Consider the following 54,304-nt stretch of genomic DNA (forward strand, 5'->3'; position numbering starts at 1 on the left):
GGCGCGGAAACTGCTACGACAACTCGATGGTCGAGACATTCTTCAAGACCATCAAGTCGGAGCTGATCTGGCCGGTCGCATGGCAATCCCGCCAGCAGGCCGAAATCGCCATCGCCAGATACATCGACGGGTTCTATAACCCCGTCAGGCGGCATTCATCGCTCGGCTTCAAGAGCCCCATCGCCTTCGAGCGAAAGACCAAGCAAGGGAGCTAAACGCTCTCCACAAAAACCGGGCAAGTCCATAGCCCCATCATTGGTGCGGCGACATTAGCAGACGGCTTTCCCAGATAAAAACTTAGGTTGGAGGCGCGAGAGAAAACTCTTCGCGTCTTACGTCAGTCTTGCTGCCGCAAAGGAAGAATTGTGGCCACTTAAGGAAGATTTCAGTGGCAATCCACACATCGGGAAAAAATGGTCGGAGCGAGAGGATTCGAACCTCCGACCCCCTGCTCCCGAAGCAGGTGCGCTACCAGGCTGCGCTACGCTCCGACCGTAGGCGGGCAGTTAACGCGGGCGTCGCGCGAATGCAAGCCCTCAGGCGCGCGGCGGCCACAATCTTTGCAGGATCGTGGATTTCGGCGCGGTCACCGTCTCGGGGCGCAGGCGCGCCGTGGTCGCGGGGCGGTTCGCGCTGACGCCGCGGCTCTCGCGCCAGACGATGTAGATGCCGGAGGCGATGATCACGCCCGCACCCAGAAGGGTCGCGGGGTCCACGCCCTCTCCGAACAGGAACCAGCCATAGGCGGTGGCCCAGAGGATCTGCGAGTACTGCATCGGTGCCACGATGGCGGCCTCTCCGGCGCGATAGGCCAGGATCACCAGGAACCCGCCCGCCAGGCCCAAGGCCGCGATGATCCCGGTCATCGCCAGATGCTGAAGCTCCATGGGCTGATAGCTGATCGACAGCGCCGCACCCGTCGCGAAGAAGTTGCCCAGCATCGGCCACATCAGCAGCACCATCGGCCGCTCGGCTCGACCGAGACGGCGGATGATGACCGCGGCGACCGCGCTGGCGACCGCGCCCGCCATGGCCGCGGCATGCCCCAGCTGCAGGTCCTGCCCGCCGGGGCGCAGCACGATCAGCACGCCCGACAGGCCCACCACCACCGCCGCCCACCGGTGCCATCCCACGCGTTCCCCCAGAAGCGGGATTGACAGGATGGTGATCAGCAGCGGCGTCGTGAACAGGATCGCATAGACCTGCGCCAGGGGCAGGGTCGAGAACGCGAAGAACCCCGCCGCCCCCGCGATGACCGCGCAGACGGTGCGCAGCGCCACCCAGCCCGGATTGACCGGGCGCAGCGTGCCGGGATGGGGGTCGCGCATCAGCACGATGCTGACCAGCGGGAATGACAGGAGCGAGGCGAAGAACAGGATCTGCAGTGCCGGATAGGTGGCGCCCAGGGATTTGATCACCACGTCATGCGTCGCATAGAGGCCCATCGCCGCCAGTTGCAGCAACGCGCCCCTGACATTGCCCGTCAGCGCCAATCAGGCCTCCAGCGCGGCGACGATGGCGTCGCCCATCTGCGCGGTGCTGACCGGGGTGCCGCCCTCGGGGCCCATCAGGTCGGCGGTGCGGACGCCTTGGGCCAGCACGCGTTCCACCGCGGCCTCCAGCTGATCGGCCGCCGCGCCTTCGCCGAAGGAGTAGCGCAGCGCCATCGCAAAGCTGAGGATGCAGGCGATCGGGTTGGCCTTGCCTTGACCGGCGATGTCGGGGGCCGATCCGTGGACGGGCTCATACAGCGCCTTGGGCCGCCCGCCGGCCGTCGCCGCGCCGAGCGAGGCGGAGGGCAGCATGCCCAGGGACCCGGTCAGCATCGCCGCCGCATCCGACAGGATGTCGCCGAACAGGTTGTCCGTGACAATCACGTCGAACTGGCGCGGCGCACGCACCAGCTGCATCGCGCCGTTGTCGGCATACATGTGCGACAGCTCCACGTCGGGGTATTCGTTGTCATGCACCCACTGGACCTCCTCGCGCCACAGGATGCCCGATTCCATGACGTTGGCCTTTTCCATCGAACAGACCTTGTTGCCGCGGGCGCGGGCCAGCTCGAAGGCCGACCGGGCGACGCGGCGGATCTCTCCGCTGGTGTAGCGCTGGGTGTTGATGCCGACGCGGCCGCCCTCGTTGGCGGGATTGTTGTCGTCGGAATGGATGCCGCGCGGCTCTCCGAAATAGACGCCCGAGGTCAGCTCGCGCACGATCAGGATGTCGAGCCCCGCCACCACCTCGCGCTTGAGCGAGGAGAAGTCGGCCAGCGCGTCAAAGCACTGCGCCGGGCGCAGGTTGGCGAACAGGTCCATCTCCTTGCGCAGGCGCAGCAGGCCGCGTTCGGGTTTGACGCTGAAGTCCAGCACGTCGTATTTCGGGCCGCCCACCGCGCCCAGCAGGACCGCGTCCACCGCCTGCGCCTCGGCCATGGTGGCATCCGTCAGGGGGGTGCCATGCGCGTCGTAGGACGCCCCGCCCACCAGCCCGTGACGCACGTCGAAGGCCATGCCGCGGTTGGCGCGGAACCAGTCGATCACCTTGACCACCTCGGCCATGACCTCGGGACCGATCCCGTCTCCGGGCAGGATGAGAAGCGAATAGGCGTCGGACATGATCCCTCCAGTCAGAGGCCCGCAGACAGGGCGCGCGGGCTGCCGGACCGGGTTAGACCCCCCCTGCCGCGGGGTCAAGATTGGCCGCGCCGCCGATGCGGCCCCGATCCCGCACGGGGCGCTCACGACAGTTTGCCTTGCACCCGCCGCGCCTTGCGCCGACCCTGCGCGCCTGATGCGGAAGCAAAGGATCGACCCATGACGACTTGGACCCCCCGGATCGCCGCCCCCCTGCTGGTCGCGGCCATGGGCACGCTGGCCCTGATCGGCCCGGCTGCGGCGCAGGGGCCTGACGGCGTTCCCGGCGACCGCCTCGTGGTGCCGCTGCCCGACCTGTCGGGCCTGGACGATGGTCAGGCGCAGGAGCTGGCCCGGCGTCTGGCCCGGGCCGGGCTGGTGACGGCGGAATGCCCCGCCTATGACGTCAGCGACCCCGAATGGCAGCTGCTAACCGGCAGCACGGATGCGGTGATGAAGGTCCTGGGCGTCGATGCGGTGACCTTCGACCGCGACTATGTGCGACCCGAATTCGCGGCCTTCTCGGAATCCGATGCCTGCGACCGGCTGGGCCCCGACGTGGCCGTCCTGATCACCGAACTGGAGGAGCGGGGCGGCAGCGCGCAGCCCGTGACGCCCGAACCCGCGACCCCGGAGCCCGCCGCACCGCAGGACCCGGCCACCCCGGACGCCCAGCCCGACGCGGCTGCACCCGCCGAATAGGCGCATCCGCCGACCTGATTGCACATCTTGCAGCTTTCCGCGCCTTGGCCCAGCGTGGCGCCGGGGAACGGAGGGATGTGTCCATGATCAAGGCCGGATTGGTCAGCCTGGTGCTGGCCTATATGCTGTCGCAATTCTATCGGGCCTTTCTGGCCGTGCTATCGCCCGCGCTGCAGGACCAGCTGGGCGCGACGCCCGGCGATCTGGCCCTGTCGTCGGGGCTGTGGTTCATCGCCTTTGCCGCGATGCAGCTGCCGGTGGGCGCGGCGCTGGACCGCTTCGGGCCGCGCCGGACGGTGGCCTGGCTGATGGCGCTGGGCGGTGCCGGGGGGGCGGTGATCTTTGCGCTGGCAGAGGCGCCCTGGCACCTGCATCTGGCGATGACCGCGCTGGGCATCGGCTGCTCTCCGGCGCTGATGGGGCCCTATTACATCTTTGCGCGGGAATATCCGCCGGCGGCCTTCGGGATGCTGGCCGGGGTGCTGGTGGGCTTCGGCTCTCTGGGCAACATCCTGGGCGCATCGCCGCTGGTCTGGGTGATCGAGGCCGCGGGCTGGCGCCAGACGCTCTGGGGGCTGGCGGTGGTGACGCTGATGGTGGCGGCGCTGGTGCTGGGCGCGGTGCGCGACCCGGCGCGGCTGGGGGCGGGGCATCCGCAGGGCTCGATCGGGCAGATCCTGCGCCTGCGCGCGCTTTGGTTCATCCTGCCGCTGTTCGCGGTCAACTATGCCGTGACGGCGGCGATCCGCGGCCTCTGGGCGGCCCCCTGGCTGGAGCAGGTGCATGGCGCCGATGCGGCCCAGATCGGGCGGGTGACGCTGGCCATGGGTCTGGCCATGGTTGCGGGCAGCTTTGCCGTGGGCCCCGCCGCGCGGCTGGCGGGCAGCGCGCGCCGCGCCACGATGATCTTCTCGGCGGTGATGATCGTGACGCTCTCGGCCATGTGGCTGGCCCCGGCCCTGCCGCTGGCCGCGGTCACGGCGCTGCTGGTGGTCCTGGGCTTCTTCGGGTCGGCCTATCCGCTGCTGATGGCGCATGGGCGGTCGTTCCTGCCCCCGCATCTGGTGGGGCGCGGCATGACATTCCTCAACATGATGTCGATCGGCGGCGTGGGGGTGATGCAGTTCGCCTCGCGCCCGGTCTATGCCGCAGCGCAGGGCGCCTATCCCCCCGCGCAGGCCTTCGCTATGCTGTGGCTGTTCTTCCTAATCCCGATGACGATCGGGTTCCTGCTGTATTTCCTGACGCCCGAGGCCGCCGCCCATGCCCCCGACCCAAAGTGACCCGCTGATCGTCGCACCGAACCTGAAACGCCGCCTGTCGGGCGTCACGGCGACGGTGGTGCGGCTGATCCCGGTCCAGGCGCGCATGATCGACATCCGCGCGACCGGCCCCGGCCTGCCCGCGGACGTGCCGCACATCCCGCTGTGGCGCGCGGCCACCCTGCCCCGCGACCGCTGGCGGGTCTGGCACGCGCGCCGCAACACGGAAATGGCCCTGGGCCTGATCCTGCGCCGCATCCTGCGCCGGAGATACCGGCTGCTGTTCACCTCGGCCGCGCAGCGCAGGCATACCGGCTTCACCCGCTGGCTGATCCGGCAGCAGGATGCGCTGATCGCGACCTCGCCCCAGGCCGCCAGCTATCTGGAACGTCCCGCGACCGTCATCCTGCATGGCGTGGACACGGACGTGTTCCACCCCGCCCCCGACCGCGCCGCCCTGCGCGCGCGCCTGGGTCTGGACCCGGATGCGGTGCTGATCGGCTGCTTCGGGCGCGTTCGCGCGCAGAAGGGGGTCGATCTGCTGGTCCAGGCGGGGCTGGAGCTGCTGCCCACCCGCCCGCGGGCGCAGATCATCTTCACCGGCCGCATCACCCCCGACAACCGCGCCTTTGCCGACGACCTTCAGGCGCGCATCCGCGCCGCCGGGCTGGAGAACCGCATCCGCTTTCTGGGAGAGCTGCCTTGGGAGCAGGTCGTCGCGCATTACCAGGCGCTGGACCTCTTCGCCGCCCCCGCCCGGTGGGAGGGGTTCGGCCTGACGCCGCTGGAGGCCGCGGCCTGCGCCGTCCCCACCGTCGCCGCCCGCGTCGGCGCCTATGAGGCACTGATCCGCGACGGAGAGACCGGCAGCCTGGTCCCCAAGGACGACGCGCCCGCCCTGACCGCCGCGCTGGCGCGCTGGCTGGACGACGATGCGGGGCGTGCCGCCGCCGGACAGGCCGCCCGCGCCCATGTCGCCGCGAACCACGCCATCGCGGGCGAGGCCCAGGCCATCACCGCCGTCTATCGGTCGCTTCTGTGAACCGGCTGGCCTTCACCGCCGCCCGGCTGATGCGCCGCGAGGGGCCGCTGGCCGCGCTGTCGGTGCCGCAGGCGGCGCTGCTGTCGGACCTCAGGGGCCAGCAGGTCGCGCTGATCGGCAATGCCCGCGCGCTGGCTGCGCAGGGGCATGGGCCACAGATCGACGCCGCCGACTGCGTCATCCGCATCAACCGCGCGCCGATGCCCGGCGCGGCCAGCCACGGCACGCGCACCGACTGGCTGGCGCTGGCCACGCGCCTGCCGGATGCCGACAGGGCGCGGCTGAAGCCCGGCCGCATCCTGTGGATGTCGCCCAAGCGCAAGCGGCTGGACTGGGACAGCGCGTCCGGCCCCGGCTTCTACCTGCATCCGCTGGCCGATATCGAGACGCTGGCGGGTAGGCTGGGCGCGCCGCCCACCACGGGGGCCATGATGATCGACCTGCTCCTGCGCAGCGACCTGGCCGGCCTGAGCCTCTACGGCTTCGACTTCTTCGCCAGCCTGTCGCTGTCTGGGCGGCGCGCGGCCGCCGATGTGCCGCATGATTTCGCAGCCGAGGCGGCATGGGTCGCCGATCTGTTGCAGCGCGACCACCGTCTGATGCTGATCCGCTAGAGCACCCTTGCGCGGCCTGCGCGCTGTGCAAGGGTGGCGGCTTCCCCGGAACGGGGCACCAAGCAGACAGGGAGAAACCCATGACCACCCTCAAGGCCGCCTTGGCCTCAACGGCGCTGATCTGCGCCACCCCGGCGCTGGCGCAGGATTTCGGCGCCTATGGTTATGACACCATGCGCAGCTTGGCGCTGGATTATCCGGGCCGCTTCACCGGCGCGCCGGACAGCGGCACGACCTTCTTCAGCGCGGTGGAATACATGCGCGGGCGGCTGTCCTTCGGCGGCAACACGGTCACGCGGCAGGACTTCACCGCCATCAACCGCCGCACGGGCGCGACCCTGGGTCCGTCGCAGAACCTGGTCGTGTCGATGCCGGGCGCGGATGGCCGCTTCCTGGTCGTGGGCGCGCATTTCGACAGCGCGGGCGACTTCCCCGACCTGCAGGGCGTGGACGACAACGCATCCGGCGCGGGGGTGCTGACCGAGCTGGCGGCCCATATGGCGGGGCTGGAGACCGACATGGGGCTGGAATTCGTGGCCTTCGGCGCCGAGGAGGTCGGCCTGCAGGGGGCCTATTATTACGTCGAGACCCTGGGCGATCGCCGCGACGACATGGCGGGCATGATCAACATCGACAGCCTGATCACCGGCGACTTCATGTATGCCCATGCCGGGACCGAATATCTGCAGGACCCGGCGCTTCTGTCGCTGTGGACCCGCGCGCATGACATCGCGCGCGATCTGGGCATCGACCTGCGCAGCAATCCGGGTCGCAACCCGGACTATCCGATCAACACCGGCTGCTGTTCGGACGCGGGCGCGTTCGAAGGCTACGGCATCCCGATCCTGTGGCTGGAGGCGACCAACTGGGAGCTGGGTGCCCTGGACGGCTATACCCAGACCGACAATCCGCTGATCCCCGGCGGCGCGACCTGGCACGATCCGGTCGAGGACAACTGGGACTTCCTGCTGGCGGCCCTGGGGCCTGAGCGGTTCGAGCAGCGCATGCGCGACTATGCCCGCATCCTGACCCGCCTGCTGGTCGAGGAGACCGGCGCCGACCTGATCGCCTCGTCGCAGGACGCGGCCCTGTCGGCGGCGCAGATCGCCGACCTGGCCACACGTCAGCAGGCCGACCTGGCCGCGCTGTCGCTGCGCGCGACCCGCGACAGGCTGGCCGCGGACGCGCCCATCGGGCAGATCACCCCGTCGGTCGCGGTGCAGACCCTGGCCACGCCGGACAGCAGCACGACCTTCGGCCGGGACGGCGGGGCGGCGCTGATGGCACGGGCCGGGGCGGCCTATCAGGCGGCGCCGGGCCTGTCGCTCGGCGGCCATCTGGCCTATGCGCGCACCGGCGACGACCTGCGCAGCGGCGACGATCTGGAATCCACCGGGCTGCAGCTGTCGCTGGATGCTGCCTACAGCCTGAACGACGATTGGGTCGTGGGCGCGGTCAGCTGGGGCAAGTCCGACCTGGAGGGCACGCGCGACTTCGTGCTGCGCTCGGGCCTGGGCGCGACCATCGTCGAACGCGACTTCGACTGGTCCACGAACGCCTATACCCTGGGCGCGCGGGTGCAGGCCGGGCGTGACTTTGCCACGGCCACCGGCGTGACCTATGGCCCGGTCGTGGGGCTGGATTACAGCCGCACGCGGATCGGCGGCTTCTCCGAAGGGTCGGGCGACCGCCGCGCGGTGACCTATGCCGGGCAGGCCATCGAGAGCCTGGAGGTCCAGCTGGGCGGCCGCGTCGGCACCGACCTGGCCGTGGCCGGGCGCAGCGTGTCGCTGTCGGCGCAGGGCGCGCTGGTCCATGACCTGGCCGAAGGCGCCCCCTCGCGCATCCGCGTGACCGACGGGACGGGCACCGACCGGCAGGTGACGCTGGACGGGCAGGACCGCAACTTCGTCCGCGTGGGCGTCTCGGCCAGCACGGCGCTGTCGGAGCAGGCCGATGCCTGGGTGACGCTGGACAGCCGCATCGGCCATGACGCGGGCTCTCAGGCGACGCTTGGCGCGGGTCTGTGCCTGCGCTTCTGAGGCATGCCTCCGCGCGCCCGGCCCATCGGGCGCGCTTCTCCGCGGCGGGGCGGTTCCGCCGGGCCCTGCGGCCTGTGACCGCCCCGCCGCAGCCCCGCCGTTCCAAGGGGCCGGCCTGCAACGCATGCTGGCGTCGGACGCGGTTTCGCGCTAGAGGCCCCGGACCGCAGGAAAAGGAGTCCCCCCGAAATGGGTTACAAAGTCGTCGTCGCCGGCGCCACGGGCAATGTGGGCCGCGAAATGCTGAATATCCTGGACGAACGCCAGTTCCCCGTGGACGAGATTGCCGTGCTGGCATCGCGCCGCAGCCAGGGCACCGAGGTCAGCTTTGGCGACAAGACTTTGAAGATCAAGGACATCGAGCAGTTCGACTGGACCGGTTGGGACATCGCGCTGTTCGCCATCGGGTCGGACGCCACCAAGATCCACGCCCCCAAGGCCGCGGCCGCGGGCTGCGTGGTGATCGACAACTCGTCGCTCTATCGCTACGACGCGGACGTGCCGCTGATCGTGCCCGAGGTGAACCCGGACGCCATCCACGGCTATGCCAAGAAGAACATCATCGCCAACCCCAACTGCTCGACCGCGCAGATGGTCGTCGCGCTCAAGCCCCTGCATGACCGCGCCCGCATCAAGCGGGTCGTCGTCTCGACCTATCAGTCGGTCAGCGGCGCGGGCAAGGAAGGCATGGACGAGCTGTGGGACCAGACCAAGGGCCTCTATGTCCCCGGTCAGGAGAAGGAACCCAAGAAGTTCCAGAAGCAGATCGCCTTCAACGTGATTCCCCAGATCGACGTCTTCATGGAAGACGGCACGACCAAGGAGGAATGGAAGATGGTGGTCGAGACCAAGAAGATCATGGACCCGTCCATCAAGGTCACCGCGACCTGCGTGCGCGTCCCGGTCTTCGTCGGCCATTCGGAATCGATCAACATCGAGTTCGAGGACTTCCTGGACGAGGACGAGGCCCGCGACATCCTGCGCGAGGCCCCCGGCGTCATGCTCGTCGACAAGCGCGAGCCCGGCGGCTACATCACGCCGATCGAATGCGTGGGTGAATACGCCACCTATGTCAGCCGCATCCGCCAGGACGGCACCGTCGAGAACGGCCTGAACCTGTGGTGCGTCAGCGACAACCTGCGCAAGGGCGCGGCGCTGAATGCGGTGCAGATCGCCGAGCTGCTGGGCAACCGCGTCCTGAAGAAGGGCTGAGCGGATGTTCGACTGGATCGCGGGGCTGCTTGAGGACGGCGGGGCCTGGGCCATCTTCGCCCTCATGCTGCTGGAGAACGTCTTCCCGCCGATCCCGTCCGAGCTGATCATGCCGCTGGCGGGGTTCAACGCCGCCCGCGGCGGCACGCCCCTGTGGCTGGCCATCCTGGCGGGCGGGGTCGGATCGACCCTGGGGGCGTGGTTCTGGTACATCATCGGGCTGGCCTACGGGCCCGCCCGGATGCGCCGCGTCGTCGTCCGCTATGGCCGCTGGCTGACCCTGACCCCGGGCGAGCTGACCTCGGCCGAGGGCTGGTTCGAGCGTCACGGCGGGGCGGCGGTGTTCTTCGGCCGCTTCCTGCCCACGATCCGCACGCTGATCTCGGTCCCGGCCGGGCTGGCGCAGATGCCGGTGGGGCGGTTCCTGCTGTTCACCGCCATCGGCAGCTTCATCTGGACGGGCGGGCTGGCCATAGCAGGCTATCTCCTGGAGAACGGCTATGAGGCCGTCAGCCACCTGATCGACCCGATCTCCACCGCCATCGTGCTGGGCTTCGTCGCGCTTTACGTGTGGCGGGTGATCCGCTGGCGGCCCGACGCCTGAGGGCGAGGGCCGCGGGCCGATCTCAGATCGACACCCACCGGCGGCCGCCATCCTCGGCCTGCAGCAGCGTGCCCTCGCTGATGTCGTGCAGCAGGCCGTGCAGCGACATCTCCCCGGCCTCGACCGCGCTGCGCACGAAGGGGAAGGTCAGCAGGTTCTCGATCGAGACCAGGACCGCCTCGCGTTCCAGCGCGCCCACCTGATCGACCGGGTCCAGGTCCTTCACCCGCTCATAGCCCGGGCGCAGGATGTCCATCCAGCGGCCGACGAAGCTGGTCTTCTCCTCCAGCTCGGGGGCCGCGCCCGAACACATCGCGTGGCATCCCGCCACGCCGCCGCAGCGGGTGTGGCCCACCACGATCAGATGCGACACTTTCAGCGCGGTCACCGCATATTCCACCGCGGCCGAGGTGCCGTGCTGCAACCCGTCGGGCGCATAGGGCGGCACCAGGTTCGCGATGTTGCGATGGATGAAGAACTCGCCCGAATCGGCGCCGAAGATGCTGGTGACATGCACGCGGCTGTCGCAGCACGAGATGACCATGGCACGCGGGCGCTGGCCCTCGTTGGCCAGGCGGCGAAACCAGGCGGCGTTCTCGGAATAGGACGTCGCCTTCCAGCCGTGGTACCGCTTGGTCAGGTATTGCGGCAGCGGAGACAGGTTGTGCATCGGAACCTCGCTTTCGTTCCCGCGTGATAGGCCGGGTTTAGGACAAATTCGAGCCTTTTCTTGATCCGACCTCAAGGCTTTCTTCACCGCTTGCGCCGCATGGTCGCCTGGTGCGGGGACAGATCCCTTCGGAGGTGCGGATGGCACAAATATCGGCTTTGGCCGTATCAGAGGCGGTTCGCGTGGACAGCCGCCGCGTGGCCGAGATCGTGGCCGAACTGGGAGAGACGGCGGCGCAGCACGTGATCGGCCTCGCGCTGGAGCAACTGGCCACGGCGCTGGCGGCGGTCGATCAGGCGCTGGATCAGGCCGACCGGGCGCAGGCGGTGGCCCATGCCGAACGCATCTCGCGCCTGGCCTGGCAGATCGGGCTGCTGTCGCTGGCGGGCGTGGCGATGGACCTGGGCAGCGCGGCCGAACGGGGCGACATGCCCGCGCTGGCCGCGATCCGCTCGCGGCTGATGCGGGTCGGCAACCGCTCGCTGACCGCGATCTGGGACCGGACCGCGCTGGCCTGACCGCCCGCGGGTTTCTGCACGATGTGCATCACCCCGGTTGCGGCCGCCGGGCGCGGTCCTTAGGCTGGCGGTCCAACTGCCAAGGATCTGCCCATGACACCGGATTTCGCCCCCGCATCGGATGCCGCATTGCCGCTCTGGCTGGTCTGGGCGGGCGATCCGCTGCCCGAGGACGCGGGCGGCTGGCCCGCCGCCTGCGGTTTCGCGGGCAAGGCCGGCCAGATCTGCCTGCTGCCCGATGCCGAGGGCGGGCTGCGCGGCGCGCTGATGGGGCTGGGCAGCCGGACCGACGCGGCGCGCGACCGCTTTCCGCTGGCCCGCGCCCACGCGCTGCCCCAAGGCGACTGGCGGCTGGCCGCCCTGCCGCAGGGGCTGGACCCCGCCCGCCTGGCCTTGGGCTGGCTCTTGGGTCAGTACCGCTTCACCCGCTACAAGGGCGCGCCGTCGCAGGGACCGCGGCTGGTCTGCCCGGAGGGGGTCGATGCCGCCCGCCTGCGCGCCATCGCCGGGGGCGAGTTCCTGACCCGCGACCTGATCAACACCCCGGCCAGCGATCTGGGCCCCGACCGGCTGGAGGCCGCCGCCCGCGCCCTGGCCAACGACTTGGGCGCGCGGATCGAGGTCATCTGCGGCGCGCAGCTCCTGAAGCAGAACTTTCCGCTGATCCACGCGGTCGGCCGCGCCTCGGCCATCGAGCCGCGGCTGATCGACATCCGCCTCGGCGACAGCGGCCCGATGCTGACCATCGTCGGCAAGGGCGTCTGCTTCGACACGGGCGGTCTGAACCTCAAGCCCGGCGCGTCGATGGGGCTGATGAAGAAGGACATGGGCGGGGCGGCGACCGCGCTCGGCCTTCTGTCGATGCTGGCGCGCAGCGGCGACGCCGCGGGCCTCCGCCTGCGCGTGCTGATCCCCGCGGTCGAGAACAGCGTCGCGGGCAACGCCTTCCGCCCCGGCGACATCCTCTCCAGCCGCAAGGGCCTGTCGGTCGAGGTGAACAACACCGACGCCGAGGGCCGCCTGGTCCTGGCCGATGCCATGACCCATGCCGCCGAGGAGGAGCCGGACCTGATGATCACCCTGGCCACGCTGACCGGGGCTGCGCGGGTGGCGCTCGGCCCCGACCTGCCGCCGCTCTACTGCGACGACGACGCGACCGCGACGGCCATCCAGGACGCGGGCATGGCGGTGGGCGATCCGCTGTGGCGCATGCCCTTCTGGGACGGCTACGAGCCGCAGATCGAACCGGGCATCGCCGATCTAGACAATGCGCCCGCGGGCGGGATGGCCGGGTCCATCACCGCGGCGCTGTTCCTGCGCCGGTTCGCCCAGGGCGCGGGCCGCTATGCGCATCTGGACATCTACGGCTGGCAGCCGGTGGCCGCGCCGGGCCGGCCCAAGGGCGGCGTGGGGCAGGGCGCCCGCGCCATCCTGGCCGCGCTGCCGCAGATCCTGGTGCGCTGATGGACCGCCGCCTGACCCCCGCCACCGACCGCGTCGCGCTTGAGAGCCTGCGCGGCCTCCTGGACCGCCCCGCCTACACGGCCGGAGAGCCCGCGCGCCTTGCCGCGCCGCTGGCCGACCTGCTGACCGCGCCCGACGGCCGCCGCGACCGGCAGGTGATCTTCGGCGCCGACCTGACCGTGATCGAGACGCACGGCGACATGGCCTTCGTGCAGGCCGCGCTGGACGGCTATTGCGGCTGGCTGCCCGCCGCGGCGCTGACCCGCGACCTTCCGCCCGTCACCCATCGCGTGACCGCGCCCGCCACCCATGTCTATGCGGAGCCCGACATGAAGCGCCCCGAGACCGCGCTGCTGACCATGGGCGCGCGCCTGTCGGTGGCGGCGGTCCAGGGTCGCTTCGCGCGGCTGGCGGGCGGGGGCTGGGTGCCGGTCCAGCATATCGGCGACCGGCCGGCCTCCGATCCCGGCGCGGTGGCCGAAAGCCTCCTGGGCACGCCCTATCTCTGGGGCGGCAACAGCCGGTCGGGCATCGACTGCTCGGGGCTGGCGCAGGTCGCGCTGACCGCCTGCGGCATCGCCTGCCCCGGCGACAGCGACCTTCAGCGCGACGCCTTCCCCGCGACCGACAGCATCGACCGGGGCGACCTGCTGTTCTGGCCGGGCCATGTCGCGCTGGCCCTGTCGCCGGAGCTGATGATCCACGCCACCGCCTGGACCATGAACGTCACGCTTGAACCCATCCGCGACGCGATCGCCCGCATCGACGCGGCGGGCGAAGGCCCGTTCCAGGGCGCGCGCCGCCCTTCTTCTTCATAGAAGTATCCCGGGGGAGTCCCGCAGGGACGGGGGCAGCGCCCCCATCCCGCCCTAGAGGTTGAACACTCGCTCGGGCTGCACCAGCCCGCCCTGATAGCGGCCGATGCAGACCGGGCCCGTGGCGTCGCTGACCCAGACCAGCTCGCCCCATTCCGCGCTGCCGGTCACCTGGCCGGGATTGCCGTTGCGGATGCGGATCGCGCCCTCGGTCGTGGCACGCAGCATCGGCAGATCGGCCAGCCCCGTCTCCAGCGGCAGGATCTGGCCATCCAGCCAGTCCTGCGCCTCGCGGTCCACGCGGTCGAAGGCCACGCCATGCTCGGCCTCGAAGGGTCCGGACCAGGTGCGGCGCAGATGCGCGACATGGCCCAGACAGCCCAGCGCGCGCCCCAGATCCCGCGCGATCGAACGCACATAGCCGCCCTTGCCGCAGACCATCTCCAGCCGCGCCCAGCCCTCGCCCGCCTCCAGCAGCGTCAGGCTGTCCACCCAGAGGGGCCGGGCGACCAGTTCCATCTCGACCCCCTCGCGGGCCAGGTCATAGGCGCGCTCGCCCTCGACCTTGACGGCCGAGAAGGCGGGCGGGACCTGCATGATGTCGCCGGTGAACCCGGCCAGGGCGGCGCGGACCTGATCCTCGCTCGGGCTGGCGTCGGACGTGCGCACCACCGTGCCGGAGGCGTCGTCGGTCGTGGTCTCGGACCCCCAATTCACCACGAAGTCATAGCATTTCAGCGCGTCCGTCACGATCGGCACGGTCTTGGTGGCCTCGCCCAGGGCGACGGCCAGCACGCCGGTCGCATCGGGGTCCAGCGTGCCGGCATGGCCCGCCTTTTTCGCGTCCAGAGCCCATCGCACCTTGGCCACCACCGCGGTCGAATTGACCCCGGCGGGCTTGTCCACGATCAGCCAGCCGTTGACGTCCCGGCCCTTCTTGCGCGCCATGCTCACTCCTGCGAAAACCAAGGGCCGGGGGATAGACCCGCGGCCCGCACGGGTCAACCGTCCTGCTCGACCAGGCCGATGATCGGCCCCATGCTGCGCCCGAAATCCGCCCGCCGCACCGACGGCGCATAAAGCCGCGAGATCGAGCCGTCGAAATAGAGCGCGTCGCGCACGCCCAAGCCGTCGCGGAACAGCCGCCCGAATTCGTGGAACGTCACCGGCCGGCTGGAGATAGCGAACCACGCCGTCCGCCCGTCGGGCGAGACGCCCACGCCGTTGCGGATATAGCGGCTGTCGCTGTCGGGCAGGAACCGCGGATGCAGATCGCCGTCGATGACCAGCATCGGCCCCGATTGCGTGGCCAGCCGACACTCGGGCCGCGTCTCGGCGAAGGCGCGCGATTCGATCACCTGGAAGGGCCGCTCGCCGCCGGTGCAGAAGACGCCGTTGGGCAGCATCCCGAAATTGTCGCGGCTGGCCCCGGTGACGATGGGCGACCGCTCCTCCCCGTCCACGACCAGCAGGCCGACGGGCCGGTAATCGGCATGGAACATGCCCGCATTCATGGCAAAGGACAGCGTCTCGTCGGGACCAAGCGTCCGGCGCACATTGGCGAAATTGCGCAGCGGCGCGCCGTCCGGGCCGTCCTGGAACAGCCGCAGCGCGGGCTCCTGATCGGCCGGCACCTCGCAGAGGACATAGCCCTGCCCGTCATGGTCGATACGCCGGCAATCGGCGGCGGCGGCGGGCAGGGCCATCGCCACCAGCGCGCCCAGGGCCACCGCCAGCAGGCGCGGCAGGTCAGGCGTCATCGCCATCCCGCTCCGGCGCCTCTACGTCGCGGCGCACGCGCTCGTCCTCGAACAGGCGGCGGGTGTCGTCCATGCGGTCGAAGGTCTCGTCCAGCTGGAACCGCAGCTCGGGCGCGAATTTCAGCGTCATGGCCTTGGCGACCAGATGGCGTAGCTCGGGCGTGTTGCGGCGCAGCGCGGCCAGCGCCTCGGGCGCGTCGCGACCGCCCAGGGGCAGCACATAGGCCGTCGCCACCTTGAGGTCGGTGGACATCGACACCTCGGCCACGGTGATCGAGTGGCGGTTCAGATCCGGGTCATGCACATCGGCGCGCGCAAGCACGTCCGACAGGGTGCGGCGGATCAGTTCGCCCACGCGCAGCTGGCGCTGTTTGGGGCCTTGGGAATTGCGGTTCTGTGCCATGCGCCCCGATGTAGGGGGTCGCGGGGCGCGCCGCAACCTTGTATCACGCGCCAAAGCCAGCAGAGGTGGACCATGAGCGATCTTCAGAACACCGACCAGCCGATGCGTCCGGGCGTCGTGGTCACCGGCGCCTCGGGGCGGATGGGGCAGATGCTGATCCGGCTGATCCTGGACCATCCCGACCTGCGGCTGGTGGGCGCGCTGGACCGGCCCGGCCACGCCTGGATCGGGCAGGACATCGGCACCGCCATGGGCGGGGCGCCCGCGGGCGTCGCGGTCAGCGACGATGCGGTGATGGCCATCGCGCAGGCGCAGGCGGTGATCGACTTCACCGCGCCCGACGCGACCGTGGCCTTTGCCGAACTGACCGCCCAGGCCCGCGCGGTCCATGTGATCGGCACGACCGGGTTCGAGGGCCGTCACCTGGCCGCGCTGAAGGCCGCCGCGCGGCACGCGCCGATCATCCGGGCAGGCAACATGAGCCTGGGCGTCAACCTGCTGATGGGCCTGACCCGCCGCGTCGCCGCCGCCCTGGGCGCGGAGTGGGACATCGAGGTGGTCGAGAGCCACCACCGCCACAAGGTCGACGCGCCCTCGGGCACCGCGCTGATGCTGGGCGAGGCCGCGGCCCAGGGGCGTGGCGCGGCGCTGGACGATCTGCGCGTGCCCGCGCGCGAGGGGATCACCGGCGCGCGCCAGCCCGGCAGCATCGGCTTTGCCGCGATCCGGGGCGGCGACGTGGTGGGCGAGCATGACGTGATCTTCGCCGCCGAGGGCGAGCGCATCGTCCTGCGCCACCTGGCGACCGACCGCGCGATCTTCGCGCGCGGCGCGATCCGCGCGGCGATCTGGGGCCAGGACAAGGGGCCCGGCGAATACGACATGCTGGACGTGCTGGGCCTTCAGGGCTGAATGGAGCAGCAGCCGCTGAGCAGCGTGGTCCCCTCCTCGCCCTCGATCACGACCAGCGCCTGAAGCCCGAACAGCCGGTCCGACATGCCGTCCGAACAGAGCTGCGGCGTGCTGGTCAGGGTCATGCCGGGCGCGGTCACGGCGCGGGTCGGGTCGCGGAACACGCCCGTGGACCGCACCGCGCGCAGCGGGCGCGTGTCGTCCGGCAGACCGGGCATCGCGGTCACCAGTTCATCGCCCTGCGGGATCACCGTCCAGAAGGGCTCGGTCCCGAAGCATTGCCAGCCTGCGGGCAGGGCGTCCTCCTCCCAGACATCGGTGCGATAGTCGAGGAACCGCATCGAGACCCAGCCCGACCCCTCGCCCGTGTTGACCCGGCCCCAGCCCCGGCGCTCCTCGACCACTTCGACGCGTCCGGCGTCGGGGGCCAGCGTGCCGATGACGGGCGCGCTGCCGTTCGGATCGGCGCGGATGTTCAGCACGTCGCCCGGGGCCACGCGGGCCACGTCGAACAGCGTGGGCAGGATGTATTCCTGCGTGGCCAGCGCCGGCGTGGCCGACAGCATCAGGGCAAGGGCGGTGCGGATCATGGGGCCTCCTGTTTCGGTCAGCCTAGCGCGGCGCGCGCGGGGACGCATCCCACGGTTTCTTGACCGGTTCCCCCCGGCGTCCCGACCCGCTAGAACCGGGTCATGAGCACATGCGTGACCGCCGATGAGACCCTGACCGCCGCGCTGGCGCGGATGCTGGCCGCGCAGGTCGCGCCGCCCGCCACGATCCTGCTGGAGGGGCCGGTGGGGGCGGGCAAGACGCATTTTGCCCGCGCCTTCATCCGCGCCCGCCAGGGTGATCTGGCCGAGGACGTGCCCAGCCCGACCTTCACCTTGGTCCAGACCTATGACGACCCGATGGGCACGCAGATCTGGCATGCCGACCTCTATCGCCTGACCGACCCGTCCGAGCTGTCCGAGCTGGGCCTGGACGAGGCGATGGAGGAGGCCATCTGCCTGATCGAATGGCCCGACCGGCTGGACCCGGTGCCGCCCGGCGCCTGGCGCATCACGCTGGCGCCCCATGCGGACCCCGACCTGCGGCGGATCACGCTGGATTTGCCCGATGCGGGCCGCCTGGCCACCCGTGCGGCCTTCGTCGTGGCGGCGGGACAGGCCGAGGCGCGGGTCGTGCCCCTGGCGGGCGACGCCTCGGCCCGGCGCTACTTCCGGCTGTCTGGTGTGGGGGTGCTGATGGACGATCCGTCGGGATCGGTCGCGCCCTTCCTGGCGATGACCGACTGGCTGCGCGGCCACGGCTTCGGCGCGCCCGCCGTCCTGGCGCAGGATACGGCGCAGGGCTTCCTGCTGCTGGAGGATCTGGGCGACGATCTGGTGGCCCGCGTGCTGGAACGCGCCCCGGCCCTGGCCCCGACGATCCACGACCGCATCACCGACCTGCTGATCGACCTGCACCGCCAGCCCGTCCCGGATTTCGTGGCGTCGCTCGACGGGCCTGCCCTGGGCGATCTGGCGGCGCTGTTCACCGAATACTATCCCGGGGCCGACCTGCCCGGCCTGCCCGCGCTGATCGCGGAGCTGCATGACCGGCTGTGCGGCGACCTGCCCCCCGCGATCAGCCTGCGCGATTTCCATGCCGAGAACCTGGTCTGGCGCGGCGACGCCCCCTTGGGCCTGCTGGACTATCAGGACGCGGTGGCGGCGCACCCGGCCTATGATCTGGTCTCCGCCCTCCAGGATGCGCGCCGCGACGTGGACCCGGCCATGGAACAGGCGCAGATCGCCCGCTATCTGGCCACGACCGGCGCGGCGGAGGCGCCCTTCCGCGCCGCCTATACGCTGATCGGCGCGCAGCGGGCGCTGCGCATCCTGGGGGTCTTTGCCCGGCTGGCCATCCGCGACGGCAAGCCGCGTTACTTGGACTTCATGCCGCGGGTCTGGGCGAACCTGCAGCGCGACCTGACCCATCCCGCGCTGGCGCCGCTGACCGCGATGCTGGCGGAGGTGCCCGCCCCCGATGCCGCCCTGCGCGAAAGGATCGCCCGATGCCGCCCCTGATGATCTTTGCCGCGGGCCTCGGCACGCGGATGCGGCCCCTGACCGACGACCGCCCCAAGCCGCTGATCGAGGTCGCGGGTCGCACCCTGCTGGACCGCGCGCTGGACATGGCGCTGGCCGCGGGCGTCGGGCCGGTGGTCGTGAACGCGCATTACAAGGCCGCCCAGATCGAACGCCACCTGCAGCACCGCGACGTGGCCGTCAGCCTGGAGCCCGAGCTGATCCTGGACACCGGCGGCGGGCTGCGCCAGGCGCTGCCGCTGCTGGGCGCGGGGCCGGTCCTGACGCTGAACCCGGACGTGGTCTGGACCGGGCCGAACGTGCTGGCGGCGCTGGTCTCGGCCTGGGACGACGACCGCATGGACGCGCTTCTGGCGCTGGTGCCCTTGGCGCAGGCGACCGCGCGGCAGGGGGCGGGCGATTTCGACCTGGACGGCGGCCGGCTGATCCGGCGGGGCGATTACGTCTATGGCGGGGCGCAGATGATCCGCACCGAGCGTCTGGCGCACATTCCGGAGCGGGCCTTTTCGCTGAACCGGCTGTGGGACCTGATGATCGCGGACGGGCGCGCCTATGGCATGGTCCATCCCGGCGGATGGTGCGACGTGGGCTATCCCGCGGCCATTCCCCTGGCCGAGGGGCTGCTGCGTGGCTGAGATGCGGGGCCTTTACGCCCTGCCGCCGGGGGTGGAGTTCGCCGAAGGCTTCGTGCGCGGCCTGCTGGAGCGGATGGCCGGTCAGCCGCCCGAGGCCCTGGCCCGCGTCACCGTCTATGTGAACGCGGCGCCCACGCGGGGCGCGCTGTTCCGGGCCTTCGACCGGGCGGGGCCGCTGCTGCTGCCGCAGATCCGCTCGATCACCGGGATCGATCCGGGGCCGCTGGTCATGCCCGACCCGCCGGTGCCGCCTTTGGCGCGGCGGCTGCAGCTGGCGCGGCTGATGGCGCGGATGCTGGCCCTGCGCCCCGATCTGGGGGCGGGGCACTCCATTCCCGTGCTGGCGCAGTCCCTGTCGCAGCTGATGGTCGAGATGCAGACCGAAGGCCGCACTCTGTCGGACCTTGAGGCGATTGACGCGGGCGATCATGCCCGCCACTGGCAGAACGCGCTGGCCTTCCTGCGCATCGCGGCCGAGTTCCACCTGGGCGATCCGTCCCGCGACCGCCCCGCCCGCCAGCGCGCCGCGGCCGAGGCCGCCGCCCGCGACTGGCCGCAGGGGATCAATCTGCCGCAGGGGCCGGTGATCGTTGCGGGCTCCACCGGGTCGCACGGCGCGACGCGGCTGTTCATGCAGGCGGTCGCGACGCTGCCCGACGGGGCCGTGGTGCTGCCGGGCTTCGACTTCGATCAGCCGGAGGCGGTCTGGGAGGGACTGGAGCATGCCGACGACCACCCGCAGGCGCGGTTCGCGCCCCTGATCGCGGCGGCGGGGCGGCCGCGACCCTGGACCGCGGCGCGGCCTCCGTCGGTCGCGCGCAACCGGCTGGTGTCCTTGGCGCTTCGGCCCGCGCCGGTCACCGACCAGTGGATCGCCGAAGGCCCCGCTTTGCCCGACCTGGTCGAGGCCACGGCGGCGCTGACCCTGATCGAGGCCGACCAGCCCGGCCAGGAGGCCGAGACGATCGCGCTGATCATGCGCGACGCCGCCGAACGCGACGGCGAGCAGATCACCCTGATCGCCGCCGACAGCGGGCTGATCCGGCGCGTCACGGCGGCGCTGGACCGCTGGCACATCCGCCCCGACGACAGCGCTGGCCGCCCCCTGCCCCTGACCGCGCCGGGCCTGTTCCTGCGTCAGGTGGCGGCGCTGTTCGGCCAGGCGCTGACCATCGACAGGCTGCTGATCCTGCTGAAACATCCGCTGACCGCGACCGGATCGACCGCGCTGCCGCGCAACGAGATGCTGCGCCAGACCCGCGAGCTGGAGCTGCAGCTGCGCCGCCACGGCCCGGCCTTTCCCGATGCCGCGGCGCTGGCCGATTGGGCCGACAGGGGCGACGCGATGCGCAAGCTGTGGGCGGGCTGGCTGTCCGCGATGCTGGCGCGGATCACCGCCGTCGCGCGCGACCGCGCGCCCCGCCCCCTGCCCGACCGGCTGGCCGACATGCTGGACCTGGCACAGGCGCTGGCCGCGGGGCCGCAGGGCGACGCCCAGCAGTCGCGGCTGTGGCAGGACAAGGCGGGCCAGATGGCGCGCGCCGTGCTGGACCATCTGTCCGAGCATGCGGCGGAGGGTCCCGATCTCGGCCCAGCCGATTTCAGCGCCCTGCTGGTGACCGAGCTTCAGGCCAAGGCGGTGCGCGACGATGTCGAGGCGCATCATTGCCTGCGCATCCACGGCCCGCGCGAGGCGCGCCTGCACGGCCATGGCACCGTCATCCTGTCGGGCCTGAACGAGGGCGGCTGGCCGCAGCCTCTGTCCCCCGACCCGTGGCTGTCGCGCCAGATGCGCGCGGCGGCGGGCCTGCCGCTGCCCGAACGCCAGATCGGGCTGGCAGCCCATGACTTTCAGCAGGCCATCGCCGCGGACCGGGTGATCCTGACCCGCGCGCGCCGCGACGCCGAGGCCGAGACGATCCCGTCGCGCTGGCTGAACCGGATGCTGAACCTGATGGGCGGCCTGCCCGAGCGGCGCGGCCCCGAGGCCCTGGCCGAAATGCGCGCGCGGGGCAACCGCTGGCTGTCCCTGGCCGAGGCCGTGGCCCGCCCGCCCGCGCCGGTCGCGCCCGCCGCGCGCCCCTCTCCGATCCCGCCGGGGCGGCCCTTCAAGGACCTGCCGGTGACGGATGTGTCGCTGCTGATCCGCGATCCCTTTGCGGTCTATGCCAAGCGCGTGCTGGGCCTGCGCCCCCTGCCCGCGCTGCGGCCCCAGCCCGACGCCGCGCTGCGCGGCCAGACTCTGCACGCCATCGTCGAGGACCTGCTGAAGGCCCGCCCCGACCCGGACATGGCGCCGGAGGTGCTCAAGGCGCAGCTCCTGGAGGTCACCGCGCGAAAGCTGGCCGAGGACGTGCCCTGGCCCGCCGCCCGCGCCTTCTGGCAGGCGCGCATCGCGGGCATCGCCGACCGGATCGTCGCCGACGAGCTGGCCCGCCTGGCCGAGGGCCGGCCCGTCATCGTCGAGAACCATGGCCGCGTCGCGCTGGCCGGGATGGACGTGGTGCTGACCGCCAAGCCCGACCGGATCGACCTGCTCAGCGACGGGCAGGTGATGGTCTATGACTACAAGTCCGGCACGCCGCCGACCGACGCGATGATCCGCCATTTCGACAAGCAGCTGATGCTGGAGGCCGCGATGGCGCGGCGCGGCGGGTTCGACGCGCTGGGTCCGGTGGATGTCGCGGGCATCCGCTACATCCAGCTGGGCGGCGAGGGTCGGACCTTCGCCCGCGCCCATGATCCGGGGCTGGAGGCCGAGACCTGGGACGGGTTCGTGCGCCTGATGCAGGCCTATCTGACCGGCGAGGCGGGCTTCACCGCCATGCGCGCGCCGCAGCTGTCGGCCTATGCGGGCGATTACGACCATCTGGCGCGCTACGGCGAATGGGCGCTGACCGATGCGGCGGAACCGCGAAAGGTGGGCGATCACGATGGATGAGGCGACGCGGAACCAGATCGCGGCGGCGGACCCGCTGCGCTCGACCTGGCTGACGGCCAATGCGGGCTCGGGCAAGACGCGGGTGCTGACCGACCGGGTGGCGCGGCTGCTGCTGGCGGGCACGCCGCCGGAACGCATCCTGTGCCTGACCTATACCAAGGCCGCCGCGACCGAGATGCAGAACCGCCTGCTGGCGCGGCTTGGCCGATGGGCGATGCTGTCCGAGCCGGACCTGCGCCTTGAGCTGGCGCAGCTGGGCGAGGGGGGCGACCCGGACCTGCCCGCCGCGCGGCGCCTCTTCGCCCGCGCGATCGAGACGCCGGGCGGGCTCAAGGTGCAGACCATCCACAGCTTCTGCGCCGCCGTCCTGCGCCGCTTTCCGCTGGAGGCGGGCGTGCCGATGGGCTTTGCCGAGCTGGACGACCGCAGCGCCCGGGCGCTCCGCGCCGAGATCGTCGAGGAGATGGCCGAGGAGGGCCACCCCGCCATCGCCGACCTGACCCGCCTGCATGGCGGCGAGGATCTGGACGGGTTCCTGGCCGGCCTGTCCCTGCCCGATTACGCCGACGCGCCGGACGCATCCGCGATCTGGGCCGCGCTTGACCTGCCGCCCGGCCTGACGGCGGAGGCGCTGCTGGCGCGGGTCTTCACGGATGCCGAGGCCGATCTGGCCGATGCCCTGATCCCGGTGCTGCGGACCGGCAAGGCGACCGATGTCAAGCTGGCCGAGGCGCTGGCCCAGGTGAACTGGCGCGATCCCGGCATGGCCGATCTGGAGCAGCTGTTCGGCTGCCTGCTTTACGGCGGGACCGCCAAGGTGCCCTTCGGCGCCAAGATCGGCGCCCTGCCAACCAAGGACCTGCGAACGGGTGCCTGCGCGCCCTTCATGGCCGATCTGGAGGCGCTGATGGAGCGGGTGGAGCTGGCCCGCCCCGATGCACTGGCCTTGGCCGCGGCCGAGCGCACACTGGCGCTGCACCGCTTCGGGCACGCCTTCGCGACCCGGATGCAGGCCGCCAAGGCCGCGCGGGGCTGGCTGGATTTCGACGACCTGATCCGCCGCACCGCCGAACTGCTGGAGGAATCCAGCATGGCGCAATGGGTGCTGTGGCGTCTGGACGGCGGCATCGACCACATCCTGGTCGATGAGGCCCAGGACACCAGCCCCGAGCAATGGCGCGTGATCCGCCGCCTGACCGACGAATTCACCAGCGGCGCGGGCGCGCATGACCGGCCGCGCACGCTGTTCGTGGTGGGCGATCCGAAACAGTCGATCTATTCCTTCCAGGGCGCCGACATCGCGGTCTTCGAGGCGATGCGCGGCCGCTTCGCCGCCGATTTCGAGACCGTGCAGGCGCCGATGCAGCAGCGCGGGCTGGCCCACAGCTTCCGGTCGTCACCGGCCATTCTGGCTCTGGTCGATGCGGTCTTTCAGGGAGAGGCCGCGGCGGGTCTGGGCGATCCGCCCCGGCACGTGGCCTTCAAGGCGGCCCTGCCCGGCCGCGTGGACATCTGGCCCGCTCTGCCCAAGCCCGACAAGACCGACCCCGAGGACTGGACCCGCCCGGTCGATGCGCCGTCCGAAAACGACGCCGACACGCAGCTGGCCCGCCATGTCGCGATCCAGATCCGTGCGATGCTGGGCAGTCCCATCATCGACGCGAAATCGGGCCAGCCGCGGCCCCTGCATGCGGGCGACATCCAGATCCTGGTCCAGCGGCGCGGCACGCTGTTCGCGGCGCTGATCGCGGCGCTGAAATCCGCGGGCCTGCCGGTGGCGGGTGCGGACCGGCTGCGGCTGGCGGGCGAACTGGCGGTGCGCGACGTCATCGCCGTCCTGTCGGTCCTGGCCACGCCCGAGGATGACCTGTCGCTGGCCGCGGCGCTGCGCTCGCCGCTGTTCGGGCTGTCCGAGGATGACCTCTATCGGCTGGCGGCCGGGCGCGCCAAGCGGGAATACCTGTGGATGCGTCTGCGCGAATCGCGCCATGTCGCGGCGCAGGCGGTGCTGAACGACCTGGCGGGGCAGGCCGACTATCTGCGCCCGCACGACCTGATCGCGCGGCTGCTGACCCGGCACGGGGGGCGCGCGGCGCTGCTGGCGCGGCTTGGCCCCGAGGCGGTGGACGGCATCGACGAGCTGATGTCGCAGGCCTTGGCCTATGAGCAGGTCGAGACGCCCTCCCTGACCGGTTTCCTGGTCTGGCTGGCCAGCGACGAGGTCGAGGTCAAGCGCCAGCTGCCCGGCGGTGCGGGCGGGCTGATCCGGGTGATGACGGTGCATGGCTCCAAGGGTCTGGAAAGCCCCATCGTGATCCTGCCCGAGACGCAGGTGCGCAAGCCGAACAACCGCCAGCCCCTGGTGCGGCTGGACGGGATGCCGGTCTGGCGCGGCGCGGCGCCCGAGCGCTGCGACGCGGTGGCGATGGCCGTGGCCGAGTGGCAGACCCGGCAGGAGGAGGAGCGGCGGCGGCTGCTCTATGTCGCCATGACGCGGGCCGAAAGCTGGCTGATCGTCGCCGCCGCCGGAGAGACGGGCGAGGGGCTGGACAGCTGGCATGCCATGGTGGCCGAGGGCGCGGGCCGCGCCGCGCTGGACCGCCGGGACCTGCCGGTCGAGGGGCTGGGCACCGGCCTGCGCCTGTCCTGGGGGGACTGGCCCGACCAGGCCGAGGCCGTCCCGGCCGTCGCGGCGCAGCCCGTCGCCGCACCGGACTGGGCGCTGCGCATGCCGCCCCCCGCCCCCGATTTCGTGGCCCCCGTCACCGCCAGCGGGCTGGGCGGGGCCAAGGTCCTGACCCCCACCAGCGCGGGCGACCGCGACGCGGCCATGCTGCGCGGCACGCGGCTGCATCTGCTGCTGGAGCATCTGCCCGACCATCCCGCGCCGGACTGGCCCCGCATCGCCCGCGCCATCCTGTCGGGGGCCGAGGGCGGCCTGCCCGACTCGCCCGAACTGGACGACCTGCTGGAGGAGGCGCGCGCGGTCCTGACCGCCCCGGCGCTGGAGGCGCTGATGCAGCCCGGACCGGGCGCGCAGGTCCTGTCCGAGGTCGCGCTGACCGCGCCCGTCGCCGGGTTGGGGGTGCTGAACGGGGTGATTGACCGGCTGGTGGTGACCGAGGCGCTGATCACCGCCGTCGACTACAAGACCAATGCCGACGTGCCCGCGACCCCCGAGGCTGTTCCCCTGGGCATCCTGCGGCAGATGGCGGCCTATCGCGCGGCGCTGCGCGGCATCTGGCCAGACCGGCCCCTGCGCATGGCGGTGCTGTGGACGGCGACGCGCAGCCTGATGACCCTGCCCGACGCGCTTCTGGACCGGGTGATGGCCGAACTGGCCCCCGTCCCTTGACCAAAAGCCCCCCCGCCCATAGCTGTTGGGCATCCCGTCCTGCCGGTCCTGCCGGCCCCCATTTCCGAAAAGGAGCCCGACCATGGCCACCGTGCATGTGAACGACGCCGATTTCGACGCCCAGGTGCGTCAGGCCGACACCCCCGTGATCGTCGATTTCTGGGCCGAATGGTGCGGCCCCTGCAAGCAGATCGGCCCCGCGCTGGAAGAGCTGTCCGACGAATACGCGGGCCGCGTGAAGATCGTGAAGGTCAACGTGGACGAGAACCCCGAACAGGCCGCGGCCCTGGGCGTGCGCGGCATCCCCGCGCTGTTCATGTTCAAGGGCGGCGAGGTCGTGTCGAACCGCATGGGCGCCGCCCCCAAGGCCGCGCTGAAGAGCTGGATCGACGAAAGCGTCTGATTTCTGCCTGATCCACGCGAAAGGCGGCGGCCCCTCAGACGGGCCAGCCGCCTTTCTTCATGGCCGCCAGCAGGCGCGTATCGGCATCGGGCGCCATCATGTCCAGGCTGGTGCGGCGGAGGAACCAGTCCAGGAACCGTTCCACCGGTGGCGCATGGTCGGGGGCCATTGCCAGAGCGCGCTCGGCCCCCAGGGTGGCCGCATCCAGCGTGACGTGGTGGTAATCCGACAGGCCGAACAGCACGACCGGCTTGCCCAGGATCAGCCCGTCGAACCCCACCCCGCTGTTCTGCGTCACGACGAAGGCGCAGTCGCGCAGCCGCGCCGCGGTGTCGCCGCCGATGGTCAGGTTCGGATGGTCGCGCGCCAAGCGGTCCAGGGCGGCGCGGTCGGCATCGTCATGGACCTCCTTGGGGTGCAGGGTGGCGATGCAGGGGCGGCCGGTGCGGGCGGCGGCGCGGATCATCTGCACGGGGCTGGCCGACTGAAAGCTGCGCTGGCGGCGCAGATGCCCCTGCAGCGGGATCAGGATGTGATCGCCCCGCACGGGTTCGGACCCCGGCAGCACGCGGGCGCGCAGGCGGCGGGCAAAGCGCTGCGCGGCGTCGGCCTCGATCCGGGTCGGATCGAACGCCGTCTGCGCGATGGGCCAGCGCCAGCGTTCGGCCACCCGCTCCAGCCGCCAATAGGGATAATGATAGGCCAGGCGGAAGGTCAGCGCCCGGTCATGGGTCGGATGCTCCATGTTGTAGAGCGCATAGCCGGGGCGGTCCGGGGCCCGGGCGCGGGCGGCCTCGCCCGAGCGGTGGATCTCGATCCGCCAGCCGCGGGGTTCCAGAAGCGCGCGGATGCGGTTCAGGAAGCCCAGCTTGCCCGCCTGTGCGGTCTGCAGGATGGGGGCATGCAGATAGACGCTCAGCAACAGATCGCTCATGCCCCGGACGCTAGGGCGGGTGCGGCCGCTTTTCAACGGGTTGCGCCGGGCCGTGGGGGTTCATATCTGCTGAGCCGACGGAAGGCAGATGGAGCAGGCCCGATGGCAGAGGACAGATTTCCCGGCTGGCACGGCACGACGATCCTGGCGGTGCGCCGGGGCGGCAAGGTGGTCGTGGCAGGCGACGGACAGGTCAGCGTCGGCCCGACCGTGATGAAGGGCAGCGCCCGCAAGGTGCGCCGCCTGACCCCCGGCGGACGCGACGTGGTCGTGGGCTTTGCCGGATCGACGGCCGATGCCTTCACCCTGCTGGAGCGGCTGGAGAAGAAGCTGGAGGCCGCGCCCGGTCAACTGCAGCGCGCCTGCGTGGATCTGGCCAAGGATTGGCGCATGGACAAGTATCTGCGCAACTTGGAGGCCATGCTGATCGTGACCGACGGCGTCGACCTGCTGGTCGTGACCGGCGCGGGCGACGTGCTGGAGCCCGAACATGACGTGGCGGCCATCGGATCGGGCGGGAATTTCGCCTTGGCCGCGGCGCGGGGCTTGCTGGAGAGCGACCTGGACGCCGAGGCGATCGCCCGTAAGGCCATGCAGATCGCGGCCGATATCTGCGTCTATACCAACGGGCGCCTGACGGTCGAGACCATCGGATGAAGGCCGGGGGCGCTTCGCCCCGTCAGCCAGCGGTTCTTGAACCGATGGCGAACCTCTGGCTGACCCCTGAGGATATTTTTGTGAAGAAGAAGGGCGAGCGGTGCGCTGCGCCGGGCCGTTCGAGGAGAGAGATCCATGACTGACCTGACCCCCCGCGAGATCGTGTCCGAGCTGGACCGGTTCATCATCGGCCAGAACGACGCCAAGCGCGCCGTCGCCGTGGCCCTGCGCAACCGCTGGCGCCGCAAGCAGTTGGGCGACGACCTGCGCGACGAGGTCTATCCCAAGAACATCCTGATGATCGGGCCGACCGGTGTCGGCAAGACCGAGATCAGCCGCCGCCTGGCCAAGCTGGCCAATGCGCCCTTCATCAAGGTCGAGGCGACCAAGTTCACTGAGGTCGGCTATGTCGGCCGCGACGTCGAGCAGATCATCCGCGACCTGACGGATGCCGCCATGATCGACACGCGCGAGCGGATGCGCGAGGCGGTCAAGGCCCGCGCCCACAGGGCCGCCGAGGAGCGCGTGGTCGAGGCCCTGGCCGGCAAGGATGCCCGCGACGGCACCCGCCAGATGTTCCGCGACAAGCTGAAGCGCGGCGAGCTGGACGACACGGTGATCGAGCTGGAGGTTCAGGACAACTCGAACCCGCTGGGCGGGATGGAGATGCCCGGCCAGCCGGGCCAGCCCCTGGGCGGGATGATGGACCTGTCGGGGCTGATGAAGGCCTTTGGCGGCCGCAAGGTGCGGCGCAAGGTGACGGTGGCGGAAAGCTATGAGCTGCTGATCGCGGAGGAGGCCGACAAGCTCCTGGACGACGACGCGGTCAAGGCCGCGGCGCTGGAGGCGGTGCAGCAGAACGGCATCGTCTTCATCGACGAGATCGACAAGGTCTGCGCCCGCGCAGAGGCGCGCGGCGGCGATGTCAGCCGCGAGGGCGTGCAGCGCGACCTGCTGCCGCTGATCGAGGGCACGACGGTCAGCACCAAATACGGCGCGGTCAAGACGGACCATATCCTGTTCATCGCCTCGGGGGCGTTCCATGTGGCGAAACCCTCGGACCTGCTGCCCGAACTGCAGGGCCGCCTGCCGATCCGGGTCGAGCTGCGCGCGCTGAGCGAGGCGGATTTCGTCCGCATCCTGACCGAGACCGACAACGCCCTGACGCGCCAGTACACCGCGCTGATGCAGACCGAGGGTGTCAGCGTGGCCTTCACCGAGGACGGCATCGCCGCGCTGGCCCGCATCGCGGCCGAGGTCAACGCATCCGTCGAGAACATCGGTGCGCGCAGGCTGTACACGGTGATCGAACGGGTGTTCGAGGAGCTGTCCTTCACCGCCCCCGACCGCAGCGGCCAGTCGGTCAGCGTGGATGCCGATTTCGTGGAACGCCATCTGGGCGATCTGTCGCGGTCGACCGACCTGTCGCGCTATGTCCTGTGACCGGGGAACCCGGCGCGGCCCTGTCGGGTTGGCTGGCTGAACACAGAAGGGGACGGATCACATGGGTTGGATTTTCAGCGTCATCATCTTCGTGCTGGATGTCTGGGCGATCGCGCAGATCATCAACACGAATGCCAGCAACAAATCGAAGATCCTGTGGATCCTGCTGATCGTGATCCTGCCGGTTGTCGGCCTGATCATCTGGTACTTCGCGGGACCGAAGTCGAACGTCCGGCTGTGACCCGCGCCGCGCGCCCCGCATCCGGGGCGCGCGCCTAACCCTTGGGCCGGCGCAGATAGACGTAATAGGCCCCGTCGCCGCCATGGCGGAAATGTGCCGCGCTGACTTGCTGCACCACCGCCGACAGGGGCGCCGCATGCAGCCAGTAAGGCACCTGATAGCGCAGCGCGCCCGGTCGCGTCGGCATCGGCCCGTGATCGCCCCGCCCCTTTCCCGTGATGACCAGCACCAGCCTCAGGCCGTTCGCATGGCTGTGCAGGATGAAGTGCAGCAGTTCCGGCTGCGCCTCGGACAGGGTCAGGCCGTGCAGGTCCAGACGCGCCTCGGGGTGCAGCTTTCCCTTGCTCATCCGGCGATGGGTCCGCGCGTCCATGCGCAGGGCCGCGGCCGACAGCTGCTCGGCGGGCGAGACGGGGCGCGCGATCTTGGGGGCGGGCAGGGACGCGGCCTGGCCCACGCGGAACCGCGGCAGCGGGGCGGGCGGCGTGGGCGCGGGCGCAGGGGGGGCGATCATATCAGCAAAGGCCGCCAGATCGGCGGCCTGTCCCTTGCGCTTGGGGTCCAGCGGTTCTGCGGTTCGCGCGACGCGGGTCCAGAGATCCCGGTCCTCGGGCGTCAGCCCCCGTCGGCGTGCCATCAGCCGGTCGCGACAAGCTGCCAGTTGGGGTCGTCCTGACCCATCGGACGGGCGAAGGTCCAAGTGTCCTTCTGCTTGCGCGGGGCCTTGGGGTCGCCCTCGACCACGCTGCCGTCGGCGGCGCGGGTCACGGCGATCAGCTCCCCGACAAAGCGGACGGTGATCTGGCCGACGCGCGTGGCGGGGTCGTATTCGGCCGCCGCCAGGCTGGTGTCGCGGGTGCCCAGATAGGTCGCCTCGACGGTCTGGCCCGCGGCGCTGCGCTGGTCGATGACCGATTGCAGGGCCTCGGCGACCTCGGGGGCCAGGAAGGGACGGACCTCGGACAGGTCGCCCCGCTCGAAGGCCATCAGGATCATCTCGTAGGCCTGGCGCGCGCCGCCCAGAAAGTCGCGCAGCCCGAAAGACGGCTCGGCCCGCTTCATCGCGGCCAGCGCGGTCGCGGCGGGGCCGCCGGCCTCGGCATGGTCGAGGATGTCGTGGTCGGGCTCATCCGCGCTGCCCTCGATCACCTCGAAGCGGCCGGGGCGGGCGGGGGTCTGGTCGACCTGCGGGGGCTCGAACCCGTCGCGTGTCCCCAGCACGTTTTTCAGCCGCAGGATCAGAAAGATCGCGATTCCGGCAAGGACGATCAGCTGGAGTAGCGGGTTGGACATGCAGGGCAACCTCTGGTCAAACGGCGTTGGTATCGGGCGGTCTGTGCATTATGTAGGGAGTGCCTTGGCGCAAGTCCAGTTTCCGCGCCGGCAGGAAGGGGAATTCACATGCGGCTGTTCGCCATGTTTCTGGTGGTGCCGATCATCGAGATCGCGCTGTTCATCCAGGTCGGAGGGCTGATCGGCCTGTGGCCGACCCTGGGCCTCGTGGTGCTGTCGGCCGTCCTGGGCATAGCCCTCATCCGCGGTCAGGGCGCCCGCGCGGGGCTGGAGGTCCAGCGCAGCTTGGCCGAGATGCGCGACCCCATGCGCCCCATGGCCGATGGCGCGATGGTGATCGTAGCGGGCCTGCTGCTGCTGATTCCGGGCTTCTTCAGCGACATCCTGGGCCTGGCGCTGCTGGTGCCGGGGGTGCGCCGCCTGCTGATGTCGCGCATCGCCCGGCGCGTCACCACGACGCGGGGCATGCCCCGACATGAGCCGCACCGCCCCCCCTATGACGCCGGTGTGATCGACGGCGATTACGTCGTGGCCGATGACGGCGGGTCCCCGCGCCCGCCGGTGGACCTGCCGCCGGAGCTGGGCGACGTGCCGCCGCCGCCGGGTCGCGGAACGGGCCGGGGCTCCGGCTGGACCCGGCATTGAGCGCCGCGTGCCGGCCTGCTAGAACGCGGTCTGCACGCGTCATGTTCGCAGGCTTTGCGCCCATACGCATCACGCCCATACGGATAACGAAGGTAGGACCATGACCGAAGACACCCCGCAGAACGGCGCAGCCCAGCCCCAGGCCCCGGCCGCCGCGCAGCCGCGCATGCAGATCCTGGCCCAGTTCATCCGCGACCTGTCGTTCGAGAACGCCGTCGCCCAGAAGGGCGCGCCCCAGGGCGAGGTCCTGCCCGAGATCACCGTGCAGGTCAGCCTGGACGCCCGCAAGCGCGGCAGCGACACCCAGTACGAGGTCATCACCAAGTACCGCGTTACCTCGACCAACAAGGGCGACGGCGCGACGCTGTTCCTGGCCGAGCTGGATTACGGCGGGGTCTTCCAGATCGACGGCGTCCCGCAGGAGCAGCTGCACCCGTTCCTGATGATCGAATGCCCGCGCATGCTGTTCCCGTATGTCCGGCGCATCATCTCGGACATGACCCGCGACGGCGGCTTTCCGGCCTTCAACATGGACCCGGTCGATTTCGTGGCCCTCTACCGCCAGGAACTGGCGCGCCGCGCCCAGGCCGCCCAAGCCGCGCCCGCCGACCAGCGCCTGTCGTAAGATCCGATGGCCAGGCCCGCATCGCGCGCCTGGCAGCGGATGCTGTCGGGCCGCCGGCTGAACCTGCTGGACCCGACGCCCTTCGACATCGAGATCGGGGACATCGCCCACGGCCTGGCCTTCGTCGCGCGCTGGAACGGCCAGACGCAGGGCGACTGGCCCTATTCGGTGGCGGAACATTCGCTGCTGGTGGAGCAGATCATGGCGCGGCTGGACCCCGGCTGCGATCCGCGCTGGCGGCTGGCCGCGCTGCTGCATGACGCGCCGGAATATGTCATCGGGGACATGATCTCTCCGGTGAAGGCGGCCCTGGGCGGCGAATACAAGGCGATGGACGCGCGTCTGGCGGCGGCGATCCATCTGCGCTTCGGTCTGCCCGCGGTGCTGCCCGTGGCGGTCAAGCGGCGGATCAAGGCGGCCGACCGCGTCTCGGCCCGCCTGGAGGCGGTGACCATCGCGGGCTTCGGCGCGGCCGAGGCGCAGCGCCTGTTCCCCGTCCCCGAGGCGCAGATGCTGCCCGACCTGAGCATCACCCTGCGCCCCCCGGCCGAGACCCGCGCGGCCTTTCTGGAGCGCTTCGCGGCCGTTCTGGCGCAGGTGGACGGCGCCGGTGCTCCCCCGCCCGGCGGCTGACCGCCGCGCAAGGGGCTTGCTTCGGGGGCATGGCGCGCGTATGTCGGTCCGTGGGACACCCCTCCCCAACGAGGGGCCTTTAGCTGGAAGGCTAGTCACATGACCGATCATGCGATCCCGGCCGCGCGGCCGGCAAATCCGCGCTTCTCCTCTGGCCCCTGCGCCAAGATCCCCCATTATTCGCTGGACATGCTGTCGGACGCGCCCCTGGGCCGGTCGCATCGCGCCGCCGTCGGCAAGTCCAAGCTGGCCGAGGCGATCGAGCTGACCCGCGCGGTCCTGGGCGTGCCGGCCGATTACCGCATCGGCATCGTCCCCGGCTCCGACACCGGCGCCGTCGAGATGGCCATGTGGTCCCTGCTGGGCGCCCGCCCCGTCGAGATGCTGGCCTGGGAAAGCTTCGGCGAGGGCTGGGTCACGGATGCCGTGAAGCAGCTGAAGCTGGATGCCACCGTCCGCAAGGCCGATTACGGCAAGATCGTCGATCTGGCCGAGGTCGAGTTCGACAAGGATGTCGTCTTCACCTGGAACGGCACCACCAGCGGCGTGCGCGTGCCGAACGGCGACGCGATCCCCGCGGACCGCGCGGGCCTGACCATCTGCGACGCGACCAGCGCGGCCTTTGCCATGGACCTGCCTTGGGACAAGCTGGATGTGGTGACCTTCAGCTGGCAGAAGGTGCTGGGCGGCGAGGGTGCGCATGGCGTGCTGATCCTGTCGCCGCGCGCTGTCGAGCGGCTGGAGACCTATGTCCCCGCCTGGCCGCTGCCCAAGATCTTCCGCATGACCAAGGGCGGCAAGCTGATCGAGGGCATCTTCAAGGGCGAGACGATCAACACGCCCTCGATGCTGGCGGTCGAGGATTACCTGGTCGCGCTGAAATGGGCGCAATCCCTGGGCGGTCTGCCGGCGCTGATCGCGCGGGCGGATGCCAATGCGGCTGCTGTGCGCGATTTCATCGCGGACAAGGACTGGATCGCCGATCTGGCCGAGGACCCGGCCACCGCATCGACGACCAGCGTCTGCCTGAAGTTCACCGATCCGGCCATCAAGGACGGCGCGGCCTTTGCCAAGGCCGTGGCCAAGCGGCTGGAGAAGGAGGGCGTCGCGCTGGATGCGGGCGCCTATCGCGATGCGCCGGCCGGTCTGCGGATCTGGTGCGGATCGACGGTCGAGACCGCCGATGTCGCGGCCCTGATGCCGTGGATCGAATGGGCCTACCGCGCCGAGCTGGCCGCGCAGTGATCCGAGAGGCCGGGGGGCCTTGCGCCCCCCGGACCCCCCGCAGGATATTTTTCTGAAGAAGAAACAAGGCGTCCGCGAGGCTGTGCCCGGATGCCGCATGACAAGGATAAGTCCCATGCCGAAGGTTCTCGTGTCCGACAAGCTGTCGGAAACCGCCGTCCAGATCTTTCGCGATCGCGGCGTCGAGGTGGATTACCTGCCCGATCTGGGCAAGGACAAGGAGAAGCTGGCCGAGGTGATCGGGCAGTATGACGGGTTGGCCATCCGGTCCGCGACCAAGGTGACCGAGAAGCTGCTGGAGCAGGCGGCGAACCTGAAGGTCATCGGCCGTGCGGGCATCGGGGTCGACAACGTCGACATCCCGGCCGCCAGCAAGAAGGGCGTCATCGTGATGAACACGCCCTTCGGCAACAGTGTGACCACGGCCGAGCATGCCATCGCGATGATGTTCGCGGTCGCTCGCCAGCTGCCCGAGGCCAGCGTCAGCACCCATGCCGGCAAGTGGGAGAAGAACCGCTTCATGGGGGTCGAGCTGTTCAACAAGACCCTGGGCGTCATCGGGGCGGGCAATATTGGGTCCATCGTGATCGACCGCGCCTTGGGGCTGCACATGAAGGTGCTGGCCTATGACCCCTTCCTGTCCGAGGAGCGGGCGCGCGAGATCGGCGTCACCAAGGTCGAGCTGGACGAGCTGCTGGGCCGGGCGGATTTCATCACCTTCCACGTGCCGCTGACCGAGAAGACCAAGAACATCCTGTCGCGCGAGGCCATCGCCAAGCTGAAGAAGGGCGTGCGCATCATCAACTGCGCCCGCGGCGGCCTGGTGGACGAGGAGGCGCTGGCCGAGGCGCTGAAGGACGGGCGCGTGGCCGGCGCCGCCTTCGACGTCTTCGCCGTCGAGCCCGCGACCGAAAGCCCGCTATTCAACCTGCCGAACGTGGTCGTGACGCCGCATCTGGGCGCCTCGACCACCGAGGCGCAGGAGAACGTCGCCCTGCAGGTGGCCGAGCAGATGTCGGACTATCTGCTGTCGGGTGCGGTGCAGAACGCCTTGAACATGCCGTCGGTCACGGCCGAGGAGGCCGCGGTGATGGGCCCCTGGATCAAGCTGGCCGGCCATCTGGGCGCCTTCGTGGGCCAGATGACGGACGAGCCGATCAAGGCGATCAACGTGCTGTACGACGGCGTCGTGTCCGAGATGAACCTGAACGCGCTGAACGCGGCCGTCATCGCCGGCGTGATGCAGGCCACGAATCCGGACGTGAACATGGTTTCGGCACCGGTCATGGCCAAGGAGCGGGGCGTGCAGGTGTCGACGACCAGGCAGGACAAGGCCGGCGCCTATGAGGGGTACGTCAAGGTCACCTGCGTCACCGAGACCCGCGAGCGGTCCATCGCAGGCACGGTCTTCAGCGACGGCAAGCCGCGCTTCATCCAGATCCGCGGCATCAACGTGGATGCCGAGGTGGGCGCGCACATGCTGTATACCCGCAACAAGGACGTGCCGGGCGTGATCGGCGCCCTGGGGATGACCTTGGGCGATCTGGGCGTGAACATCGCGAACTTCACCCTGGGCCGGGCCGCGAACGGCGCGGATGCCATCGCCATCCTGTACCTGGACGAGGCGATCAGCGACGAGGCCTTGGCCGCGCTGCAGAACACCGGCAAGTTCCTGCAGGCCCGCCGCCTGCAATTCGAGGTTTGACCTTCCCGCCGCACGCCCCTAGCCATGGGGCGTGCGGCCCTCCTGCCGTGCGCCATGACCGGAGGACGGATGCGACTTTACGCGATCGGCGACATCCACGGACATCTGGAACAGCTGAAGGCCGCGCAAGAACGGATCTTCCGCGATGGCGGTCGCGATGCGGTCATCGCCCATGTGGGCGACCTGATCGACCGGGGACCCGATTCGCGCGGCGTTGTCCAGCACCTGATGGAGGGCCGGCGCGCCGGGCGGCCCTGGATCGTCACGCGCGGCAATCACGACCGGTTCCTGCCCGCCTTCCTGCAGCGGCCCGACTGGGTCGATCCGGGCCTGTCCTCGGGTCAGCACTGGATCGACCATCCGGGGCTGGGGGCGGCGGCGACGCTGGCCTCCTACGGGCTGGACGCCGGGATGCCGCGGGCGGCCCTGCTGGAGGCCGCGCGACGGGCGGTGCCGGACGATCACGTCCGGTTCCTGGCCGGGCTGCCGCTGTGGCACCTGCATCCGCTGGCGCTGGTCGTGCATGCGGGCGTGCGGCCGGGCATCGACCTGCAGCGGCAGCAGGAGCAGGACCTGGTCTGGATCCGTCAGGGGTTCCTGGACAGCGAGGTCGATCACGGCCCGCTGGTCGTGCATGGCCATACCGCGCTGGAGCGTCCGGCGCTGTATCGAAACCGCCTGAACATGGATGGCGGTGCCGCCTATGGCCGTCCGCTGGCCACGGCCGTGATCGAGCCGGGCGCCGTGCATCTGCTGACCGAATCGGGCCGAGAGCCCCTGTCGCCGGAGTGAACCGATGCGCCTTGCCGCCCTGCTGAGCCTGCTGGCCCTGCCCGCCGCCGCCGAGGAGATCGGCCGGGTCGGCGTGGACTGGGTCGGGAACGACGTGGTGATCGAGGCGATCCGCGATCCCGACGTGCCCGGCGTGACCTGCCATCTGGCCTATTTCGAACGCTCGGTCTTGGACCGGCTGAGCCAGGGGAACTGGTTTGAGGACCCCTCGAACAGCGCGATCCAATGCGCGCGGACGGGGGCGATCGACGTCTCGGCGCTGGACCCCGGGGAGGCGGAGGCGCTGTTCTCGGAGGGGCGGTCGCTGGTCTTCAAGACGCTGCGGGTCCAGCGCGTCTATGATGCCGAGAACCGGGTGCTGATCTATCTGGCCCATGCCAGCCAGGTGACCGAGGGATCGGCCAAGATGTCGATGGCGACCGTGCCCCTGCTGGCCGAGGACCGCGCGCCCTGAGGCAGTGGGGCGATTCGGTGGACAGCGCTGACGGGTCGCGCTAGAAGGCGCGCTGACGTCTGATCGAGCCGGAATGAGATGATGGAACCCGCGCGGATGCCGGCCCAGAGCCGCCATGCGAAATACAGCCTTGGACAGGTGGTCCGTCACCGGTCGCGCCCGTTCCGCGGGGTGATCTTCGATGTCGATCCGGAATTCGCCAATACCGACGAATGGTACGAATCCATCCCCGAGGACGTGCGCCCCGACAAGGATCAGCCCTTCTACCATCTCTTTGCCGAGACCGAGGCGACCTATTACGTCGCCTATGTCTCGGAGCAGAACTTGGAGCTGGACTGTTCGGGAGAGCCGCTGGACCATCCCGAGGTCGGCGACATGTTCGGCGCCTTCGAGGACGGACGCTATTTCCTGGCGGGACCGGTGAACTGAGGCCGCATCAGGCGCCCTCGGCCTCGCGCTGCGTGAAGGGGATGCTGAAGGCCAGATAGTTCCGGCTCTCCTCGCGGTAGTAGCACAGCGCCTGCGTCAGGTCCTGGATCAGGAACCAGCCGAACCCGCCCTCGGGCATGTCGTCGGCCAGCATCGGCGGCAGGCCGCGCGGCAGCAGGCAGTCGTCGGGCAGGGACGCTCCGTCATCGGTCAGCGCGCAGGCCAGCCCGCCGCTGTGGCGCACGATGCACAGGTGGATCACCGGCAGGTGCGGCTCGGCGTCGTCGGGCGCCGTCAGGGGCGCGTGTTCGGCCACGTTGTTCATCACCTCGGCCAGGACCAGCTCCAGCCGTCCCAGGGTGTCGTCGCTGACCTCGGCGCGGAAGCGCAGGCGCACGTCGCTCAGCGTGTCGCGCACGGTCATCGGATGCGCGCTGAGCACGCGGTGGAACATCGGCTGCGTCCGGGCCGCGGGACGCGCGCCCGTGCCGGCATCGACGCCGATGCCGGAGCGTTCGCTGGAGGTCATTCACGTTGCTCCTTCTGAGCGATGTGGGGCTGAGCGATGTGGGGCTGAGCGGTGTGGGGCCGGGAGGCATGGGAGGCCGGGACCGCGGGGCGGATGTCGAAGACGCTGTCCATTCGCGTCAGGCGGAACACCCGCTCGACATTCGGGGTCAGCGCCAGCAGCACCAGCTCCACCGTCTCGGGCAGGCTCTTGCGGACGGCGATCATGGCACCCAGGCCGGAGCTGTCCATGAAGTCGACCGCGGCCATGTCCAGATGGACGGGCTTGCGGCGGCCGACCACGATCTCGCGCAGCTTGTCCTTGAACAAGGTCGCGATCGCCGCGTCGATCCGGGGCTCCGTCACCGTGATGTGCAGGTGGGACTCGGTCTCTTCGACGATGAACTGCATGATCGGCCTTTCCTGTGCTTCTGCGTTCCTCAGTAGACGGGAAAGGTTACGATCCGGTAAGCGGAGGGCAGGGACATGAGGGGGAATTCATGACGACACGACAGATTTTCGTGCAAGGTGCCGCGCGCACCCCGATGGGCGGGCTGATGGGGGCGCTGTCGCCCGTCGCCGCCGCCGATCTGGGCGGCACGGCGATCCGTGCCGCGCTGGCGCAGGCAGGCGGGCGGCCGGTCGATTCGCTGCTGATGGGCTGCGTGCTGCCCGCCGGGCAGGGGCAGGCGCCGGCGCGTCAGGCGGGCTTTGCCGCGGGGCTGGGACAGGAGGTGCCGGCCACGACGCTGAACAAGATGTGCGGATCGGGCATGCAGGCGGTCATGATGGCCGCCGACGCGATCGCCGCGGGCAGTGCCGAGACGGTCGTGGCCGGCGGCATGGAGAGCATGTCGAACGCCCCCTATCTGCTGCCGAAGATGCGGGCGGGCGCGCGTCTGGGGCATGGGCAGGTCCTGGACCACATGTTCCTGGACGGGCTGGAGGACGCCTATGACAAGGGCCGCCTGATGGGCACCTTCGCCGAGGATTGCGCCGCCGAGTTCGCCTTCACCCGGCAGGCGCAGGACGAATACGCCCTGGCCAGCCTGACCCGCGCGCAGGAGGCCATTGCCCGGGGCGCCTTTGCCGCCGAGATCGCCGCGGTCACCGTGCCGGGCCGCGGCGGCGACCGAATCGTCGAGATCGACGAGCAGCCGGGCCTGGCCCGCCCCGACAAGATCCCGCGGCTGAAGCCCGCCTTCCGCAAGGACGGGACGGTGACGGCGGCCAACAGCTCCAGCATCTCGGACGGGGCGGCGGCGCTGGTGATCGGGGCCGATCCGTCGGGCGCCGTCGCGCGCATCCTGGGTCATGCCAGCCACGGTCAGGCGCCCGGACAGTTCCCGACCGCCCCCGTGCCTGCTGCCGAAAAGCTGCTGGCCCGGATCGGCTGGAGCACCGACAGCGTCGATCTGTGGGAGGTGAACGAGGCCTTTGCCGTCGTCCCCATGGCCTTCATGGCGCGCATGGGCCTGTCGCATGACCGCGTCAACGTGAACGGCGGGGCCTGCGCCCTGGGCCATCCGATCGGCGCATCGGGGGCGCGCATCATCGTCACGCTGATCCATGCGCTGCAGGCCCGCGGCCTCAGCCGGGGGGTCGCCGCCATCTGCATCGGCGGCGGAGAGGGTACCGCCGTCGCCATCGAGCTGACCTGAACTGCCCGCAAAACCGGCAGCCTGCCGTCCCGTGCATCGGCACGGCTTCGCCCGGCCGGTCATGCTGCGGAACCAACAGGCAAATCCGGCGGTTCTGCTGTGGACTTCGGACGGGCGGACGCGGATCATCGGCGGGGCGCAAGACCCTGAATGACGCGTGACGAGTGGGGGATGGATGAGCACATACAACGAGATGTTCGAGGGCGAGCGCGTGCGCGAACCCTATGCCCGGCTGCGGGAATGGGTCGAGACGATGCCCGACGACTTCCGCCAGATGAAGCAGGCCGAGGCCGAGGCGCTGTTCCGGCGCATCGGCATCACCTTCGCCGTCTATGGCGAGGGCGGCGATCCGGACCGGCTGATCCCCTTCGACATGATGCCCCGGGTCTTTGAGCAGGCCGAGTGGCGCCGCCTGGAGCGCGGCATCAAGCAGCGCGCGCGGGCGCTGAACGCCTTCCTGCGCGACGTCTATGGCCGCGGAGAGATCATCCGCGCGGGCCGCATCCCGGCGCGGCTGGTCTATCAGAACGAGGCCTATGAGAAGGCCGTGGTCGGCGTGGTGCCGCCGCGCGGCATCTATTCGCACATCATCGGCATCGACCTGGTGCGCACCGCCAAGGACGAGTTCTACGTCCTGGAGGACAACTGCCGCACGCCGTCCGGGGTCAGCTACATGCTGGAGAACCGCGAGATCATGATGCGCATGTTCCCCGGCCTGTTCCGCGGCAACCGGATCGAGCCCGTGGACCAGTATCCCGACCTCCTGCGCCGCACGCTGGAATCGGTGGCGCCGGCGAAATGCAACGACCGGCCGACCTGCGTGATCCTGACGCCCGGCCATTTCAACAGCGCCTATTACGAGCACAGCTTCCTGGCCAACCTGATGGGGGTCGAGCTGGTCGAGGGGCAGGACCTGTTCGTGGATGGCGAGTTCTGCTACATGCGCACCACCACCGGCCCGCGCCGGGTGGACGTGATCTATCGCCGGATCGACGACCCGTTCCTGGACCCGCTGTGCTTCAGGCCCGACAGCATGCTGGGCATTCCGGGGCTGATGGACGTCTATCGTTCGGGCGGGGTGTCGATCTGTTCCGCGCCGGGCGCGGGCGTGGCCGACGACAAGGCCATCTACACCTTCGTCCCCGAGATGGTCCGGTTCTATCTGGGCGAGGAGCCGATCCTGAACAACGTCCAGACCTGGACGCTGTGGAAGGACGACGATTACCGCTATGTGATGGAGCACCTGCCCGAACTGGTCGTCAAGGAGGTCCACGGATCGGGCGGCTACGGCATGCTGGTCGGCCCCAAGTCCACGAGGGAGGAGATCGAGACCTTCCGCGCCAAGATCCAGGCCAATCCGTCGAACTACATCGCCCAGCCCACGCTGGCCCTGTCCACCTGCCCGACCTTCGTCGAGGACGGCATCGCGCCGCGCCATGTGGACCTGCGGCCCTATTGCCTGTGCGGCGACCGGATTGAGCTGGTGCCGGGCGGCCTGACCCGCGTCGCGCTGCGCGAGGGGTCGTTGGTGGTGAACTCGTCACAGGGCGGAGGTGTCAAGGACACCTGGGTCCTGTCGGAATGAGGGGACGCAACACGATGCTCAGCCGCACCGCCTCCAACCTGTTCTGGATGGGCCGCCATCTGGAACGCGCCGAAACCGCCGCCCGCCTGCTGGACGTGGGCCAGCGCATCACGCTGCTGCCCAATACCGAGGCCGGCTATCAGAACGAATGGAACTCGCTGCTGCAGGCCTCGGGCAGCGCGGACCTGTTCGGCCAGAAATACGGCGGCATCACCCAGGAGAACATCGAGGAGTTCATCTTCTTCGACCATGACAACCCCTCATCGGTTGTCAGCTGCGTCGAGAAGGCGCGCGAGGCCGGGCGCATCGTGCGCACCGCGCTGACCAGCCAGGTCTGGGACGCGCTGAACGTGGCCTATCAGGAGCTGCGCAAGATCGAGCGCACCCCGCGGGCCAAGCTGGACACGGCCTCGCTGACCGATTTCGTGACCGCCCACACCTCGACCGTGCGGGGCGCGATCAACGCCTCGCAGCTGCGCAACGACGGCTGGCACTTCATGAACCTGGGCTATGGGCTGGAGCGGGCCGACGCGACCGCCCGCCTGCTGGACGTGAAGTATTTCGTGCTGCTGCCGCGCATCGAATTCGTCGGATCGGGTCTGGACACCTATCAGTGGCAGGTGATCCTGCGCGCGCTGTCGGCGCATCGGGCCTATCACTGGGCCTATGGCGGCGACATCACCGCGGGGCAGGTGGCCGATTTCCTGATCCTGAACGGGGAAAGCCCGCGCGCGCTGATCACCTCGCTCTATGAGACGGTGTGGCACCTGGAGGGGCTGGCGCGGCGCTATGGCGACAGCGTGCCGACCAGCGCCCGCGACAAGGCGCGCGAGGTGCTGGCCGCGCTGCAGGCCCGCGACATCGAGATGATCTTCGACGAGGGCCTGCACGAGTTCCTCAGCTGGTTCATCCAGGAGCTGTCCACCGTCTCGAACCTGGTGCACCAGGACTATCTGCTGGGAGGAGTGTGACCCATGCGCCTGATGATCGCCCATGAGACGCTCTATCGCTATGACCAGCCGATCCGGAACCTGGTCCAGAGCCTGCGCCTGACGCCCTCGATCTTCGAGGGGCAGAAGACCCATGACTGGCAGATCGACGTGTCGGGCGGGCTGCGCGGGCCGGGCTTCCGCGACGGCGCCGGCGACTGGATCGAGGGCTGGACCGTGCGCGGCCCGGTCGATCAGGTCACGGTCCGCATCACCGGCCGCGTGGACACGCGCGACACGGCAGGCGTTCTGCGCGGCCACCGCGAGATGATCAACCCGTTGACCTATCTGCGAGACAGCCCGGCGACCCGGCCCGACGATGCGCTGCGTGAACTGGCCGCGTCCGTGGCGGGCGACGACCCGCTGGACCGGGCGCACCGCCTGTCCAGCGCGATCAGCGACCGCATCGCCTTTCGCCCCGGCGTGACGCAGACCGGCACCACCGCCGCGCAGGCCCTGGCCTTGGGCGAGGGGGTCTGCCAGGACCACACCCATGCGCTGACCGCCATCGCGCGCCTGTCGGGCATGCCGGCGCGCTATGTCTCGGGCTATCTGCACTCGACGCTGGACGGCAAGGCCCATGACGCGGCCCATGCCTGGGCCGAGATCCATGTGCCGGGCCTGGGCTGGGTCGGCTTCGACGCGGCGAACCGCTGCTGTCCGGACGAGCGCTATGTGCGGTTGGGATCGGGCCTGGATGCCGCGGATGCGGCCCCGATCCGGGGCGTCGCCATGGGGTCGGGCGCCGAGGACATGGACGTGACCGTCAGGGTCGAGGAGATGGCGCAATAGCCGCCACCCACGGCCAGACCAGGCTGGCCGCGATCGCCCACATGACTAGGGCGATCGCGAATTCCAGCCGCCGCCACGCGCGGGGCCGGGCAAAGACCGGCCGCAGCCACGCCGCCCCATGCGCCAGCGTCAGGAAGAACAGGAACGATCCGCTGATCGCGCCCGCCGCGAACCATGCCTCGGACCCCGGATACTGGGTCGAGATCGCGCCCAGCAGCACCACCGTGTCCAGCCAGACATGCGGGTTCAGCCAGGTGATCGCCAGGCAGGTGGCCAGCACCGCCCCAAGCGGCGCGTCCGGCCCCTGCCCCGCCACCTCCAGCGCCGCGTCGGATCGCAGCGCGGACCGCAGGCTGCGCGCCCCGTACCAGATCAGGAACGCCGCCCCCGCCGCCCGCATCACCGGGTCCAGCCAAGGCAGCCGCGCGGTCAGCGCCCCCGCCCCCGCCACGCCCGCCCCGATCAGCAGCGCATCCGACAGCGCGCAGGTCAGCGCCACGGCGGTCACATGCTGCCCCCGCAGCCCCTGCCGCAGCACGAAGGCGTTCTGCGCGCCGATCGCCACGATCAGCCCAAGCCCGGTCGCCATGCCGGTGAAGAAGACGCTCATTGCGGGGCCTTTCCCGTGGATCGCCCCCGTCCTAGCCTGTCGTCCCGCCCCGGACAAATTCGGATGGCTTACGCGGGTGAAGGAAAACCGATGCTGGACCATGCCGCCGCCCGTGCCGTCGCGCTGATCGCCCGCCTGGGCAGCTTCGATCAGGCGGCGCGGGCGCTGAACATCTCGCCCTCGGCCGTGTCGCAGCGGGTGCGCCAGCTGGAGGAGCGTCTGGGCACGGTGCTGATCCGGCGCGGCCAGCCCTGCACCGCCACCCCGGCGGGCTTGCGCCTGTGCCGCCATATGGAGCAGGTCGACCTGCTGGAGGCCGGCCTGGCCCGTCACCTTCCGGGCCTCTCGCAGCCCTCGGACCCGCGGCCCAGCCTGCGCGTCGCGGTCAATGCCGACAGCCTGGCGACCTGGTTCCTGCCCGCCTTGGCCGATTTCACCGCCGATGGCGCGGTGCTGGTCGATCTGTCCGTCGATGACGAAGGCCATACCGCCGACTGGCTGCGCGAGGGCCGGGTCCTGGCCGCCGTCACCGCCTCGGCGCAGCCGGTGCCCGGATGCGAGATGCGGTCCCTGGGCGTCCTGCGCTATCGCGCGACGGCCAGCCCGGACTTCATGGCGCGGCACTTTCCGGGCGGCGTCACCGCCGCGGCGCTGGCCCGCGCGCCCGCCTTGGCCTTCAACCGCAAGGACCGGATGCAGCAGGACTGGGCCGCCCGGCACTGGGGCGTGGGCAGCCTGCCCGCGCATGGCCTGCCCTCCAGCACCGGCTTCGTCGAGGCGTGCCTCGCTGGCATGGGCTGGGGCCTGAACCCCGAGGCCCTGGTCGCGGGGCATCTGGCGGCGGGGCGGCTGGTCGCGCTGGCGCCCGGCGTGCCGCATGACGTGGCGCTGGTCTGGCAGGTGAACCGCGTGGCGGCCGCGTCGCTGACGCCCCTGACCCGCGCGGTGCGGCGTGCGGCGGCCGCGGCCTTGCCGCGCGACGGGGCCCCGGACGATTTCGGAACCACCGCGGGTTCAAATGCGATAGGGTGATGGTGATTGCGGTTCCCGCCGCGGCCGCGCATCCCGTCGTGAAAGGCATCCGATGTTCGACAATGCCGACGCCATCCTTCTGGCCCGCATCCAGTTCGCCTTCACCGTCAGCTTCCACTTCCTGTTTCCCGCCTTCACCATCGGGCTGGCCAGCTTCCTGGCGGTGCTGAACGGGTTGTGGCTGTGGACCCGCGACCATCAGTATCTGGACCTGTTCCGATACTGGGTGAAGATCTTCGCCCTGGCCTTCGCGATGGGCGTCGTATCGGGGATCGTGATGTCCTATCAATTCGGGACCAACTGGTCGGCCTTTTCCGACAAGGCGGGGCCGGTCATCGGCGCGCCCATGGCCTATGAGGTGCTGTCGGCCTTCTTCCTCGAGGCGGGGTTCCTGGGGATCATGCTCTTCGGCCGTGACCGGGTCGGGCCAACGCTGCACATGATCGCCTGCGCGGCGGTGGCCTTCGGGACCGCCATGTCGGCCTTCTGGATCCTGTCGGTGAACAGCTGGATGCACACCCCCGCCGGGTTCGAGATCGACGCCGAGACCGGCCAGTTCCTGCCCACCGACTTCTGGCAGGTGATCTTCAACCCGTCCTTCCCGTACCGGCTGATGCACACGGTCACGGCGGCCTACCTGACCACGGCCTTCATCGTGGGGGGCGTGGCCGCGCTGCACATGCTGCGCCACCGCCACCGCCGCGACAGGGTCAGCCCGGCCACGCGCACCATGTTCAGCATGGCCATGTGGATGGCCGCCATCTTCGCCCCCGTGCAGATTGTTCTGGGCGACATGCACGGCATCAATACGCTGGAGCATCAGCCCGCCAAGGTCATGGCCATGGAGGGCCATTTCGAAAGCCATCCCGAGGGCGCCCCGCTCTACCTGTTCGGCATCCCCAACCAGGAGGAGCAGCGCCTGGACTATGCCATCGGCATCCCCAAGCTGTCCTCGCTGATCCTCAAGCACGACCTGAACGCGCCGCTGGACGGGCTGGACACCATTCCCCGCGCCGATCAGCCCCCCGTCGCGGTGGTCTTCTGGTCGTTCCGGGTGATGGTGGCCCTGGGCTTCGCGATGCTGGGCCTCGGGCTGTGGTCGCTCTGGGCGCGCTGGCGGGGGGTTCTCTATGACAGCCCGATGCTGCACCGCGCCGCGCTGATCCTTTCGCCGGCCGGGCTGATCGCGGTCCTGGCGGGCTGGATCACGACCGAGGTCGGCCGACAGCCCTTCACCGTCTACGGCCATCTGCGCACCGCGGATAGTGCCGCGCCCTTGGATGCGGCGGCGGTGGGCGCGTCGCTGATGGCCTTCATCATCGTCTATTTCGCGGTGTTCGGGGCAGGGACCTACTACATCCTGCGGCTGATGAATCGGCCTCCGCTGCGCGACGAGCCGCGGCTGAAGGATGTGAACGACAGCCCGACTCGCACCGCCGGCACCACCCCCGCGCATCAGCACGGCGCGCGCGCGCCCCAACCCGGAGAATGACCATGCCCCTGACGGAAGGCGTATCGCTGGACCTGACGGTCATCTGGGCCTTCGTCATCGCGTTCGCGGTGCTGGTCTATGTGGTGCTGGACGGGTTCGACCTGGGTCTGGGCATGCTGTTCGCGGCCGAACGCGAGGGCGGCGACCGCGACCTGATGATGAACTCGGTCGCGCCGGTCTGGGACGGGAACGAGACCTGGCTGGTGCTGGGCGGCGGCGGGCTGTTCGCGGCCTTTCCGCTGGCCTACGGGCTGATCCTGCCCGCGCTTTATGCGCCGATCATGGCCATGCTGCTGGCGCTGATCTTTCGCGGCGTCGCCTTCGAGTTCCGCTGGCGGACCAGGCGGTGGCGCGGGGTCTGGGACTTGGCCTTCATCGGCGGGTCGGCGGTCGCGGCGCTGTCGCAGGGCATCGCCCTGGGCGGGCTGCTGCAGGGCATCGACATCGACAAGGCGGCGCGGGAATATTCAGGCGGCTGGTGGGACTGGCTGACCCCGTTCAGCGTGGTTGTCGGCGTCGCGGTCATGGTGGGCTACATGCTGCTGGGCGCGACCTGGCTGGTGATGAAGACCACCGGCCCCCTGCAGGAGCGGATGCGCAAGCGCGCGTGGCTTCTGGGCGTCGCCACGGTGGGCTTCATGGGCGTTGTCAGCCTGTGGACGCCCTTCCTGCAGGACGGGTATTACAGTCGCTGGTTCGGGGGCTGGAACATCCTTCTTGCGGTGGGCGTGGGCGCGGCGGTGCTGGCGCTGGCCTTCGGCCTTTTCACCACGCTGATGCGGCGGCATCATGACTACTGGCCGTTCCTGTTCGCGCTCGGCATGTTCGTCCTTGCCTTCGGGGGGCTGGGATTTTCCATGTTCCCCTACATCGTCCCGGTCGAGGTCACCATCTGGGAGGCCGCCGCCCCCGAGAACAGCCAGATCTTCATGCTGGTCGGCGCGGCGGTGCTGGTGCCGGTGATCCTGACCTATACCGCCTATTCCTACTGGGTGTTCCGCGGCAAGATGGATCCCCGGCAGGGCTATCACTGATGCCCCTGGCCCTGCGACGGCTGGCCTGGTTCGTGGCGATCTGGCTGGCCAGCGTCGCGGCGATCGGGACGGTGGCCTGGATCATCCGCCTTTGGATCGCCTAGCCCAGATAGGCCCGCAGCCCCGGTGGCGGATCGTCCAGCAGCGGCCCGGTGGGGCAGGGCGGATGGACGCGCCCCTCCTCGACCAGCAGGGTGTCAGGCGCGAAGCTGCGGGCATCCTCGGGATCGTGGGTCACCATCAGCACGGTCGTGTCCGCGGCGACCTGCGCCAGAAGCGCCAGCATCTCGGCCTTGAGCGCGGGACCCAGGGCCGCGAAGGGTTCGTCCAGCAGCAGCAGCGGCCGCGCCCGCAGCAGGACGCGCGCCAAGGCCACTCGGCTCTGCTGTCCGCCCGACAGGCTGTCGGGGCGCCGGTCCCCCGTTCCGGTCAGCCCGACCTGATCCAGAACCTCCAGCACGCGCGCCTTCTGGACGCGATCCAGACTCAGGTCCGGGCGCAGTCCCATGCCCACATTTTGTTTCACGCTGAGATGTGGAAACAAGTTGTTGTGCTGAAACAGGATCGACAATGGCCGCTTGCCGGGTGGCAGCGCGGTGATGTCGGCACCCTCCCACAGCAGGCGTCCTCGCGTCGGGGTCAGAAAGCCCGCGATCACCGCCAGAAGCGTCGACTTTCCCGAACCCGACGCTCCGATCACCGCGTGACGCCCCTGCGGCACGGTCAGATCTGCGGTCAGGGTGAAACCGTCCTGACGCAGAAGGATGTCCTTGAACTCAAGCGCCATGGCGGCCTCCCCGGTCGAAGGCCCAGAACAGGCCAAGGCTGAGCGCCATCAGCAGCAGGGCGCAGGCCGCCGCATCCGCCAGCCGATAGCCGTTCATCAGCTGATAGAGCATCAGCGGCAGGGTCGGGTTGTCGCCCGCGAAAAGTGTGATGACCCCCAGATCGCCCATGGCCAGCGCCGCCGCCAGCCCCGCGCCGAAGCCCAGGGGCCGGGCCAGGCGCGGGAGGACCAAGAGCCGCAGCCGCGCCCAGCCCCGCAGGTCCAGCGACGCGGCCAGCCGACCGTAATCCTCCTGCAGCGTGCGCGCGGCGGGGATCAGCGCGCGCAGCGCGAAGGGCAGGGCCATGGCCGTGTTGATCAGCGCGGTGACCGGCAGGGCCATCTGCTGCGGCGTGACCGTGCCGCGCAGCAGGATGAACAGCCCCGTCCCCAGCACCAGCGGCGAGGCGATCAGCGGCAGCATGCCCGCCGCCTCGACCCACCGGGCCGCGCCCCGCGCCACCGTCAGGGCCAGCGCCAGGGCCGCGCCTGCGCAGAGCAGCGCCGAGATCACCGCCATCAGCACCGAGCGGCGCGTGGCCTGCCAGACCTCGGGCGGCAGGGCGGTCAGGCGCGGCAGGCCCGTCGCCGCGACCGAGATCAGCGGCGCCAGCAGGAACACCGCCGCCGCCGCGATCACCGCCGCATCCGCCGGCCGCCGCCAGCCGTCGGGCGCGGGCGGCCCGCCCGAAGCGTCCAGCCCCGCGCCGAAGCCCGCGGGCACCGTGATCCGCGCGGCCAGCGCCGCCGCCGCGATGCAGATCGCGATCTGAACCATCCCCAGGGCCGCCGCCCGGCCCAGATCGAAATCGAAGCGGAAGGCCTGATAGATGGCCAGCTCCACCGTCGTGGCCCGCGGCCCCCCGCCCAAGGCCAGCGCCACCGTGAAGGAGGTCAGGCAGACCAGGAACACCGCCAGCCAGACGCCGGGCAGCACGCCGCGCAGCATCGGGCGCTCCAGATGGCGGGCGATGTCGCGGGGCGCGAAATCCAGGGACGCAGCCAGCCGGAAGCGTTCGGCGGGAATCGCCTGCCAGCCCTGCAGGATCAGCCGCACCGACAGCGGCAGGTTGAAGAACACATGCGCCAGGATCACCCCCTGCCAGCCATAGATGCCGATGGCGGGCAGGCCCAAGGCCTCCAGCGCGCCGTTCAGCGCGCCGTTGCGCCCGAAGATCGCGATCAGGCCCAGCACTGCCACGATCACCGGCAGGATGAAGGGCGCGCCCAGCAGCGTGACCAGCAGCCCCCGTCCCCGGAACCGGCGCCGCGCCAGCGCGCGTGCGACTGGCACGGCCAGCGCCGCCGACAGGGTCGCGGACAGCGCCGCCTGCCAGCACGTGAACCAGACCGCGCGCAGGTCCCATTCGGTCAGGCCCGACAGCCCGCCCGCGACCCAGGCCACCGCCGCCAGCGTGCCCAGGATCAGCGCTGCCAGCGCGCCCGCGATGGCGTGGCCGATGCTCAGCGGAGGGCCCGCTGCCATTCGTCCAGGGCGGGGGCGCGAAGGGCCTCGGCCTCGTCCTCGGACAGGAACAGGGTCTTGTCGGGCCGGGGCAGGTCGCGCATCACCTGCGGCCAGTCGGCCTGAGGCAGTTTCGCGGGCAGGGACCAGTTGGCCAGCGGGATCGTCGCCTGGAAATCGGGGGTCAGCACCCAGTCCATGAAGGCCTGCGCCAGTTCGGGCTGATCGGTGCCCGCGACCTGCGCCACCAGTTCGGCCATGAAGTAATGCCCCTCGGGGAAGATCGCGGCGCGCTTGGTGTCGTCCTCTTCGGCCGCAATATGATAGGCGGGGGACGTGGTATAGGACAGCACCATGTCCGCCTCGCCATCCGTGAACAGGCCATAGGATTCGGACCAGCCGCGGGTGACGGTCAGCACCTTGGGGGCCAGCTTCGCCCAGGCCTCGCCCGCCTCATCGCCATAGACCGACTTGACCCAGAGCAGCATCGCCAGACCCGACACAGAACTGCGCGGGTCCTGGATGACGATGCTGATGTCCTCGGCCTCCAGCAGCTCGGCGAAGCTGGCGGGCGGGTTCTCCAGCCGGGTGCTGTCATAGACGAAGGCCGTCTCGCCCCAGTTGTAGGGCAGGAAGATGTCGTCCTCCCACGCGATGGGCAGCGACAGGTCGGACGTGTCCTGCCCGTGCGGCGCGAACAGGCCCGATGCGCGGGCGCGCGCGGTCATGTCGGTGTTCAGGCCGAAGACGATGTCGGCCTGGGTGCCCGCCCCCTCCATCAGGATGCGCGGCAGCACGTCGCCGGTCACGAATTGCAGGTCGCAGTCGCAGATCGCCTCGAACCCCTCCTCGATGGCGGGGCCGGGGCCCCATTCGCTGGTGACGCTGTCGCCGGCATAGACGGTCAGGATGCGGTCCTGGGCCAAAGCGGGGGTGGCCAGCAGCAAAGCGGGGATCAGGACGGATTTCATGGGCAGCCTCTCTTGTCGGGTGATCGAAAAGAAGGGGTGCGCACCTTCCCTCCGCCGGTGTGAGCCGGATCAGGTTCTACGGGTCCGCTGTCGCGTCTCAGCCCGCATGGGGCACCCCGAGGTGCCCCTGAATGTAGAGGTTTCGCGCGCCCGCGCAAGCGGATAGAAACCGCCCATGACCAGGGACGCGACCGACCAGCCCACGCCGATGATGGCGCAGTATCTTGCGATCCGGGAGGCCAATCCCGGCGCGCTGCTGTTCTATCGCATGGGCGATTTCTACGAGATGTTCTTCGACGACGCGGTGGCCGCCGCCGCCGCGCTGGACATCGCGCTGACGAAACGCGGCACCCATCTGGGGGAACCGATCCCCATGTGCGGCGTGCCGGTCCATGCCGCCGAGGGCTATCTGCTGACGCTGATCCGCAAGGGGTTCCGCGTGGCCATCGCCGAACAGATGGAGGACCCGGCCGAGGCGAAGAAGCGCGGTTCGAAATCGGTCGTGGCCCGCGACGTGGTGCGGCTGGTGACACCGGGCACCCTGACCGAGGAATCGCTGCTGGAGGCGCGGCGGCACAATTACCTGGCGGCCTTCGTGGTGGTCCGCGAGGAGGGCGCGCTGGCCTGGGTCGACATCTCGACCGGCGCGTTTTCGGTGATGGATTGCCCCCTGCCGCGCCTGGCCCTCGAACTGGCGCGCCTGGCCCCGCGCGAGGTGCTGGCCTGCGACACCGGGCTGGAGGAGCTGATCGGCGATGCGGGCGCGGTGATGACCGACCTGCATGCCAGCGCCTTCGACAGCAATGCCGGGACGCGGCGGCTCTGCGCGCTCTATGGCGTCGAGACGCTGGATGGCTTCGGCAGCTTCACCCGCGCCGAACTGGCCGCGATGGGCGCCATCGTCGATTATCTGGACATGACGCAGAAGGGCCGCCTGCCGCTGCTGCGCCCGCCCATGCGCGAACGGGCGGGCGGCACGATGCAGATCGACGCCGCGACCCGGCGGAACCTGGAGCTGACCCAGGCCCTGTCGGGCGGGCGCGACGGCTCGCTGCTGGCGGCCATCGACCGCACCGTGACCGCGCCGGGCGCGCGCCTTCTGGAACGCCGGATCAGCGCGCCGTCGCGCGATCTGGGCCTGATCGCGGCGCGCCATGATGCGGTGGCGGCGCTGGCGGGGGATGCGCGGCTGCTGGCGGATCTTCGCGGCGCGCTGGCGCGGGTGCCGGACATGGACCGGGCGCTGTCGCGGCTGGCGCTGGACCGGGGCGGGCCGCGCGATCTGGCCGCGATCCGGGCGGGGCTGACGCAGGGCGCGGCGATCGCGGCGCGTCTGCCCGGCGATGCGCCCCCGGTGCTGCGCGAGGCGGCGGGTGATCTGGTCGGGCATGAGGCGCTGGTCGATCTGCTGGACGATGCGCTGGTGGCCGAGCCGCCTCTGCTGGCGCGGGATGGCGGTTTCGTGGCCGAGGGGCATGACGCCGATCTGGACCAGACCCGGCGCCTGCGCGACGAGGGGCGCGGCGTCATCGCGGGCATGCAGGCCGATTACGCGGCCCTGGCCGGGGTCGGCAGCCTGAAGATCAAGCATAACAACGTCCTTGGCTATTTCATCGAGACGACGACCACCCATGCCGAGCGCATGATGGCCGCGCCCTTGAACCAGACCTTCATCCACCGCCAGACCACCGCGAACCAGATCCGCTTCACCACGGTGGAACTGTCCGAACTGGAGACCCGCATCCTGAACGCCCGCGACCGCGCGTTGGAGATCGAGCGGGGCATCTTCGACCGCCTGCGGACGGCGATCCTGGATCAGGCGGCGCGGATCGGGAAGGCGGCCCGCGCGCTGGCCGAGATCGACCTGGCCTGCGCCTTCGCGGATCTCGCCTCGGGCGAGGGCTGGGTCCGGCCGCGCGTCGACGACAGCCGCGCCTTCGTCATCGAAGGCGGCCGCCATCCGGTCGTGGAACGCGCGCTGCGCCGCAAGGCGGAGAGCTTCGTCGCCAATGATTGCGATCTGACCACCGGGGCCACGCCCGCGATCTGGCTGCTGACCGGGCCGAACATGGCGGGCAAGTCGACCTTTCTGCGGCAGAACGCGCTGATCGCGGTGCTGGCGCAGGCAGGGGCCTTTATTCCCGCGCGCGCGGCGCATATCGGGCTGGTCAGCCAGCTGTTTTCCCGCGTGGGCGCCGCCGACGACCTGGCGCGGGGGCGCTCGACCTTCATGGTCGAGATGGTGGAAACCGCCGCGATCCTGAACCAGGCCGATGACCGCGCGCTGGTGATCCTGGATGAGATCGGGCGCGGCACCTCGACCTGGGACGGGCTGTCGATCGCTTGGGCGGTGATGGAGCATCTGCATGCCGCCAACCGCTGCCGCGCGCTGTTCGCCACGCATTACCACGAGATGACGGCGCTGTCCGCGAAGCTGGAGGGCGTCGAGAACGCCACCGTCACCGTGCGCGAATGGCAGGGCGAGGTGATCTTCCTGCACGAGGTCAGGAAGGGCGCGGCCGACCGCAGCTATGGCGTGCAGGTGGCAAAGCTGGCGGGCCTGCCCGCCTCCGTCGTGGAACGCGCCCGCACCGTCCTGACCGCGCTGGAAAGCGGAGAGCGTCAGTCGGCCCGCCCCGTGGCGCTGATCGACGATCTGCCGCTGTTCCGCGCGGCCCCGCCGCCCGGGCCCAAGGCCCGGCCGCTGGACGACCGGCTGAAGGCGGTCCATCCCGACGCCCTGTCCCCGCGCGAGGCGCTGGACCTGATCTATGAGTTGAAAGCCCTGTCCGAGGAGACGCGACCATGAGCTACAACACCTTCGGCCGCGAGTTCCGCTTCACCACCTGGGGCGAAAGCCACGGCCCGGCCCTGGGCGCGACGGTGGACGGCGTGCCGCCGGGCGTGCCCCTGACCGAAGAATTTATCCAGCGCTTCATGGACCGCCGCCGCCCTGGCACGTCCAAGCATACCACGCAGCGGCGCGAACCCGACCAGGTTCGCATCCTGTCCGGCGTCTTCGAGGGCGTCACCACCGGGACCGCGATCCAGCTGATGATCGAGAACACCGACCAGCGGTCCAAGGATTACGGCGACATCGCGACCAGCTTTCGCCCGGGGCATGCCGACATCACCTATCACCTGAAATACGGGGTGCGGGATTATCGCGGCGGCGGCCGGTCTTCGGCGCGCGAGACGGCCGCGCGGGTCGCGGCCGGTGCGGTGGCGCAGGCGGTGCTGGGCGCGATGGTGCCGGAGCTGCGCATCACCGGTTATATGGTGCAGATGGGGGCGATGCATCTGGACCGCGCGCGGCTGGACCTGGGCGCGGTGAACGACAATCCGTTCTTCCTGCCTGATGCGGGCGCGGTGCAGGCCTGGTCGGATTACCTGGACGGCATCCGCAAGGATCAGAACAGCGTCGGCGCGGCCATCGAGGTTTGTGTCCAAGGCTGCCCGCCGGGCCTCGGCGCGCCGGTCTATGCCAAGCTGGACACCGATCTGGCCGCCGCAATGATGTCGATCAATGCCGTGAAGGCCGTGGAGATCGGCGAGGGCATGGCCTCGGCCGCGCTGACCGGCGTGGCCAATGCCGACGAGATCCGCATGGGGCCGGACGGCCCGGAGTTCCTGTCGAACCATGCGGGCGGCATCCTGGGCGGGATCTCGACCGGTCAGGACATCGTCGTGCGTTTCGCGATCAAGCCGACCAGCTCGATCACCACGCCCCGCCGCTCGATCAATGCGCGCGGAGAGGAGATCGACGTGATCACCAAGGGCCGCCACGACCCCTGCGTGGGCATCCGCGCCGTTCCGGTGGCCGAGGCCATGGCGGCCTGCGTCATCCTGGACCACCTGTTGATGGACCGGGCGCAGACCGGGGGCCTGCGCGGTCAGATCGGCTGATCTGCCAGGAACGCGTCGACTTCGGCGCGGGTGGGGATGGCGTCGCCTGCCCCCGCCCGCGTTACCTTGAGCGCCGCCGCCCCTGAGGCCAGCCGCAGGGCGGCAGGAATATCCGCCCCGCCGTCCAGCGCCGCCGCGAAATAGCCCGCGAAGGTGTCGCCCGCGCCCGTGGTGTCCACCGGCGTCACGCGGAACGAGGGCTGCTCATGCACCTGGCCCGTCGTCAGGTCGCGATATTCGGCCCCGTCGCCGCCGCGGGTG

General features: G+C 70.3%; 54 protein-coding genes, 1 tRNA gene, 1 pseudogene and 1 riboswitch (1 of these 57 cut by a window edge). Of the genes and pseudogenes, 38 read left to right on the forward strand and 18 right to left on the reverse strand.

Annotation, left to right across the window (positions count from 1 at the left end; all coding sequences use genetic code 11):
• A pseudogene (locus AC2SGK_RS11390) lies at nt 1-247 on the forward strand (integrase core domain-containing protein); the annotation flags it as partial.
• A gap of 167 nt (nt 248-414) precedes the next feature.
• Here AC2SGK_RS11390 and AC2SGK_RS11395 read toward each other — a convergent pair.
• The 3 genes from AC2SGK_RS11395 to leuB all read right to left on the reverse strand — a co-directional run bounded on the left by AC2SGK_RS11395 (nt 415) and on the right by leuB (nt 2,615).
• Nucleotides 415-491: transfer RNA gene (locus AC2SGK_RS11395), tRNA-Pro, on the reverse strand.
• Between the two features lie 45 nt (nt 492-536).
• Nucleotides 537-1,487 (reverse strand): DMT family transporter, encoded by a 951-nt coding sequence (locus AC2SGK_RS11400; protein ID WP_488323777.1) that lies wholly within the window; start codon nt 1,485-1,487, stop codon nt 537-539.
• 6 nt (nt 1,488-1,493) lie between these two features.
• The gene (gene leuB, locus AC2SGK_RS11405) at nt 1,494-2,615 is read right to left on the reverse strand and encodes a 3-isopropylmalate dehydrogenase (RefSeq protein WP_488323649.1); all 1,122 of its coding nucleotides are present in this window, start codon (nt 2,613-2,615) and stop codon (nt 1,494-1,496) included.
• 198 nt (nt 2,616-2,813) lie between these two features.
• Here leuB and AC2SGK_RS11410 point away from each other — a divergent pair, with 198 nt between their 5' ends.
• From AC2SGK_RS11410 to AC2SGK_RS11440, 7 genes are all read left to right on the forward strand, one after another.
• Nucleotides 2,814-3,335, forward strand: coding sequence for a hypothetical protein (locus AC2SGK_RS11410; protein WP_488323650.1), 522 nt, complete (start codon nt 2,814-2,816; stop codon nt 3,333-3,335).
• An 83-nt stretch (nt 3,336-3,418) separates the two neighbouring features.
• Nucleotides 3,419-4,618 (forward strand): MFS transporter, encoded by a 1,200-nt coding sequence (locus tag AC2SGK_RS11415; RefSeq protein ID WP_488323651.1) that lies wholly within the window; start codon nt 3,419-3,421, stop codon nt 4,616-4,618.
• Nucleotides 4,599-5,639 carry a glycosyltransferase family 4 protein gene (locus tag AC2SGK_RS11420; RefSeq protein ID WP_488323652.1) on the forward strand — a complete coding sequence of 347 codons (1,041 nt, stop codon included), beginning with the start codon at nt 4,599-4,601 and terminating at the stop codon, nt 5,637-5,639. The genes AC2SGK_RS11415 and AC2SGK_RS11420 overlap by 20 nt, the downstream gene beginning before the upstream one ends.
• Nucleotides 5,636-6,253: a glycosyltransferase family 29 protein gene (locus tag AC2SGK_RS11425; RefSeq protein ID WP_488323653.1), complete on the forward strand. Its 618-nt coding sequence runs from the start codon at nt 5,636-5,638 to the stop codon at nt 6,251-6,253. Before AC2SGK_RS11420 ends, AC2SGK_RS11425 begins: the two co-directional genes overlap by 4 nt.
• An 80-nt stretch (nt 6,254-6,333) precedes the next feature.
• Nucleotides 6,334-8,295 (forward strand): autotransporter domain-containing protein, encoded by a 1,962-nt coding sequence (locus AC2SGK_RS11430; RefSeq protein ID WP_488323654.1) that lies wholly within the window; start codon nt 6,334-6,336, stop codon nt 8,293-8,295.
• Nucleotides 8,296-8,484: 189 nt separating this feature from the next.
• Nucleotides 8,485-9,507, forward strand: coding sequence for an aspartate-semialdehyde dehydrogenase (locus AC2SGK_RS11435; RefSeq protein ID WP_488323655.1), 1,023 nt, complete (start codon nt 8,485-8,487; stop codon nt 9,505-9,507).
• 4 nt (nt 9,508-9,511) lie between these two features.
• Nucleotides 9,512-10,111, forward strand: a complete 600-nt coding sequence (locus AC2SGK_RS11440; protein ID WP_488323656.1) for a DedA family protein — start codon at nt 9,512-9,514, stop codon at nt 10,109-10,111.
• Between the two features lie 22 nt (nt 10,112-10,133).
• Here the strand turns inward: AC2SGK_RS11440 and AC2SGK_RS11445 are convergent, their stop codons facing one another.
• Nucleotides 10,134-10,781: a carbonic anhydrase gene (locus tag AC2SGK_RS11445; RefSeq protein ID WP_488323657.1), complete on the reverse strand. Its 648-nt coding sequence runs from the start codon at nt 10,779-10,781 to the stop codon at nt 10,134-10,136.
• Between the two features lie 182 nt (nt 10,782-10,963).
• On the opposite strand from AC2SGK_RS11445, the gene AC2SGK_RS11450 reads away from it, so the two are divergent.
• From AC2SGK_RS11450 to AC2SGK_RS11460, 3 genes are all read left to right on the forward strand, one after another.
• Entirely contained in the window at nt 10,964-11,299 is a 336-nt protein-coding gene (locus tag AC2SGK_RS11450; protein ID WP_488323658.1) for a hypothetical protein, read from the forward strand.
• 93 nt (nt 11,300-11,392) lie between these two features.
• Nucleotides 11,393-12,763: a leucyl aminopeptidase family protein gene (locus tag AC2SGK_RS11455; protein WP_488323659.1), complete on the forward strand. Its 1,371-nt coding sequence runs from the start codon at nt 11,393-11,395 to the stop codon at nt 12,761-12,763.
• Nucleotides 12,763-13,581: a C40 family peptidase gene (locus AC2SGK_RS11460; protein ID WP_488323660.1), complete on the forward strand. Its 819-nt coding sequence runs from the start codon at nt 12,763-12,765 to the stop codon at nt 13,579-13,581. The genes AC2SGK_RS11455 and AC2SGK_RS11460 overlap by 1 nt, the downstream gene beginning before the upstream one ends.
• Nucleotides 13,582-13,632: 51 nt before the next feature.
• Here the strand turns inward: AC2SGK_RS11460 and truB are convergent, their stop codons facing one another.
• From truB to rbfA, 3 genes are read right to left on the reverse strand one after another with little or no spacing between them, the layout of a single operon-like run.
• Nucleotides 13,633-14,526 carry a tRNA pseudouridine(55) synthase TruB gene (truB, locus tag AC2SGK_RS11465; protein WP_488323661.1) on the reverse strand — a complete coding sequence of 298 codons (894 nt, stop codon included), beginning with the start codon at nt 14,524-14,526 and terminating at the stop codon, nt 13,633-13,635.
• Nucleotides 14,527-14,579: 53 nt separating this feature from the next.
• Nucleotides 14,580-15,338 (reverse strand): phosphodiester glycosidase family protein, encoded by a 759-nt coding sequence (locus tag AC2SGK_RS11470; RefSeq protein WP_488323662.1) that lies wholly within the window; start codon nt 15,336-15,338, stop codon nt 14,580-14,582.
• Nucleotides 15,328-15,741 (reverse strand): 30S ribosome-binding factor RbfA, encoded by a 414-nt coding sequence (gene rbfA / locus AC2SGK_RS11475; protein WP_488323663.1) that lies wholly within the window; start codon nt 15,739-15,741, stop codon nt 15,328-15,330. Before rbfA ends, AC2SGK_RS11470 begins: the two co-directional genes overlap by 11 nt.
• A gap of 72 nt (nt 15,742-15,813) precedes the next feature.
• Between rbfA and dapB the strand changes: the two genes are divergently transcribed.
• Nucleotides 15,814-16,653 (forward strand): 4-hydroxy-tetrahydrodipicolinate reductase, encoded by an 840-nt coding sequence (gene dapB / locus AC2SGK_RS11480; protein ID WP_488323664.1) that lies wholly within the window; start codon nt 15,814-15,816, stop codon nt 16,651-16,653.
• Here the strand turns inward: dapB and AC2SGK_RS11485 are convergent.
• Nucleotides 16,644-17,243 carry an SH3 domain-containing protein gene (locus AC2SGK_RS11485; protein ID WP_488323665.1) on the reverse strand — a complete coding sequence of 200 codons (600 nt, stop codon included), beginning with the start codon at nt 17,241-17,243 and terminating at the stop codon, nt 16,644-16,646. The genes dapB and AC2SGK_RS11485 overlap by 10 nt on opposite strands.
• A gap of 102 nt (nt 17,244-17,345) precedes the next feature.
• Here AC2SGK_RS11485 and tsaE point away from each other — a divergent pair, with 102 nt between their 5' ends.
• The 5 genes from tsaE (at nt 17,346) to trxA (ending at nt 26,077) form a co-directional block, all read left to right on the forward strand.
• The gene (gene tsaE, locus AC2SGK_RS11490) at nt 17,346-18,722 is read left to right on the forward strand and encodes a tRNA (adenosine(37)-N6)-threonylcarbamoyltransferase complex ATPase subunit type 1 TsaE (protein ID WP_488323666.1); all 1,377 of its coding nucleotides are present in this window, start codon (nt 17,346-17,348) and stop codon (nt 18,720-18,722) included.
• Complete coding sequence (locus AC2SGK_RS11495; RefSeq protein WP_488323667.1) at nt 18,710-19,378, forward strand: nucleotidyltransferase family protein; 669 nt, start codon at nt 18,710-18,712, stop codon at nt 19,376-19,378. Before tsaE ends, AC2SGK_RS11495 begins: the two co-directional genes overlap by 13 nt.
• Before the next feature lies 1 nt (nt 19,379).
• A complete protein-coding gene (addB, locus tag AC2SGK_RS11500) occupies nt 19,380-22,319 on the forward strand; it encodes a double-strand break repair protein AddB (RefSeq protein ID WP_488323778.1) in 2,940 nt (979 codons plus the stop codon).
• Nucleotides 22,312-25,674 (forward strand): double-strand break repair helicase AddA, encoded by a 3,363-nt coding sequence (gene addA, locus AC2SGK_RS11505; RefSeq protein ID WP_488323668.1) that lies wholly within the window; start codon nt 22,312-22,314, stop codon nt 25,672-25,674. Before addB ends, addA begins: the two co-directional genes overlap by 8 nt.
• Nucleotides 25,675-25,756: 82 nt before the next feature.
• Nucleotides 25,757-26,077 (forward strand): thioredoxin, encoded by a 321-nt coding sequence (gene trxA, locus AC2SGK_RS11510; protein WP_488323669.1) that lies wholly within the window; start codon nt 25,757-25,759, stop codon nt 26,075-26,077.
• Nucleotides 26,078-26,111: 34 nt separating this feature from the next.
• On the opposite strand, the gene AC2SGK_RS11515 is transcribed toward trxA, so the two are convergent.
• Entirely contained in the window at nt 26,112-27,011 is a 900-nt protein-coding gene (locus tag AC2SGK_RS11515) for a hypothetical protein (protein ID WP_488323670.1), read from the reverse strand.
• A gap of 102 nt (nt 27,012-27,113) precedes the next feature.
• Between AC2SGK_RS11515 and hslV the strand changes: the two genes are divergently transcribed.
• The 3 genes from hslV to AC2SGK_RS11530 all read left to right on the forward strand — a co-directional run bounded on the left by hslV (nt 27,114) and on the right by AC2SGK_RS11530 (nt 29,352).
• Complete coding sequence (hslV, locus tag AC2SGK_RS11520) at nt 27,114-27,668, forward strand: ATP-dependent protease subunit HslV (RefSeq protein WP_411838103.1); 555 nt, start codon at nt 27,114-27,116, stop codon at nt 27,666-27,668.
• 135 nt (nt 27,669-27,803) lie between these two features.
• Nucleotides 27,804-29,111, forward strand: coding sequence for an ATP-dependent protease ATPase subunit HslU (gene hslU / locus AC2SGK_RS11525; RefSeq protein WP_488323671.1), 1,308 nt, complete (start codon nt 27,804-27,806; stop codon nt 29,109-29,111).
• 61 nt (nt 29,112-29,172) lie between these two features.
• Nucleotides 29,173-29,352: a PLDc N-terminal domain-containing protein gene (locus tag AC2SGK_RS11530; protein WP_411838105.1), complete on the forward strand. Its 180-nt coding sequence runs from the start codon at nt 29,173-29,175 to the stop codon at nt 29,350-29,352.
• Nucleotides 29,353-29,386: 34 nt separating this feature from the next.
• On the opposite strand, the gene AC2SGK_RS11535 is transcribed toward AC2SGK_RS11530, so the two are convergent.
• Nucleotides 29,387-29,989, reverse strand: a complete 603-nt coding sequence (locus AC2SGK_RS11535; RefSeq protein ID WP_488323672.1) for a Smr/MutS family protein — start codon at nt 29,987-29,989, stop codon at nt 29,387-29,389.
• On the reverse strand, nt 29,989-30,645 hold the full coding sequence (locus AC2SGK_RS11540; protein ID WP_488323673.1) for a Tim44/TimA family putative adaptor protein: 657 nt from the start codon (nt 30,643-30,645) through the stop codon (nt 29,989-29,991). The genes AC2SGK_RS11535 and AC2SGK_RS11540 overlap by 1 nt, the downstream gene beginning before the upstream one ends.
• 108 nt (nt 30,646-30,753) lie before the next feature.
• Here AC2SGK_RS11540 and AC2SGK_RS11545 point away from each other — a divergent pair, with 108 nt between their 5' ends.
• The 8 genes from AC2SGK_RS11545 to hspQ all read left to right on the forward strand — a co-directional run bounded on the left by AC2SGK_RS11545 (nt 30,754) and on the right by hspQ (nt 37,173).
• Entirely contained in the window at nt 30,754-31,290 is a 537-nt protein-coding gene (locus AC2SGK_RS11545; protein ID WP_488323674.1) for an FxsA family protein, read from the forward strand.
• 100 nt (nt 31,291-31,390) lie between these two features.
• Nucleotides 31,391-31,915, forward strand: a complete 525-nt coding sequence (gene secB / locus AC2SGK_RS11550) for a protein-export chaperone SecB (RefSeq protein WP_488323675.1) — start codon at nt 31,391-31,393, stop codon at nt 31,913-31,915.
• Nucleotides 31,916-31,921: 6 nt separating this feature from the next.
• On the forward strand, nt 31,922-32,548 hold the full coding sequence (locus tag AC2SGK_RS11555) for an HD domain-containing protein (protein ID WP_488323676.1): 627 nt from the start codon (nt 31,922-31,924) through the stop codon (nt 32,546-32,548).
• Between the two features lie 99 nt (nt 32,549-32,647).
• Nucleotides 32,648-33,793, forward strand: coding sequence for a phosphoserine transaminase (locus AC2SGK_RS11560; RefSeq protein ID WP_488323677.1), 1,146 nt, complete (start codon nt 32,648-32,650; stop codon nt 33,791-33,793).
• A gap of 115 nt (nt 33,794-33,908) precedes the next feature.
• Nucleotides 33,909-35,498 carry a phosphoglycerate dehydrogenase gene (serA, locus tag AC2SGK_RS11565; RefSeq protein WP_488323678.1) on the forward strand — a complete coding sequence of 530 codons (1,590 nt, stop codon included), beginning with the start codon at nt 33,909-33,911 and terminating at the stop codon, nt 35,496-35,498.
• Between the two features lie 69 nt (nt 35,499-35,567).
• A complete protein-coding gene (locus AC2SGK_RS11570) occupies nt 35,568-36,290 on the forward strand; it encodes a metallophosphoesterase (RefSeq protein ID WP_488323679.1) in 723 nt (240 codons plus the stop codon).
• Nucleotides 36,291-36,294: 4 nt separating this feature from the next.
• Nucleotides 36,295-36,744, forward strand: coding sequence for a CreA family protein (locus tag AC2SGK_RS11575; protein ID WP_488323680.1), 450 nt, complete (start codon nt 36,295-36,297; stop codon nt 36,742-36,744).
• Between the two features lie 96 nt (nt 36,745-36,840).
• Nucleotides 36,841-37,173 (forward strand): heat shock protein HspQ, encoded by a 333-nt coding sequence (gene hspQ, locus AC2SGK_RS11580; RefSeq protein ID WP_488323681.1) that lies wholly within the window; start codon nt 36,841-36,843, stop codon nt 37,171-37,173.
• Between the two features lie 7 nt (nt 37,174-37,180).
• Here hspQ and AC2SGK_RS11585 read toward each other — a convergent pair whose 3' ends face one another.
• Entirely contained in the window at nt 37,181-37,702 is a 522-nt protein-coding gene (locus AC2SGK_RS11585) for an ATP-binding protein (RefSeq protein WP_488323682.1), read from the reverse strand.
• Complete coding sequence (locus tag AC2SGK_RS11590; RefSeq protein ID WP_488323683.1) at nt 37,699-38,091, reverse strand: STAS domain-containing protein; 393 nt, start codon at nt 38,089-38,091, stop codon at nt 37,699-37,701. The genes AC2SGK_RS11585 and AC2SGK_RS11590 overlap by 4 nt, the downstream gene beginning before the upstream one ends.
• A gap of 89 nt (nt 38,092-38,180) precedes the next feature.
• Here AC2SGK_RS11590 and AC2SGK_RS11595 point away from each other — a divergent pair, with 89 nt between their 5' ends.
• The 4 genes from AC2SGK_RS11595 to AC2SGK_RS11610 all read left to right on the forward strand — a co-directional run bounded on the left by AC2SGK_RS11595 (nt 38,181) and on the right by AC2SGK_RS11610 (nt 42,707).
• Entirely contained in the window at nt 38,181-39,341 is a 1,161-nt protein-coding gene (locus tag AC2SGK_RS11595; protein WP_488323684.1) for an acetyl-CoA C-acyltransferase, read from the forward strand.
• 175 nt (nt 39,342-39,516) lie between these two features.
• Nucleotides 39,517-40,926, forward strand: coding sequence for a circularly permuted type 2 ATP-grasp protein (locus AC2SGK_RS11600; RefSeq protein WP_488323685.1), 1,410 nt, complete (start codon nt 39,517-39,519; stop codon nt 40,924-40,926).
• A gap of 14 nt (nt 40,927-40,940) precedes the next feature.
• A complete protein-coding gene (locus AC2SGK_RS11605) occupies nt 40,941-41,897 on the forward strand; it encodes an alpha-E domain-containing protein (protein WP_488323686.1) in 957 nt (318 codons plus the stop codon).
• Between the two features lie 3 nt (nt 41,898-41,900).
• Nucleotides 41,901-42,707, forward strand: a complete 807-nt coding sequence (locus AC2SGK_RS11610) for a transglutaminase family protein (protein ID WP_488323687.1) — start codon at nt 41,901-41,903, stop codon at nt 42,705-42,707.
• On the opposite strand, the gene AC2SGK_RS11615 is transcribed toward AC2SGK_RS11610, so the two are convergent.
• On the reverse strand, nt 42,682-43,317 hold the full coding sequence (locus tag AC2SGK_RS11615) for a LysE/ArgO family amino acid transporter (protein ID WP_488323688.1): 636 nt from the start codon (nt 43,315-43,317) through the stop codon (nt 42,682-42,684). The two genes, AC2SGK_RS11610 and AC2SGK_RS11615, sit on opposite strands and share 26 nt — an antisense overlap.
• A 90-nt stretch (nt 43,318-43,407) precedes the next feature.
• Between AC2SGK_RS11615 and AC2SGK_RS11620 the strand changes: the two genes are divergently transcribed.
• Genes AC2SGK_RS11620 through AC2SGK_RS11635 form a run of 4 tightly spaced genes read left to right on the forward strand, consistent with a single transcriptional unit; the run spans nt 43,408 to nt 46,979 of the window.
• Nucleotides 43,408-44,349, forward strand: coding sequence for a LysR family transcriptional regulator ArgP (locus tag AC2SGK_RS11620; protein ID WP_488323689.1), 942 nt, complete (start codon nt 43,408-43,410; stop codon nt 44,347-44,349).
• 52 nt (nt 44,350-44,401) lie between these two features.
• Nucleotides 44,402-45,841: a cytochrome ubiquinol oxidase subunit I gene (locus tag AC2SGK_RS11625; protein WP_488323690.1), complete on the forward strand. Its 1,440-nt coding sequence runs from the start codon at nt 44,402-44,404 to the stop codon at nt 45,839-45,841.
• Nucleotides 45,842-45,843: 2 nt separating this feature from the next.
• On the forward strand, nt 45,844-46,875 hold the full coding sequence (gene cydB, locus AC2SGK_RS11630) for a cytochrome d ubiquinol oxidase subunit II (RefSeq protein WP_488323691.1): 1,032 nt from the start codon (nt 45,844-45,846) through the stop codon (nt 46,873-46,875).
• The gene (locus tag AC2SGK_RS11635) at nt 46,875-46,979 is read left to right on the forward strand and encodes a DUF2474 family protein (protein WP_488323692.1); all 105 of its coding nucleotides are present in this window, start codon (nt 46,875-46,877) and stop codon (nt 46,977-46,979) included. Before cydB ends, AC2SGK_RS11635 begins: the two co-directional genes overlap by 1 nt.
• Here AC2SGK_RS11635 and AC2SGK_RS11640 read toward each other — a convergent pair.
• The 3 genes from AC2SGK_RS11640 to AC2SGK_RS11650 are packed head-to-tail and all read right to left on the reverse strand — an operon-like array spanning nt 46,976 to nt 50,137.
• Complete coding sequence (locus tag AC2SGK_RS11640; RefSeq protein ID WP_488323693.1) at nt 46,976-47,662, reverse strand: thiamine ABC transporter ATP-binding protein; 687 nt, start codon at nt 47,660-47,662, stop codon at nt 46,976-46,978. The genes AC2SGK_RS11635 and AC2SGK_RS11640 overlap by 4 nt on opposite strands.
• Entirely contained in the window at nt 47,652-49,187 is a 1,536-nt protein-coding gene (locus AC2SGK_RS11645) for an ABC transporter permease family protein (RefSeq protein ID WP_488323694.1), read from the reverse strand. Before AC2SGK_RS11645 ends, AC2SGK_RS11640 begins: the two co-directional genes overlap by 11 nt.
• Nucleotides 49,166-50,137 (reverse strand): thiamine ABC transporter substrate-binding protein, encoded by a 972-nt coding sequence (locus tag AC2SGK_RS11650; RefSeq protein WP_488323695.1) that lies wholly within the window; start codon nt 50,135-50,137, stop codon nt 49,166-49,168. The genes AC2SGK_RS11645 and AC2SGK_RS11650 overlap by 22 nt, the downstream gene beginning before the upstream one ends.
• 29 nt (nt 50,138-50,166) lie before the next feature.
• Nucleotides 50,167-50,266: riboswitch (TPP riboswitch) on the reverse strand.
• Nucleotides 50,267-50,312: 46 nt separating this feature from the next.
• Between AC2SGK_RS11650 and mutS the strand changes: the two genes are divergently transcribed.
• On the forward strand, nt 50,313-52,946 hold the full coding sequence (gene mutS, locus AC2SGK_RS11655) for a DNA mismatch repair protein MutS (RefSeq protein WP_488323696.1): 2,634 nt from the start codon (nt 50,313-50,315) through the stop codon (nt 52,944-52,946).
• Nucleotides 52,943-54,043: a chorismate synthase gene (gene aroC, locus AC2SGK_RS11660; RefSeq protein WP_488323697.1), complete on the forward strand. Its 1,101-nt coding sequence runs from the start codon at nt 52,943-52,945 to the stop codon at nt 54,041-54,043. The genes mutS and aroC overlap by 4 nt, the downstream gene beginning before the upstream one ends.
• On the opposite strand, the gene AC2SGK_RS11665 is transcribed toward aroC, so the two are convergent.
• Nucleotides 54,031-54,304 carry the end of a ribokinase gene (locus AC2SGK_RS11665; RefSeq protein ID WP_488323698.1) on the reverse strand. It continues 605 nt past the right edge of the window, so only the last 274 of its 879 coding nucleotides appear in the window; its start codon lies off the right edge, out of view — the gene reads right to left on this strand; it ends in the stop codon at nt 54,031-54,033. The genes aroC and AC2SGK_RS11665 overlap by 13 nt on opposite strands.

The organism is Paracoccus sp. NIOT.M2S5SZ12 (assembly GCF_057748165.1).

What these genes read in the sequence shown, in the direction of transcription:
- aroC (WP_488323697.1), top strand. Translation starts at nt 52,943, where the DNA reads ATGAGCTACAACACCTTCGGCCGCGAGTTCCGCTTCACCACCTGGGGC.
- AC2SGK_RS11460 (WP_488323660.1), top strand. Translation starts at nt 12,763, where the DNA reads ATGGACCGCCGCCTGACCCCCGCCACCGACCGCGTCGCGCTTGAGAGC.
- mutS (WP_488323696.1), top strand. Translation starts at nt 50,313, where the DNA reads ATGACCAGGGACGCGACCGACCAGCCCACGCCGATGATGGCGCAGTAT.
- AC2SGK_RS11440 (WP_488323656.1), top strand. Translation starts at nt 9,512, where the DNA reads ATGTTCGACTGGATCGCGGGGCTGCTTGAGGACGGCGGGGCCTGGGCC.
- tsaE (WP_488323666.1), top strand. Translation starts at nt 17,346, where the DNA reads ATGAGCACATGCGTGACCGCCGATGAGACCCTGACCGCCGCGCTGGCG.
- AC2SGK_RS11540 (WP_488323673.1), bottom strand. Translation starts at nt 30,645, where the DNA reads ATGTCCAACCCGCTACTCCAGCTGATCGTCCTTGCCGGAATCGCGATC.
- AC2SGK_RS11570 (WP_488323679.1), top strand. Translation starts at nt 35,568, where the DNA reads ATGCGACTTTACGCGATCGGCGACATCCACGGACATCTGGAACAGCTG.
- AC2SGK_RS11535 (WP_488323672.1), bottom strand. Translation starts at nt 29,989, where the DNA reads ATGGCACGCCGACGGGGGCTGACGCCCGAGGACCGGGATCTCTGGACC.
- AC2SGK_RS11575 (WP_488323680.1), top strand. Translation starts at nt 36,295, where the DNA reads ATGCGCCTTGCCGCCCTGCTGAGCCTGCTGGCCCTGCCCGCCGCCGCC.
- secB (WP_488323675.1), top strand. Translation starts at nt 31,391, where the DNA reads ATGACCGAAGACACCCCGCAGAACGGCGCAGCCCAGCCCCAGGCCCCG.
- AC2SGK_RS11560 (WP_488323677.1), top strand. Translation starts at nt 32,648, where the DNA reads ATGACCGATCATGCGATCCCGGCCGCGCGGCCGGCAAATCCGCGCTTC.
- AC2SGK_RS11430 (WP_488323654.1), top strand. Translation starts at nt 6,334, where the DNA reads ATGACCACCCTCAAGGCCGCCTTGGCCTCAACGGCGCTGATCTGCGCC.
- AC2SGK_RS11495 (WP_488323667.1), top strand. Translation starts at nt 18,710, where the DNA reads ATGCCGCCCCTGATGATCTTTGCCGCGGGCCTCGGCACGCGGATGCGG.
- leuB (WP_488323649.1), bottom strand. Translation starts at nt 2,615, where the DNA reads ATGTCCGACGCCTATTCGCTTCTCATCCTGCCCGGAGACGGGATCGGT.
- AC2SGK_RS11555 (WP_488323676.1), top strand. Translation starts at nt 31,922, where the DNA reads ATGGCCAGGCCCGCATCGCGCGCCTGGCAGCGGATGCTGTCGGGCCGC.
- cydB (WP_488323691.1), top strand. Translation starts at nt 45,844, where the DNA reads ATGCCCCTGACGGAAGGCGTATCGCTGGACCTGACGGTCATCTGGGCC.
- AC2SGK_RS11585 (WP_488323682.1), bottom strand. Translation starts at nt 37,702, where the DNA reads ATGACCTCCAGCGAACGCTCCGGCATCGGCGTCGATGCCGGCACGGGC.
- AC2SGK_RS11420 (WP_488323652.1), top strand. Translation starts at nt 4,599, where the DNA reads ATGCCCCCGACCCAAAGTGACCCGCTGATCGTCGCACCGAACCTGAAA.
- AC2SGK_RS11645 (WP_488323694.1), bottom strand. Translation starts at nt 49,187, where the DNA reads ATGGCAGCGGGCCCTCCGCTGAGCATCGGCCACGCCATCGCGGGCGCG.
- AC2SGK_RS11435 (WP_488323655.1), top strand. Translation starts at nt 8,485, where the DNA reads ATGGGTTACAAAGTCGTCGTCGCCGGCGCCACGGGCAATGTGGGCCGC.
- AC2SGK_RS11470 (WP_488323662.1), bottom strand. Translation starts at nt 15,338, where the DNA reads ATGACGCCTGACCTGCCGCGCCTGCTGGCGGTGGCCCTGGGCGCGCTG.
- AC2SGK_RS11605 (WP_488323686.1), top strand. Translation starts at nt 40,941, where the DNA reads ATGCTCAGCCGCACCGCCTCCAACCTGTTCTGGATGGGCCGCCATCTG.
- addB (WP_488323778.1), top strand. Translation starts at nt 19,380, where the DNA reads ATGCGGGGCCTTTACGCCCTGCCGCCGGGGGTGGAGTTCGCCGAAGGC.
- AC2SGK_RS11415 (WP_488323651.1), top strand. Translation starts at nt 3,419, where the DNA reads ATGATCAAGGCCGGATTGGTCAGCCTGGTGCTGGCCTATATGCTGTCG.
- AC2SGK_RS11455 (WP_488323659.1), top strand. Translation starts at nt 11,393, where the DNA reads ATGACACCGGATTTCGCCCCCGCATCGGATGCCGCATTGCCGCTCTGG.
- AC2SGK_RS11635 (WP_488323692.1), top strand. Translation starts at nt 46,875, where the DNA reads ATGCCCCTGGCCCTGCGACGGCTGGCCTGGTTCGTGGCGATCTGGCTG.
- rbfA (WP_488323663.1), bottom strand. Translation starts at nt 15,741, where the DNA reads ATGGCACAGAACCGCAATTCCCAAGGCCCCAAACAGCGCCAGCTGCGC.
- AC2SGK_RS11640 (WP_488323693.1), bottom strand. Translation starts at nt 47,662, where the DNA reads ATGGCGCTTGAGTTCAAGGACATCCTTCTGCGTCAGGACGGTTTCACC.
- AC2SGK_RS11445 (WP_488323657.1), bottom strand. Translation starts at nt 10,781, where the DNA reads ATGCACAACCTGTCTCCGCTGCCGCAATACCTGACCAAGCGGTACCAC.
- AC2SGK_RS11625 (WP_488323690.1), top strand. Translation starts at nt 44,402, where the DNA reads ATGTTCGACAATGCCGACGCCATCCTTCTGGCCCGCATCCAGTTCGCC.
- AC2SGK_RS11610 (WP_488323687.1), top strand. Translation starts at nt 41,901, where the DNA reads ATGCGCCTGATGATCGCCCATGAGACGCTCTATCGCTATGACCAGCCG.
- AC2SGK_RS11515 (WP_488323670.1), bottom strand. Translation starts at nt 27,011, where the DNA reads ATGAGCGATCTGTTGCTGAGCGTCTATCTGCATGCCCCCATCCTGCAG.
- AC2SGK_RS11530 (WP_411838105.1), top strand. Translation starts at nt 29,173, where the DNA reads ATGGGTTGGATTTTCAGCGTCATCATCTTCGTGCTGGATGTCTGGGCG.
- addA (WP_488323668.1), top strand. Translation starts at nt 22,312, where the DNA reads ATGGATGAGGCGACGCGGAACCAGATCGCGGCGGCGGACCCGCTGCGC.
- AC2SGK_RS11650 (WP_488323695.1), bottom strand. Translation starts at nt 50,137, where the DNA reads ATGAAATCCGTCCTGATCCCCGCTTTGCTGCTGGCCACCCCCGCTTTG.
- hslU (WP_488323671.1), top strand. Translation starts at nt 27,804, where the DNA reads ATGACTGACCTGACCCCCCGCGAGATCGTGTCCGAGCTGGACCGGTTC.
- AC2SGK_RS11590 (WP_488323683.1), bottom strand. Translation starts at nt 38,091, where the DNA reads ATGCAGTTCATCGTCGAAGAGACCGAGTCCCACCTGCACATCACGGTG.
- AC2SGK_RS11410 (WP_488323650.1), top strand. Translation starts at nt 2,814, where the DNA reads ATGACGACTTGGACCCCCCGGATCGCCGCCCCCCTGCTGGTCGCGGCC.
- AC2SGK_RS11485 (WP_488323665.1), bottom strand. Translation starts at nt 17,243, where the DNA reads ATGATCCGCACCGCCCTTGCCCTGATGCTGTCGGCCACGCCGGCGCTG.
- truB (WP_488323661.1), bottom strand. Translation starts at nt 14,526, where the DNA reads ATGGCGCGCAAGAAGGGCCGGGACGTCAACGGCTGGCTGATCGTGGAC.
- AC2SGK_RS11620 (WP_488323689.1), top strand. Translation starts at nt 43,408, where the DNA reads ATGCTGGACCATGCCGCCGCCCGTGCCGTCGCGCTGATCGCCCGCCTG.
- AC2SGK_RS11545 (WP_488323674.1), top strand. Translation starts at nt 30,754, where the DNA reads ATGCGGCTGTTCGCCATGTTTCTGGTGGTGCCGATCATCGAGATCGCG.
- AC2SGK_RS11595 (WP_488323684.1), top strand. Translation starts at nt 38,181, where the DNA reads ATGACGACACGACAGATTTTCGTGCAAGGTGCCGCGCGCACCCCGATG.
- AC2SGK_RS11615 (WP_488323688.1), bottom strand. Translation starts at nt 43,317, where the DNA reads ATGAGCGTCTTCTTCACCGGCATGGCGACCGGGCTTGGGCTGATCGTG.
- hslV (WP_411838103.1), top strand. Translation starts at nt 27,114, where the DNA reads ATGGCAGAGGACAGATTTCCCGGCTGGCACGGCACGACGATCCTGGCG.
- serA (WP_488323678.1), top strand. Translation starts at nt 33,909, where the DNA reads ATGCCGAAGGTTCTCGTGTCCGACAAGCTGTCGGAAACCGCCGTCCAG.
- hspQ (WP_488323681.1), top strand. Translation starts at nt 36,841, where the DNA reads ATGCCGGCCCAGAGCCGCCATGCGAAATACAGCCTTGGACAGGTGGTC.
- trxA (WP_488323669.1), top strand. Translation starts at nt 25,757, where the DNA reads ATGGCCACCGTGCATGTGAACGACGCCGATTTCGACGCCCAGGTGCGT.
- AC2SGK_RS11600 (WP_488323685.1), top strand. Translation starts at nt 39,517, where the DNA reads ATGAGCACATACAACGAGATGTTCGAGGGCGAGCGCGTGCGCGAACCC.
- dapB (WP_488323664.1), top strand. Translation starts at nt 15,814, where the DNA reads ATGAGCGATCTTCAGAACACCGACCAGCCGATGCGTCCGGGCGTCGTG.